Here is a 49378-nt window from a genome sequence, read left to right on the forward strand (position 1 = left end):
GGTTAGAGGGCGGAGCGTTAGGGACTTTGACCGAAAGTCCGGGCTTGACTTTTGGGTCGAAGTCCCTAACGCTCCGCCCTCTGCCTTCTGGAACACGTTTCGGCAATCTAAATAAAAAGCGCCCAAACGATAAAGCAAAACTAGATAACCACGCAAGTACGAACACTATATTCCAAAAAAACACCCACCACTCGCCACATCGCCAAGAAATACCAATCCTCGCCCACAAAAAAAAGCACCCACCCCAACCGGGACAGGCACTCACATTCTTCAACTATTCAGCGTCTTCCTCAGGTTCCGGCTTCTTAGCTGTCCCCTTACGCTTATAGTAGTTATCTTCCAACCGTTTATAAGAGCCAGGTTCAACCTGATCCAAAACGGTCGCAATCGTTTCAAGACTCTTTGCATAATCGAACTCTTGATCAAATAACCGTTGCGCTTCCTGACTCGCTTTTGCGACTTCATCATGTGTGAGCCGGTAACGGTTGGCGTATTGAAGCAATTGTTCAGACAACTCGGCACTGTCAACGAGATCAGTCGTTTTTTCAGCCAGAATATCCAGATCCGATTCAATCATGATCAACTGTTTCGTAATTTCTTCCATGTTAATTTGAACCTGATTGATATCGTCATTTAACTTCGCAATCTCATCACGTACCACATTATAGTAGTCTAAGTACGTTTTTGAGACCCCAGGCAAATTCAGATTTTCAACCTGGCGCCGTAAGCCATGCTGCCGCAGTTCAAACTGTTGCAACGTATCACGCGCCTGCTGTTCTTCTTTGACGAGTCCAGAAACCGTCGTATTGATGGTCTGTTGCTGTTCTTCAATCTGTTGCAGATCGTGTTCAGCTTGGGTTTGACGGGCTAAGACTTGCGTGTAGACTGCTTCGTTAGACTGAATGGCTTCGATATCAGCTTGATAAGCACTATCAATGTTTCGAATCTGCTCCTTGAACTCCCGCGCCGTTTCAACTTCTTGGTGATCCAGCGTGTAGTTCAAACTCAGTCGGTCGAGTTCACGGGTCAGCAACGTGTTTTGATTACGCGCATGGGAAATGAATTTTGCCAACGTATCAAGGTTTTCAGTCACCTTTTCTTTAGCGCCCATTTCCTTTTCCATGGTGTCATAGAAGTGGTCGATCTTATTCGTCAACGCGGTGTCGTTAGCCTGAACCTTATCCATATCCAACTGGGTCAGGGCTTCCTTACCAGCCTTGACCTCACCATTGAGGCCCTGGATCTGGTCATGCATGTCTGTTTCCGGATACTTAAATCCTTGGGCACTCAGCGTTGCCTCACCCTGTTGCAGTTCGGTAATTTGTGCTGGGAATTCCGTTTCGAGGTTCTTATACAGTGGCGGGATTTGTTGGATCATTTCTTCAAGATGCTCAGTATCAGTCTGTAATTGTGCTAACAGCTCAGCAGCTTTTTCGTGATCCCCCTGACTCGTGAGTTCATGGAAGCGGTCGTTGTCGTCTTCCAAGGTACCAAGTTGCGTTTCCAGTCCATCGATACTTGGACCGTACATGAAGTTCTTTGCCAGCAAGGTCTTACGCAGATCCTGATATTTTTTCTCCAGTGCTTTGACAGCAGCCTTATGATCTTCATCGACTTTTTTTAGGGCGTCGATCTGTTCGGTTAACTTCGCAATCGCATCCTGAGTGACCTTTAATGAAGACTGGGCCTTTTTTACATTGCTGTGCGTTGCCAGTAATCGATACTGTTTAGCAGCCCCAGTCGCTTGATCTAACTGGGCTTTCAACCGTGGCAACCGTGTCTCATTGAGTGCTGTATAATCGCTAAGCAGCGCCTCAACTTGATCGAGCGTCTTGCCCGTCAAACTCATGGTCTTGACTTGAGCGACCGCCGCCTCCAAGCTGTCAATGTCCAGTCCCTGACGTTCTTGATCAATCGTCTTGAGCTGACGCAACAGATATTGTTGATAAATTAAAATACCGCCATAAATGACGATTGCCAAGATTATAATTCCCACGAAAACCTTAAACATCCAATCCCCGTCCTTCGTTTACCATTTCATATGTATGGTGAACCATTTTTGGTTGCTTTTTATACATTTAGCCATTAAAATCAATTCTAGCTTAAATTATAGCATAGTTAGTGAAAAGGCTTCACCGTAAATTTGAAGATCTATATAATAGTAAAGGGGCGATTTTATGCAAGAAGCAACACCATCGTTAATGAACCAACAAATTGATGCGCTTTTGTATAATGAACACAACTTAATTAGTAACCTGTCTAATGCATCCGCTTTGCTCAACCAATCCCTTGAGGATATCAACTGGGCTGGCTTTTACCTCTATCAGGAGGATACGGATGAATTAATGCTTGGTCCTTCCAGGGAAACGTTGCCTGTGTGCATATTCAGGTCGGTAACGGCGTCTGCGGCACAGCGTTTAAAGAAGAAAAAACGCTGGTTGTCGAAAACGTCCACGAGTTTCCTGGCCACATTGCCTGCGACTCCGCAAGTAACTCTGAAATCGTGGTGCCGCTGATCAAGGATGGCAAGAAGCTTGGTGTCATGGATATTGACTCCCCTAAGCTGGCCCGCTTTAATGATGACGATAAGGCTGAACTCGAACAGTTCGCGGACATTTTGCTGTCGCACATTGACATTGCCTAGTGTTTCGCGGTACACTACTCCTTGTGTAAAATAATGCGGCGGTAAGCGGTAAGCTCGTCAACAGGTCACTGCCCACTTGGTGGTTCAGTTAGTAACCTGCGGCTGCACAGGGCGAACTCTGCAAAGCGATCTGCACGAATACTGTGCTTACGAAGAATTATTTTACTCCAACTAAAATTATTGGAGGATTCATTTATGTCACGTTATACAGGCCCAAGCTGGCGCATTTCACGTCGTCTTGGTATCTCCCTTTCAGGGACTGGTAAAGAATTAGCTCGTCGTCCTTACGCTCCTGGCGATCACGGTCAAGGCCGTCGTCAAAAGTTGTCAGAATATGGGACCCAACTTCGCGAAAAGCAAAAGTTACGGTTCACTTACGGCTTAACTGAACGTCAATTTAAAAACTTGTTCGTTCGTGCCGGTAAGATTCGTGAAGGCAAGCATGGTGTTAACTTCATGATCTTGCTCGAACGTCGTTTGGACAACGTTGTTTACCGGTTAGGTTTGGCAACTACTCGTCGCCAAGCACGTCAATTGGTTAACCACGGTCACATCACTGTTGATGGCAAGCGTGTGGACATTCCTTCATACGAAGTTAAGCCAGGCCAAGTGATCAGTGTTCGTGAAAAGTCCAAGGATATGCAAATCATCAAGGACGCTGTTGAAGCAGTCGTTGGTCGTCCTCAATACGTTGAATTCGACGCCGACAAGCTTGAAGGCTCATTGTCACGGTTACCACAACGTGAAGAACTTGATGCTGATATCGACGAATTACTTATCGTTGAATACTACAACAAGCTATAGTCTTTTGCGTCAACTCAAAAAGCAACTTGCCATTTGGCAAGTTGCTTTTTTTGCTCAAACTTCCTGGTGCATTGGCGTGAGAGCCGCTGCCAGTAACTTAAGGTTGGTGACCATTTTAAAAGGTCGGAATCCCCACAACTATCAGGAACAAGGCTGCGATGACCACAAGCGTTAACCCCACCATACCAAAAATAATCACGGTGCGATTGCCTTGAAAGGCGCCAAGACTAATCGCAATCAACATGATGATGAGCAGAACACCAAGTATCATTGTCATCATGATTCCCCCACCCTATTTGTCAGCGACCAGCGCCGAATAGAATGGTGCTAGTTCATGCGTCGTGTCGACGAGGATCTGTTTAAGATCATTGGGATGATTAAACACATCATCATCCTGAAGCCACTGCCGACCGACCATAAAGTCTGCTTGTTTGACCGTTTCATAGCGGGTCAATTGTTGTTTGAGGCCATTCATCGTGACTGGACCGCTCTTTTTAGCCATATGATCTGGGCTGATTTCAAACCGACTCGGTAATTTGACCAGCTCAGGTAATAACCTTTGCCAGCGATTGATCATTAAATCGCGGTCAGTTGCCTCCGCCAGACTCGCAAGCCACAAGAATAACCGGTCATCCCAAAACCCAAGCATCAGGTGCGGTGTCATTTTATAACCCCGTGGATTTTGGTTAAATGCGATCCAGGTATTCATCGGCGGATTTTTGAACCGGCGCAAGTGCTTGGCAATGTGATCTGAGACTGGTTGGTCTTGACCTAAAGCAGCCTTGATTGTCGGTGCAATCGCCTCAAATTTTGGATCGATCACACCGCGGACACCAGCCATCCGGCCAGCTAATGTTTGGTCCTTAAATACGTCAAAATCTTCTTGATTAAACATTGCAGTCACCCCTGTCGTTAACTTCGATTAAGCCTGAAACCTATGTTATACTAGATGGACTAAGAAAGAAAGGTTGACGAAATATGCCAGAAAAAGATCAAATGAGTGCCCACCTTGACAATGCCATGTATGGGACGCCAATGTTGCACCCGGATGAACAACGTCAATATTTAGGCACTTTTCGTGAACGGGTCTCCCTGCTTGTCACCGTGCAGGAGATTCGTGACAAACAGTTCCAGGATGCGCTCACGCAAGAAATCAGCGCCCATCCGGACTACCAAGTCATCTTCAACGGCCATCTCGAAGCTGCCGAATTGGCACCGTACATGGGTATTGCCAGCAAGGCTGGGACAAAGTTCACCATCGTTTCAGATGATTTTTATCCACACCAGCCAGACAGCGCTGGGTTCGTGGTCGTTGCTAAAAATGCCATCAATGTGTATCCCATTGAAGCAACCAAAAAATATCCTGACAAACCGGCATCCAATGCCAAACCGCAACAATCAAATTCCGTGCTTGATAAACTCAAACACCGTTTTGGCTTATAGAAACGCCAACGTCGCCGACTTCGGTCAGGCGACGTTTCTATTGCCAGCACTTATTAGACCCTCAATTGAAAGGAGTGACAACCTTGCCACAACCGCTTGCCTACCGCATGCGCCCACAACGGATCGAAGATGTGATCGGCCAACAACACCTCGTTGGCCCAGGAAAAATCATCAGTCGCATGGTGCAGGCTAAAATGCTCTCCTCCATGATCCTCTACGGGCCGCCGGGAACTGGAAAAACAAGTATCGCGAGTGCCATTGCGGGCTCAACGAAATACGCTTTTCGTAAACTGAACGCAGCGACGGATTCAAAAAAAGATCTTCAAATCGTGGCCGAAGAAGCAAGATGAGCGGGACCGTTATCCTGTTGCTTGACGAAATTCACCGGCTGGATAAAACTAAACAAGACTTTCTGCTGCCACACCTAGAAAGCGGTCGAATCGTTCTTATCGGGGCGACAACGGAAAATCCTTACATCAACATTAATCCTGCCATTCGCAGTCGGACACAGATCTTTGAAGTGCATCCGTTAACGCCCGATGACATTCGGACAGCCATCGACTGGGCACTGAGTGATAGCGAAAACGGCTTGGTGATCAAAATGTTCAGTTAGATGATGATGCCGAATCATTTTTAACGACGGCAACGAATGGTGACTTGCGAAGTGCCCTCAACGGCCTAGAATTAGCCGCTAGGTCCACTCCTGCCGACGACGATGTCATTCACCTCACCCTGCCGATCATTGAAGAATGTGTCCAAAAAAGGCCTTTAGCCATGATAAGGATGGTGACGCTCATTACGACGTCATTTCCGCGTTTCAAAAATCAATTCGCGGCAGTGATACTGACGCCGCACTCCATTACTTGGCCCGATTAGTCACTGCTGGCGACATGCAGTCGATCGTGCGGCGGCTCATGGTCATTGCCTATGAAGATGTTGGCCTCGCCAATCCGCCAGCTTGCGCTCGGGTGGTGAATGCTGTTTACGCCGCAGAACACATGGGGTTTCCAGAAGGCCGCATTCCCCTCGCTGATGCCGTGATTGAATTGTGCCTCTCGTCTAAATCGAATTCTGGCATGGCAGCCATTGATGCTGCATGAGTGACGTTGCCAAGGGCCGTGGCGGTGACATTCCAGCTCATCTGAAAGATGCCCACTACGCCGGCGCTGCGAAGCTCGGCCACGGCGTTGACTACAAGTACCCGCATAACTTCGACAATGACTGGGTCAAACAGCAGTACCTCCCCGACCCGATCAAAAATGTGCAGTATTACGAACCGAAACAAAATGGCAAGTTTGAAACCGCACTGGGCGAGCAATATACGCGTCTGCGAAAAGCCCAGGGCCATTAGTCACAAAAGTTGTCAAAACAACGTTTCTGTGCTACGATACATGTGAGTTCTAGGGTGTTCGCCTTGCCCATCATACGTGTTTGCCGAACAACTAGTTTTACATTGGGACATGGGTAGATGTTCATAGCGATGACAGGCCTTATCACTTGGTAGTCAGAGTCATGGCCTGCCCGTCCCACCTGCTTACAAGCGGGCCAAAACCTATCGGGCAATTAACGGCACTATTAGATCTTTCAAAGTGGCAACACTTTGAGGACTGGCTTGCACCTTGTAAGCCAGCCTTTTTCTTTTTAAAGAAAATTTGGAGGTTTTTTATTTTGGCCATCACCATTCTCATGATTCTCTACACCCTGCTGACCTTTTTTATTGGGGGCTTCTTTCTTGCCCATCAGCACAAACCCTTTTTGATCTTTCATCCTGAAGCGAACAAACCACTATCTGGCGTCATCAAGTTCGGTGGCTACTCACTCGTCATTCTTGGCGTTGTTGCCGCTGCAGCAACAATCAGTCAAAATACAGTCTTTATCTGTATTGCGCTATTTATTGGGGTAGCTGATATTGTTGGCGTTCAGTTGATGTTGGTCAGTTTCTTTCCGAAAGCTAAATGATTTTTGAATACTCATTAGCGTCTGGGGCGGTTGGCCTTGGACGCTTTTTGGGTTTGTGAGATTTTTGGAAATGGTATTTTTTTGTTAGGGTGCTTTTTCTGTTTTTGTTGTTCTGTTTGTTTTCAGAAAACCCTCTTCGCTATCTCGCTCTCCTGTCCTCGAGTCGAAACGAGCTCCGCAAGGCTGAGGGCTCCTGCAGAAGCCCTCAAACCGCCTTGCTCCGCTCTATTTGAAAACGCCACCACATTTTTCTTTTTATTTTCCGCAAAATAATGTAAGATAGAGTTAACAAGTGAGAGAGGTGAGTCATGATGCTACAACAATACAATCATATCTTAGTACCAGTTGATGGTTCTTACGAGGCCGAATTAGCCTTTAAGAAAGCCGTTGCCGTTGCCAAACGAAATGATGCGGACCTTCATTTGGTTCACGTTGTGGATACGCGGGCGTTTCAAAATATTTCTAGTTTTGATACAACATGGTGGAAGAGGTTACCGATACCGCCAAGAAGACTCTGGACAAATACATCCAAGAAGCCAAGGATGCCGGAATTTCTGACGTGGATTACTCAATTGAGTACGGTGCGCCAAAGACCATCATTTCCCGTGAGATTCCAAAGAAGTTAGACATCGACCTGATTATGATCGGTGCGACTGGGTTAAACGCTGTTGAGCGGCTCCTCATCGGGTCAGTTACTGAATACGTGACCCGGACAGCCGTTTGTGACGTTCTCGTTGTGAGAACTGACCAAGAAAACAAACCGGCGCAAAAAAAAACTGGTGAATAAGTCACTTTAAAAGCGTGGTAGAAGGATAACCCCTTCTACCACGCTTTTAATTTACAGTAATTCTAATCGCCGATAACAGTCCGTTTCATGATCATTGATCACACCGGATGCCTGCAAAAACGCATAGCAGGATTTGAGACCAACTCGTTTGAATCCAAGGTGGCTCAGCGTATGAACTAAATCCGCATTAAACCGCGCGCAAACATCTGTCTCGTGTGTCCGTTGCAATAAAACGGCATTCGTCCACACGGCTTCGGTCAGTGACCAGTCCAGATCATGCAGTGCGACTAGCACCTTGGCATTTGCGACAACTGCTGAGATCTTCTGCCGGTTACGAATAATGGTCTCATCGACGCATAACACATCGATCTGCTCATCACGCAACGCCGCGATTGCCTCAGGCTCAAAATCCATAAAGGCTTCCCGCAATGCTGATCGGTATTTTAAAACCAATTGCCAATTGAGACCCGCTTGAAAAATTTCAAGTGATAGGTTCTCAAATAGTTGCCGTTCGTCTCGTGTGGGCACGCCCCACTCTAAATCATGATACAGCAGTAACTGCGTACTTTTTGCTGCCCATGAACAACGCTCTGTCATGTAAATCATCTCCTTTACGTATACCTACGTAAAGATTAGATGAATTGGCTGATTAAACTTTGTATAATTGCCCAATTAAATTGGCTGGGCTGCTCACGGTTCATTTCTTGTAACACCGTCAATCGATCAGTGATCTGCCCATCGACACCGTAAACACGCATGAGCTGCATCTGACTTAAATGGTTCGGTGTCCAGGCAAATACCGGTGCGCCAATCGAATGCGCCTGTTGCACAATTGTTTTGCCTAATCCAATGGCCTGAACCGAATAAAAATCAGCCGGTAAGTGCTTCACGGAAACCAGGTTAAAGGGCACAATGTACCCAACTATCAGATTAGGCACCTCTTTTTTGAGATCCTTCACCGTTTGATAGTTCATGGTATGCACAAAATCGCGGTCGGCGACAAGGGTATTCCCATACTGGGCAGCAAACCGCTTGGCTAGATTTTTCGAGTCATCCGGCGTGACTTTAATTTCAACGATGACCCGTTGTTTATACTGCTTAGCCACTCTTAAATAGTCAGCTAAATCGGTCAAGTAAACTTTGCGACCATCTTCCGTGACCTTAATCTTAGTCAATTTTGCCAGCGACGTTTTTTGAATGTTGGCTAACTTACCATTGTTGGCTTCTCGAACGCGTTGATTGTGACAAACCACAAATTTGCCATCACGCGTCTCTTGAACATCGATCTCAACATAGTTTGGGTGATCCTTCACCGTTTTTTCCAAGGAATCAAGCGTGTTTGGCACCCCATTATTATCAACAGCACCACGGTGTGCAACGGTCGTTGAGGCCGACGCAGGCGAGCTAAAGTGAAAGGCCTGAAAACTAAATAAGGCTACTAAAATCAGCACAAGTCCAGCTGGGAACCACGCCATTGTGTGCGTCGCATCATCCTTATCAAACACAGGTTTGAAACTAGGCTGCCCTAACGCTTCCCAAACCATGGCGACCATTAAACAGCTCAGTGCCATGACGGTAAACGTAATAAGAATGATCATGACCACTACACTTAGAAATTTGCCCAGCGTCTGTGAGGTAATGGTCGGCATGAGTGCCCGAAATCCAAAGATCACAGCCTCATCGATCACGACAACGGGCACCATGATACGAAGAAATGGTCGAATGAACACCCGCTGGAACTGCCAAAGTGATTTTAATCCGTGTCGCTGCGGTTCCCGGCGGTTAATGATCCCGTTGACCACTCGGTAAGTTAATAACATGAATAGCGTCAAAACAATCAAGTAGCCGATAGCGACCAGGACCAGCCAAATACGGCGATACATCACAAAATTATCCATCACGTGAACCGGCAACCGAACCAAATTAATAAATGCGGAAGAAAACCCAACGTCGCCAAACGGTGCCCAGACGAGCAGCAACAAGAGTTCCATGACGAGTAAGGGCAGCCAGTGTTTCTTGAATCGGCGCCAGGTCGTCAACAGAAGCAAGTCATTTTGGTTGATAAGCTGATTAGATGCAAATAACGCCGTGGTGACCAGCGTCACCTCAAAGGGTAGCCCGGCAAGAAATCCCACGACTAAAACCAGCTTGGCGACAACCAAGCCGGCATTTAACATGAGAATTTGCATGGTCATGAGCAGTGCCATAAGCAGTAACCAGCCAAGGTTAACAGAACGTACCTTTAACAACTGATAGCTCATCGAAAATAAACGTTTATAATAACTCGACTTCATTTGGGTGTCCTTTTTTATAGTATAGAGTGTGAAAGGAGACGATTAGGGGGCGGATCATAAGTTGCTTACGCAGTAGCCCTCTGTCTCCTGGAGGGTCTTTCCAATGTTGGGTGAATAAATGGCGCTGATATGTCGCTTTGTTGCACCGTTCGGCCCTGCAGGCTGAGGTGGGGTCGCTCCGGAGCTATTGAATGTCCTTTCAGACATTCAAGGATCTCCTACGTCTCCCGTGTTACTAGGCAAGGAAAGAACCCTTGCCAACTAACACCAACACCACAGCCTGCAATGCCGAACGGCTCCACTACGCTACGATTCTTGAACGCCTCAACATTGAAAATAAGTGTTCATAGTAGTTGCTCAGAAGCTGGCTAGTTAATCGTGATTGTCAATTGTCACATCGTAAGAAGCATTGCTACCGAGAGTCTGACAAGCAGTCGAGGGCGGATTCTCTTCGAACTTGGTCTAACGCTAGTGTGTTGCTAACTTTTCTGAAAAGTAAGCTCAACGTGAGTGGAATGCAGCAATTCGGCAGGTTGTCGTGGTGTCGACATCAGTTAGCGACCGTTTCTTGGTCGGTTACTGATGTGCGAGACGACTGAGATCCACTCGAGAGCTGCGCAGCAGAAATCGAGTTAGCTCAGTCGCGAGCCACTACGACGGCCTGCCGAATTGCGGAATGCAACGGACTATCACCTAACATTGGAAAGACCCCTCCTGGAACACGTTTCGGCAATGTCATCTAGAAAGCAGAAAATCTACGCCTGCTTGCGCCGCACATGTCGCCAAGAATGCTGCCGCAAGAGTTGCTTTTAACAATCAAAACACAAACCAGGCTAAAACAGCAGGCAAATCCTAAGCCAAAAAATCGATAATCGAATTCAAATAAGCCATAATCTGATCATTAAAGTCATGGCGAATAATCATGGCCTCTATCAATCGTCCGCGGTTATACACCCGGTTCCAAACACCCTGGGTTTCCGCAGATTGAATGATGATCATTTCCTGACGCCAGCGTTTTAACTGAGTCAAAAAATAGTCAGCATAGAGCTGGTTTTTATTGGTCAGTCGTGAAAAATACCCTGCCAACCGCTGCGGTTCTCCAAAAATCAAGGCGCCATCCAACTGCTTGTAGCGTTCAATGATCAGTGCCAGCATCAGTAACTTATCCGCCGTGTTAACCGTGGCCGTTCAGACAACTCATCTAACAAGTTGCCGATGTGCGTGTAGGCGTGAGCCCACCCCTGTTGGCCGATAAAGCCGCGGGTATCGCGCTCTAATAAAATATAGAGGGCAAATTGATCCACAACTTGGGCTTCCAGATCTTCATCCAAAAAATGATAGGCAACCCGATCTGCATAGATGACGACTGAAAGTAAGAGTACCGCAAATGAACGTTGATACACGGCCTCATTTTCAGGTTCAAAAATATGGCTGAACAACACACTGTCACTACTGAGATAGCGCACCATCATGGTCATCTGACTATTCGTCAGCAAGTGCTGTTGAATCAAATCATTAAACAGGAAATAGATGCCCTTATCCCGAATTTTTGGATCTGGTGACCCAATATGGTGTAACAGAGAAATGACATCCTGGTCCCGTAATTCTGTTAGCGTTTCATTTTGAATCTGGTCGTTTAGCTGCAGTAACAGCGGCCGGATCCCGTCATCGTCGTTTGGCAACTGAACCGGGGTCGGTGGCACAATTTTTGCTTCCTTGATCAGGTCCTCCAGCTTGGGGCCTAGGGATTGATATAGTTTACCTGCGTTAACTTCATCTTTATAGGTCTGCAACTGGTGTCGCAACGTGTCAATTTGATCGTCCACTCTTTTCGCCCCGTTTCTGTCTGTCTAGACGTGTCCATTTTTAACTAATACTGCTATTTTAGCATGTTTCTGTCCATATTAATAATGGCGTTCAGGAAGGCTTATCGCGGCACGCGTAATTTTAAAGTAAATCCGTATGAGATTCCCAGCATAATCAGAATGTAGAGCGTTCCAGAAATCATCGGTGCAAACGGGTTCAAATAGCCCTGGGCCTGCTTGTGATAGCCAACCATGAACGTAAGCGCATCGTAGATCCAGGTCAGTTTTAGACTGCTCGTCGTGTTCACTGAGATCAAGACAGTCAAGATGATAAACAGTAAAATCGGGATGCCGACGATCAAAATGATTTGAACTCTGCGCGAAAACAAACCGAGAATACTGCCGACTGCCATACTTGTTGCAAGAAAACAGCCAATAAATAAAATCGTGATCACAACAACGGCCAGTCTGTCAGCCACTTGGTTGTGAAAATACTTGCCATAAAGGTCAAAGAAGACCATGGTCCCAGAGTGGCGACTGGTGATGACGTTCTCATATAACCAACCGTACAACACATTAATCACTTCACCAACGAGCACGATGACGCCAAGCACGGCCGTCTTTGACCAAAAATAAGTCTTCCGCCCGATACCATTTTGAATAAATAGCTTGAACCCATCATAAGTGATGGCGCCGTAGACCACTAAGAAAATCCCAAGAACAATACTGGTCAGCCCACCTGGGAGCGCATCGCTTAATGTGTAATGTTGCGCCTGCCCCAGGACAACCGTGATCAGCGTGGGCAGGATCACGATGCCCGCAATGGCCCAGACATAGAACCACCCGAGCGCTTTTAGATAGGTTTTGAATTGGTATGAAAATCCAGCTTTAAATCTCACGATGGCCCCCCTGACTGGTTAGATAAATAAAGAGTTTCTGCAGATCAATGTGACTCACAGTCACCGTGTCCGGAATTTCGCGCTGGTCATCAAGTTGGCCATAAACGTAGTGAACCAATAAATTGCCCAAACTTTCCTGACCGATCACGTTCAGATCTGCCGTATAAGTCTGCACTTCCTTGGCTGGCCCCGTGACAGCGTACCCTTCCTGAAGTACATTTTCAGTTGTGTCGTTAACAAGCAGCTGATGGTCTTGAATCACAAAGACGCGTTCGATCACGTTCGCAATTTCTTCGATAAGATGCGTTGAGATCACAAACGAACGTGGCGTCTTAGCATAACTATCGATCAGTTCCTCATAAAACAACTGCCGGTGATTCGCATCCAGTCCCAGCGTGGGCTCATCTAAAAACACGTAGTCCACATCCACTGCCAGGGCAATGATCAGCTTCATAACGGAGCGATAACCAGTTGATAATTTATTAAACCGGGTCTGCGGATCCAGTTCAAATTTCGCAACCAGCTCATCCGCATAGGCAGCGTCAAATCCCTGATACATCTGGGCAGTGAGTTTAAAGATCTCACTCACCCGCAGCCGCGGCGGGTAAAGGTTGGCTTAACTCATCATGTAAATACGATTCAATAGCGCGTCATTGTTTGCTAAGGGCGTCCCGTCAATCGTCACCGTCCCGGTCGCAATCGGCAGCCGGTTCGTAATCAAGTTCAACAAGGTACTCTTACCGGCACCATTGCGGCCAAGCAGACCATAGATGGTATTGGGTTCAATTGTCAGGTTAATATCTGTCAGGACCGTCTTTTTGCAAACGATTTGGATAGTCCCGTTACTTTAATTGGATTCATGCCTGTTCATACGCCCGTTTCACCATCTCAATGATTGCCGTCTCCGGCAACGATAATTTTTTTGCTTCGCTGACCAGGTTGGACACGAAATCAGCGTAGAACTCATCTTGTCGTTTCGTTCGAATTTTGTCATTGGCGCCAGTTGTTACAAACATGCCTAACCCCCGTTTCTTTTCTAGAAAGCCGCTATCCACAAGAATGTTCATGCCATTCAGCACCGTTGCCGGATTGATGTGGAACTGTTTTGAAATTTCCGTGGTGGACGGCACCTGCTCACCTTCCTGAAAGCTGTTTAAGAAGATAGCCTCCTCCAATTGATCGGCTACCTGTAAATATAGCGGTTCTGTACTGTCAAAATTAAACTGCATTTTTCACCACCCGCTTTTGACGATGTTCCTTTCCTAACATTTGTTTGAGACGACCGCTCACGCCTAATTATTAATCTGAATCTTCGGCAATACGATTCGTTCGTAAAGTCTCACAGTAATCACATAGTAAATAATATACAACAGAATAAAGATTGTAAATGGTATCCAGAGCTGATCGTACGGATTTATCATTAATAAGGTAAACAATTGTAAGCCAAACAGGACGTGAATGACACCAACGATTCCCGGCAGAATGAACAACACCCCGACTTCTCGGTTGATCGACCGGCGCAAAACGCTGGGACGTGTGCCCACTTTGTTGAGCATCATGTACCGTTTACGGTCGCTTGTAGCGCCGCTTAAGATCTTAAACATCAGGCAACTTGCAAGCATTGCAAGAAAGGCGATTCCTAAGAAGAGTCCCATGAACTCCAGGCCACCATAGAGTGCGGTACCCAACACAAGCATGCCGTACCCGCCAGGAAGAACAGTGCCCGCAGCAAGAGACTCACTGTTTTGAATCGTTTTAAGGGCTGCTTGGCTGGCTTTTAAATTGGTGACTCTAAAGACTAACAGGTGGTGCGTGGTCCCCTTTATTTGAGCAAATTTAGCCGCTGAGACCACCTTAGCTGTCTTTGTCTGCTGCTGTCCAGACTGCAACATTTCAAGTGCTACCGGATCTTTTTTCAATTGGTCAACGCTCACCGTTCCATAGCGCACTGCAACATGACTGCGGTGCTGTTTTTGCATTTCTGCTAAGGTCGTTGTTACCCGTTGAACAGGATGGGCCTTCAGTTCAGCTGCATTGTAATAGACAGTCGTGCGCGTTTGTTTCTGCTGATAGAGGGCCTTAGTGGCAAGGTGCAACCGGTCAACGCACGATTGAGTCACTGGTTTTGGATCCGGAATTGCCATGGTGTATGGCGAATTAACATTTGCCATGAGATCGATCTGCCGGTGAAAGCCAATGCCGACTGTAATTGCACCCAACGCTAACGCAAATAAAATGGAAACGATCGACAGCATTTTAGTGTAATTACGAATCCGAAACTGTAACTGCGACAGGGTAAACGTGTTTAAGCCCCTATTCGCCCATGAGGTCCGCTTCAATAACAGCACGAGCCAAATGAAACAGCGTTAAATAAGAAGTACGTCCCAGCCACGATGGTGACCAGCGCAATGAAAATACCGATCAGCCAATCGTTTGGACGTGAGCCATGCAGTAGTAGCCCACTGCTAACAAGACAAGCCCGACGATTACTTGAATCAACTGGGCAACGGGCCGCAGAACGGGACGGTTAGGCTGCTGATCACCCTTCAACAGTTGAAGGACTTGCGTTTTAGTGAGACTCAACCAGTTCACAATACCCGCAATCATAAACAGGCCAAGGTAGAGATCGATCGTGGTCAACACGCTGTAGATAGAACGCACTGAAGTGTTTAAGGTGACTCCCAATGACGACAGACATCATCAGATTTCCTAGCGTACTGGTAAGCAACCAGCCGACCAGGATTCCGATCACGCTGGCGATGACGCCTATGACCATGGTCTCCAGTAAGATCAGTTGACCAATTTTACGTTGTTTGGCTCCAAGCATCATAAACATCCCATAATCATGTCGGCGCATGCTCATTAAAAACGAATTCGCGTAGAAAATGTACACCAGCGTAATGATCGTTAGCAACACAGCACCCAGTTGAAAAATAATACTAGCGCCTGACACCGTGGTGTTATTTTTAATGAACGACTGGTTCGTCGCGAGGGCCTCAAACATGTAGAAAATGGCACTGGACATGACCAGTCCTGAGAAGAGGACAACGTAATCTTTAATGCGGCTCTTAATGCCCGCAAATGCTAATTTTACTAACACGGCGCCCCTCCTAGTTAAATGTCCCTAGCGTATCAAGAATTTCTTGATAAAACGCTTGTTGTGTCCGGTCTTCACGATGCAGCGTCTGGCCGATTTGGCCATCCTTAATGAACAAAATACGCTGGCAATAGCTGGCCGAAAACGGGTCGTGGGTCACTAATAAGACTGGGACCTGTTGATCATGATTAACGGCCGTCAACATTTCCAGGAGGTCGCGGGCACTGTTTGAATCAAGTGCCCCGGTCGGCTCATCACCAAACAGGATGGCCGGCTTTGAAACGAGTGCCCGCGCTGCTGCCACCCGTTGTTTTTGGCCCCCAGAAATTTCCGTTGTACTTGGAAAGTGTCTCGGTAATCGTCAACTGCGCCGCAACCTTTTCCACGGCTGTCTTGATTTTTGTACCCGCAATATTTTGAAGAGAGAGCGGTAAAGCAATATTTTCATAGTTCGTTAAGTTTTCAAGCAGGTTAAAATCCTGGAAGATAAACCCGACTTTTTTTGCCCGAAAATCAGCAATTTGGTTGCCTTTAAGCGTCGTGACATCCAGTTGGTCAATGGTCACCTGGCCACTCGTCGGTTGGTCCAGGGTCGCAAGAATGTTCAGCAAGGTTGACTTACCAGAACCGGAAGCCCCCATTATGCCGACAAATTCTCCAGGTTGAACATCAAACGTGATGCCCTTTAAGGCTTCGTATTGTTTCTCCCCCGCCTTGCCATAGGTTTTGTGAAGGTCCCGTACTGAGACAACTGCATTCGCGTTCATTTGAATTCCCCCGTTAGTCTTAATTGGTTAGTTACTTGTGTAGTTAACTATAAAGGTTGGGTGAGAAAAGTCAAATTTCAGAGTGGTCCTGACGGTGGATTTGGGTATAAAAAAACTGCCAACGCTTGGTTGACAGTTTTTGGTGGTGATTTTGAAGTTGTTCTTTTTTCAGTTGTGATTGGGTCAGGACGTCTTGCATTCTCTTTAAAAATGCTCATTTTATTAGAGAATGCCTCTTGCGACGCGCTTTCTGGCCTCCGTGCCGAAACGAGTTCCGCAAGGCAAGGGGCTACTGCCTAAGCAACTTCCGGCACAAAATCCAAAACCGGGATTTTATGCCGAAAGTTACTTAGGCTCCGCCCCTTAAACGCCTTGCTCCACTCTCTAGTATGCCTTCGCCGGCAACACTGCACCCTTATAGTGGTTGTAGATCCACTTTTGTGTGCTCTTTGATTGCAATGCCTTCATCAACTTCTTGATGGCTGGCTTGTTTTGGTCACCCTTACGGACAGCCACGATGTTGACGTATGGTGATGATTTCTTTTCAGTTGCGATGGCATCCTTACGAGGATCCAAACCTGCTTGCACAGCGTAGTTGGCGTTAATGAAGACCACGTCACCTTCACCCTGCTTGTAGATTGTTGGCATCAACTTCGGTTCGTAACTGTGCTTGAACTTCAGGTGACGAGGATTTGACGTAATATCTGAGAAGTTGGCAGTGGTGATATCAATGCCCTTCTTGATCTTGATCAAACCGGCATCCTTCAACAGCGTCAACACACGACCGTAGTCAGGCGTGTTGCTGCTGACAAGGATCGTTGACCCATCCTTAACATCCTTTAAACTCTTGTACTTCTTTGAGTAGCTGAGATGGGTTCCAAATGAACACCACCAGCGCTAACCAATGTCCCGTGGTTTTCCTTGTTCCACTGGTTTAAGAAAGGCATATGCTGGAAGTAGTTAGCATCCAGTTCCTTGGCAGCCAATGCCTTGTTAGGCATTACGTAGTCTTGGAAGACTTTGATCTTTAAGTTGACGCCTTCCTTTTTCAGTTGTGGTTGCACATGCTTCAAAATTTGAGCATGAGGCACAGCTGAAGCCCCAACAGTGATGGTTGTAATTTTCTTTGAAGATGACGACTTACTGCCACAACCCACTAACAAAACGGCCGTTGCCGCTACACCTAACACACCTAACACACGTTTGGATAATCTCATGATGATTCCTCCCAAATAGTTGTTTTCTTTTACAATGTCCGTTTATCAATCCGACGAACAAGAAAATCCCCAATAAATTGAAATACAAACACGATCAAAACAATAATCACAGTCGCCACTAACACAATGGTGTTATTGTTGGTCTCAAACCCGTCGATGTATGCCAGGTTACCTAGACCACCAGCCCCAATGGCCCCAGCCATTGCGGTGTAGCCGATCAGTGAGATCGTCGTAACGGTCGCTTCAGAAACAAGCGCCGGCATACTTTCTGGTAACAAGACCTTTAAAATGATCTGCGTCTTATTGGCCCCCATGGCCTCAGCCGCTTCAATCACCCCGTGGTCAATTTCGTGAAGGGCCACTTCGACCATCCGCGCATAAAACGGGGCCGCTGACACGATCAACGAAGGTAACGCCGCTGTGGGACCAATGATCGTCCCCACGATATTCTTGGTGATGGGCAATAATAGCAAGATCAAGATAATGAACGGAATTGACCGGAAAACGTTGACGAAGAGTGACACTAGCCAATTCAATGCCTTTGCCAAGAAATTGTGACTATCGGCTGTTTCAAACAGCAGCAGTCCTAATAGGATGCCCAAAATAACGACGACGACCATGGAGACGAGCGTCATCCAAATCGTTTCCCATGTGGCGCCCCACATGCTGCCCCAATCGACTGTATGGAACGCAAAGTATGAGCCATTAGTCATGGTGAATGACCTCCGTTTCTACCCGCATCTTCTTTAACAGTGCCTGGCACCGTCGATGCTTTCTTGTTCCCCAATCAGTTGCAGGAACAGCGAACCAATGGCGCCTTCTTGCGTCTGATGAATGCTGCCTTCAATAATGCTGACCTGAAGATCAGGGTACTTATGAATCATCTCAGACACAATTGGTAACTTGGCTTGATCGCATGAAAGACCAGTTGGAGCAAAACGCCCTTTGGATAGTTCTTGATCAGGTCATCAATAACAACGTTCGTATCGGCAAGGGATGGGTCAACTTCCTCGTTGACGAACCGCTTGGTGATCTCCTGTTGCGGATTCCGGAAGACGTCAAACACGGTACCGCGTTCAACAACCTTCCCTTCTTCCATAACAGCCACGTGATCACAGATCTTACGAATCGCGTGCATTTCGTGGGTGATCAAGACGATCGTCAAATTCAATTCCCTATTGATTTTAAGCAACAGGTCAAGCACTTCATCCGTTGTTTGCGGATCCAGCGCACTAGTCGCTTCATCTGAAATCAGAATTTCAGGGTCATTTGCCAACGCTCTGGCAACCCCGACCCGTTGCTTTTGACCACCAGATAATTCTGACGGATAAGACTTTTCACGACCATTTAACCCGACAAGGTCAACTAATCGCTGGGCCTTTTCTCGGCGCTCTTTCTTGCCCACGCCGGCAACTTCCAACGGAAACATAACGTTTTGAATCACGGTTCGTGACCACAACAGGTTAAAGTGTTGGAAGATCATCCCGATCTTTTGGCGTTTCTTTCGCAGCGCCGTCCCGCTTAACTCTGAGATCTTATCCCCATTAATATCGATTGCCCCGCTGGTGGGTGTTTCCAATCCGTTTAGCATCCGCACCAGCGTCGATTTTCCGGCGCCGGAATAGCCGACGACCCCGTATATCTCGCCGTCTTCAATGTTAAAGTTAACGTGCTGAACGGCATTTAACGTGCCATCCTTCGTTGTAAACGTTTTGGACACATCTTTGAATTCAATCAACGGATATCCCCTCCTTTTCATCACTATCACTTGTACTCATTATCAAATAAAAAACGCCTCGCCCAACTAGTCTACCACTAGTTAAGGACGAAGCGTTTCGCGTACCACCTTAGTTCGTTACTGCCTCACAGCAGTAACCTCAATGAGTCATCTCATGACTCAACGCGATAGTGGACGTTACCCAGTTGCGGCTCATTAAAAACTCACCGTAACAGTGCCTGCAAGACCATCTTCAGCCATGTATCGGGATTCCCTCTCACCTAATAGGAACTCTCTAAACCCGTTGTCCGGCCTACTCATCTTGCCACTTGGTATTCAATTCAAGTCAATGACAAAAGTATACTCAGCTCAATTCTAAAAGTCAAGCAACATTTATCATCAAACTGTCATTTTGTCTTAGGCAGTTTGGATGTCTACTAACCAAGCATCGTCTTCACTGGCACTGTTTAAGGCCTCAAAGTCGTTGTCCAGTTGTGGGTTAACAGCAGCAACAGTGCCGCTTACGGGACTGTCGATGTCAGAAACAGCCTTTTCAGCTTCAACACTGATCAGTGTTGCGCCGGCCTTAACTGCATCGCCAACCTTTGGTAAATGTGCGAACTTGATGCTACCCAGTTCGTCTTGGCCAGCCTTGGTCAAGCCCACGCGGGTCTTACCGTTAATCTCTTTTGTCCAAAAGTAAGTTGCTTGTTCGTTCATTATCCTTCACCTCAACATCAAATTTGTCGCCCAACAGTGATCATTTTGAGATCGGTTATTCAAAATCATCACTGCGGCTAAACATGTAACTCTTATAATGATAACGCATCGACATGATTAAGCCAATACCGATCATGTTCCCAATCAATGCCGATCCCCCTTGACTAACAAATGGTAATGGAATACCAGTCAGTGGCAGGAGGCCAATACTCATCCCAATGTTTTCAAACGTATGGAATAGGATCATCATAATGATCCCGGTCGAAATATAAGCGTAGAAAACATTCTTCGTATCAAACGTGACCCGAATCATTTGATAAATTAATAGGAAATAAAGCAGAATCAGCAAACAACTGCCGACAAACCCGAAGTTTTCACCAATAACGGAAAAGATCATATCGGATTCACGCACGGGGACGTAGACCTTTGAAACGTCAAATCCGGTACCAAACACGCCACCAGATCCAACGGCTTTCATACTTTGCCAAAGCTGATAACTTTGGTTAGATGTCTCACCCGATGGATTCAACCAGGTATCGATTCGTGAAAATTGATAGGCTTGAAAGCCCAAATGCTCAAGAATCGTTCGCCCACTTGAAGTGACCACCAGTAGTAATGCGCCACCGCCAATGGCACCACCACCACCAAATATTGGCACTAGAATTTTCCAGGTAATCCCTGAAATCAAGGCCAGTCCTGCAAAAATAGCAAAGAACACCAGCATCGTCCCAAAGTCGTTTTGCAATTTCAATAACACTGGAATTGGAATTGTCCAAGCCAGCATTTTGCCAAGTAATGTAAAGTCCGTCCGCACTGTATGATGATAGTACGTATGATTATGATCACTGATGACTCGTGCCATCATCAAAACATAAGCCGGTTTCATAATTTCTGACGGCTGGAACGTTAAGGGGCCGATAGCGAACCACGATTTCGCACCCGTTGAAGCGGCATACGATCGACTGTAAAACACCAGCACCGAGGCTAACAGAAAAATGCCTAGCCAGTAGGCAATGGGCGCGACCTTCCATAATTGTTCCGAGTCAAATTGCATAATGATCACGACGGCGATAGTCCCAATAATGTACCATGCCACCTGAGAAATCATTTCTGACTTTATATTCACGGCACTTGAATCGTGGGTAGCGGCAACATAGATTGAAGCTAACCCAATAATTGATAACATTAAAACGCAAAAAATAACGCCATAATCAATTCTTGAATCCTCTTCGTTTTTATTTTCACGAAGCTCTTTTGCCAAAGCACGCCCTCCTTCCACACTCATCATCTATTATAAGCATTCGTGAGTGTATTGCGATTTTCTAACTAGGCATTTAAGCCTTTTTTAGAAAACGGCTTAGTGGTGTAAATTGTAGGCTTGGATGAGGTATTCGATCCCGTCATCCTGTGTTTTGACCTTAACTGGCTGGTCGCTTCAATATCGACTTCAAACGTTTTATCTAAGGGTTTGATCACGCCGATCACATCATCTTTGATTGAGACTTGAAGGACCGTTAATTCCCCTTGTTGCACTTCGTCAATGGCAACACCAATTGGTTGATTTTTTTTGGACATACGAAACTCCTTATTTTGTTTTTCATGCAAACGAAATCGTGCACGATTCCTATTTTAACGCATTTAACCCGTGGAAGAAAGCAGTTATAGGCCGCTTAGAAAATCTGTTAGGCTCGGCCACATAAGAGGACTCAGCTAAATAACCGCTATGGTTTCAGCTGAGTCCTCTTATCCCCTCGGAAAAACCGGTATAACGGTTCCCGTGGTTACTTTAATTTCATTTCTTCGAGGTAAGCCATTTCGGCTGCCTTGTTTCTTCGGAGGCTAAAGTGATCCGGCACTGGATCATAGCCGCCATGGACGAGCGGATTACACCGCAAAATACGGGCAATGCCCATCAGTGCACCCTTAATTGCACCATGTTTTTGCAACGCTGTCAGCATATAGCTGGAACAGGTTGGCGAATAACGACAAGTTGGCGGAAACAACGGTGAAATAAACCGCTGATACCCGCGAACCAGTACCATTAGGATCTTTTTCATATCAGCCTCGCTTACTTATTGGCTTTACGACTCTTCTTTGAATTCGTATCCATGTGTTCAAGTAACACACCAGCACCCTTAGCCACGTTATCCAATGGACTGTCAGAAATAACAACCGGCACCTTGAGCCGGTCAATAAAGAGCTTGTCGATGCCCTTCAGCAACGCACCACCACCGGTCAGCATGATCCCCCGATCGATGATATCAGATGCCAATTCAGGCGGCACGATTTCGAGTACTTCCTTGGCAGCATTCACGATTTGATCCATGACAACGCCAATTGCTGGCCGAATTTCCTCAGCCGTAATTTCTACTGACCGTGGCATCCCCGTTACGGAGTCGCGTCCACGGACTTCAAGGCTGTCCTGGTCGTTTTCATCTGGATAGGCTGACCCAATTTGAATCTTAATGGCTTCAGCTGACCGCTCACCGATCTGCAGGTTGTGCTGGGTCTTCAGGTAGTTAATGATGTTGACGTTCAACTCATCACCGGCAACCCGGATGGACTTGCTAGCCACAATGTCACCCAGTGAGAGGACGGCAATATCACTCGTCCCACCACCAATATCGATCACCATGTTCCCGCGAGGTTTGAAAATATCCATGCCCGCACCAACAGCGGCAACTTTTGGTTCTTCTTCAAGGTAGACCTTTGCCCCACCAGACTTTTCAGCAGCCTGAATGATGGCCCGCCGTTCAATCTCAGTAATGTTGGTTGGCGCACAGATCATAATGTTTGGCTTTGACAAAAAGCCCTTCACATTCAGCTTACTGATAAAGTATGACAGCATGCTTTCAGTAATGTCAAAATCTGAAATAACCCCATCCTTCAATGGTCGAATTGCCCGAATGTTGCTTGGTGTCCGCCCAACCATCCGGTAGGCTTCTGAACCGACTGCAAGCACCTGGTTCGTCTTGGTGTCAACGGCAACCACTGACGGCTCGTTTAACACAATTCCCTTACCCACTGCGTAGATAAGAACATTGGCAGTTCCTAAATCAATACCAATATCTTTAGCCATCCTAAATAATTCCTCCTGAACTTATTATCTCAACCGTTAATTATAGCATAGCCCATAGAAAGGGACTATGACTCGATAAAAAAGATGGGGCAATTTAACCCCATCTTTACTTAATTCATCATTAATCCTTGGTTGCAGTCTTTAAAACAATTTCTTCTTGGGCTGGCACAGAGACGCGTTCGATCTCAGCACCCAGCGCAGCCAACTTCTTGTGGAAGTCATAATAGCCGCGATCCAGATACTTGAGGTTCGTCACTTGGGTGTACCCGTTAGCAACCAATCCTGCAAGCACTAGCGCTGCCGCAGCTCGAAGATCAGTCGCTGCCACTTCGGCACCGTTGAACGACGTCGGCCCATATAACACAACGGTCCGGCCTTCGATCTTGAAATTGGCATTCATCCGCCGAAGTTCTTCAAGGTGCATAAAGCGGTTTTCAAACACGGTTTCAGTCAACGTACTAGTGCCATTGGCTGCCAGTTGTAGCACTGACATTTGTGGTTGCATATCAGTTGGGAACCCTGGGTGCGGCATTGTTTTGACGTTGGTTGGGGTCAAGACCTTAGGACCAATGACCCGAACACCAGCATCTTCATCAATGACCTTTGCACCCATTTCTTCCAACTTAGAGATCAATGGCTTATTGTGTTCTGAAATCGCATCCTGAACCAGAATGTCCCCCTGTGTCAGGGCAGCAGCGACCATAAAGGTGCCCGCTTCGATCCGGTCTTGAACAACGTGATGAGTCGTGCCATGTAAGGCAGTGACACCATCGATTCGAATCGTTTCTGTCCCAGCACCACGAACCTTGGCACCCATCTTGTTTAAGACATTTGCCAGATCCACAATTTCAGGTTCGCGCGCAACGTTTTCAATGACCGTTGTGCCCTTCGCCATCGTTGCGGCCATCATAATGTTCTGGGTCGCACCAACACTTGGGAAGTCCAAGTAAATTTTTGTCCCTACCAACTGATCGGCCTTAGCTTCGATGTAACCGTCCTGTTGATTGATTGTAGCACCCAAGGCTTCAAACCCCTTGAGATGTAAATCAACTGGCCGTGAGCCAATGGCACAACCGCCTGGCATCGCAACACGTGCATGTCCATAACGCGCTAACAGCGGCCCCATGACCACGATCGACGCCCGCATTTTTGAGACGTATTCAAACGGTGCTTGTCGATAGTTTTTTGGCCGCATTAAGCCGCACAGTATTCCGTGCTTCGTCAAAATCGACATCTAAATTCAAAAATTTTAAAACATTATTCATCGTATAAACGTCCGACAAGATCGGTACGTTTGTTAAGACCATTTCATCGCGTTCAGCAAGGATTGATGCTGCCAATATTGGTAGTACCGCATTTTTTGCGCCTTCAATATGTACAGATCCCTGTAGACGATTTCCGCCATGCACAATGATTTTTTCCACTTTAATTCCCTCCACGTGTCACGTTACTTAACGATGTAAATTAAGTTACGGACATTATCAATAAAATTCAGGAAAAAAGAACTGCAGGTATATCCTACCGTCACAGACAGCATCACAATTAACACCCGCGCCTGTGTTGGGTAGAGCCTCATAAGATTTTCAATGTGCAATTTGAATACTCCAAAAAGCAACAAAGATAAAAATAAAATGACTGATTAGAGTCAAGAGGGCCTGTGTCCCGATTGTTCGCATAAGCTAACTTTCCTTTCCGCATTACCTCTAAAATATAGCATAGTTTCTAGGGGTTGTCGCTAGTTACGTGTCATTTGTAATATTACGAATTCACTTGAGCCGTGCAATTACGACACATAACCTGATTATTGTTTGTGATTTGCTAATTGGTGATGTTGTCCGTTTAGAGCCCTGCCTCTGACGGGATAATGCACATGCCGAATCGCTGTGATAGCAAGTGACGCCGATGACGCTTTCACATTGTCGGATTTAGTGGTCATAGTTGTACGTAGCAAAGACATGCCTTTGTTTTCTCCTGTCTGACTGTCATAGAGGCTTATTGCTTATTACAAGTAGTTTGGAATAGTGGTTGTGTTGATTTTGTTGGTAGCCGGATCGTGGTCGGTTATTGATGTGTAAAAGAACTGAGAGCCGTCACACCGCCTTTCGAATTTCGGAGACTTTACAAATTGTTTGCCCACTTTTCGGCTTAGTTGAATCGAGTTCTAGAAAGAATCTTTTGATTGCTAGGTGAGGTAAATAGTGCTGACAAGTTGCTTCGTTTCACCGTTCGCCCCCAACAGGTGGAGGTGAGGTCGCTTTCCGGCCTGCAATGCTAAACGGTTCTGTTACGCTACGATACTTGTAATCGTCATCATCGGTGATGCCGAGAAATCTCTTGATCAATTGTTACCAGAGTCTACAACGTGTGAAAAGCATTGCTGTCAATGGGCTTACTAGCAGTCGAGGGCGGATTCTCTGCAAGCCTGGATTAACACCATTGAGAGGCTTAACCACCGTGGAAAAAGTAAGCTCAATATCAGTGGAATGGCGTAATTTGGCACGGAGCTGTGGTGTCGACATCAGTTAGCGACCGTTTTCTGGTCGGTTACTGATGTGCGAGTCGACTGAGATCCACTCGAGAGCCACGCAGTGGAAATCGAATTAGCTCAGTCGCGAGCCACTACACGGAGTGCCAAATTGCGGAATGCAACGGACAACACTACATACTATTTGATTCTTACTACCTACTAGGCTACCGAGTGGAAACGCGTTCAGCAAGGCACGGGGCTAACGTGTAACGGACTCTGGCAAAAATGCCAAGTTCGGGCATTTCTGCCAGAGTCCGTTACACACCGCCCCTAAACCGCCTTGCTTCACGCTCTAAAAAAAGCACCCAAACCCTAAGGTCTGAGTGCTTTCATCATAGCCAATATTATTTACCAGCAACGTTAATTCGGTTAATTGCTCGGCGAAGTGCTACTTCTGCCCGGGCCAAAGCGTCGCTATCCTGTGCTTGTTGTGCTTCTTGAATCCGTGCTTCAGCACGTTTCTGAGCATTCTTAGCACGGTCAACGTCGATATCAGCCTGATATTCAGCCGTATCAGCGACAATCGTTGCCGTATTTTCAGAAAATTCAACGAAACCGCCGTTAACAGCAATTTCATCAGTTTCCTTACCGTCAACTGATTGGACACGAGCTTCATCAACCGCCAATGAGGCAATAACAGGAACGTGGTTCGGCATGATCCCGAGTTCACCAAGCTGCGTCTTAACGACGATCAGGGTCGCTTTCTCGTTATCATAAACCTTACCGTCGGGGGTTACGATACTAACGGTTAAAACCGATTGAGAATCAGCCATTTAGAACCCTCCTTAGTTGTTCAGGTTTGCCTGCATCTTTTTAGCGTTTTCGACAACGTCTTCGATTGGGCCGGCGTTACGGAAGGCATCTTCTGGAAGATCATCGTACTTACCTTCAAGGATTTCCTTGAAGCTACGAACAGTGTCTTCAACAGAAACGTATGAACCTGGGACACCAGTAAATTGTTCGGCAACACTAAATGATTGTGACAAGAAGAATTGGATCCGACGAGCACGGTTAACAATCGTTTGTTCTTCATCAGACAATTCATCCATCCCTAAAATAGAGATTATATCTTGTAACTCACGGTAACGTTGCAAAACATGTTGAACTTCAGTGGCCACTTCGTAATGTTCTTGACCGACAACTTCTGGGTCAAGGGCAGTTGAAGTAGAAGCCAATGGGTCAACGGCTGGGTAGATCCCTTGTTGCGTCAATGCACGTTCCAGGTTGGTGGTAGCGTCCAAATGGGCGAAAGTCGTCGCTGGCGCAGGGTCGGTATAATCATCGGCAGGAACATAAACGGCTTGAATAGAGGTAATTGACCCCTTCTTCGTTGACGTAATCCGTTCTTGCAACTGACCCATTTCAGTAGCCAACGTTGGTTGGTAACCAACGGCTGAAGGAATCCGGCCAAGTAAGGCTGAAACTTCCATCCCGGCTTGAGTAAACCGGAAGATATTATCAATAAATAACAGCACATCTTGGCCCTTAACATCACGGAAGTATTCCGCAATCGTTAAGCCGGTCAAAGCGACCCGCATCCGGGCACCAGGTGGCTCGTTCATCTGACCATAGACCATGGCCGTCTTTTCAAGAACACCTGAACCTTTCATTTCGTAGTACATATCGTTACCTTCACGGGTCCGTTCACCGACACCTGAGAAGACAGAAATACCGTTATGACCTTGCGCAATGTTGTGGATCAATTCTTGAATTAAAACAGTTTTACCGACACCGGCACCACCGAACAACCCAATCTTACCACCACGCACGTAAGGTGCTAACAAGTCGATAACTTTAATCCCAGTTTCCAAAATTTCAGAAGTTGGGTTCAATTCGTCGTAACTAGGCGCGTCACGGTGAATTGGCATTCTTTCGGCATCTGGGCCGAATTCGGCACCGCCATCAATGGGATCCCCAAGAACGTTAAACACACGACCTAACGTGTCATCGCCAACGGGTACGGTAATTGAAGACTCAGTGTTTTCAACTTCCATGCCCCGACGAAGACCATCAGTACCATCCATGGCAATTGTCCGCATAACCCCGTCCCCTAATTCAAGGAGCACTTCGGTTACAAGGAAACTGCATCATCCTTCATAATGTGAAGGGCAGTATTGATATCGGGTAATTTATCGCTCAACGGGAATTCAACGTCGACAACTGGTCCGATAACTTGAACAACTTTACCAGAACTCATTATGCGTTAATTCCTCCCGTCTTAATTATTTAATGCCTCTTGCCCACCAGTAATTTCAGTAATTTCAGTCGTAATTGCTGCTTGACGGGCACGATTATATCGCAACTCAAGTTCGCCGATAAGGTCGGTTGCATTATCTGAAGCCGACTTCATGGCGTTCGAGCTAGATGCATGTTCTGACGTTTTCGCGTCAAGGATTGCACCAAAGACCAAGCTCTCTGAGTATTGTGGCAAAACGACAGCCAACACTTCTTTTTCGGAAGGTTCCATGTCGTAGCTCGCAGTCAGAGGCGCAGTTTCAGTTTCTTCAGAAGAGTCGTTAGACAACGTTTCACTGTCAACTGGCAGCATCTTATCCGCCCGGAAGCGGGAGACCAACCGGTTTACAAAATGATTGTAGCAAACGTACAGTTCGTCGAAAACGTCATTATCATACATTGAAGTCACGGTTTTGACAATTTCACGTACTTCATTAAACGTTGGCACGTCGCTGACACCGCGGTATTCATAAGCCACGTTGTCGCCGCGCTTCTTGTAAAAATCAGCACCAGTTCCGCCGACCGCAAGGATCATGTGTTCACCATCAGTATTATGCTGTTCGATGAACGCATTAGCCTCACGTAAAACGTTACTGTTATAACTGCCGACCATTCCTCGATCAGAGGTAATGACCAAATAAGCCGTTTTTTTCGACTCCTTGGATTGCGAATCGCTCGAGGAATCACCTAAAAGATGAGATTTTGCGAGATGCATCACAACAGCCTTAACTTTGGCCACGTAGTCTTGGTAACCGACTGCCGCTTTTTGAATCTGGCTCAACTTTGAAGATTGAACCATCTGCATCGCCGTCGTGATCTGCCGTGTATTCTTTGTTGAAACAATGCGACGTTGGACGTCACTCATTGATTCAGCCATGAGCACTCACCATCCTTCCTCAAGTTTTATTTGTTCGCAGCTGCAGTCTGGGCTGCACCCTGGAACGTATCCGCAAATTCTTTGATTGCAGCCTTAAAGGTGTCTTCATCTGGCAAGTTACCAGTGTCGGCAATCCCCTTCAGGATGTCGGCATGGTTACTGTCGAAGAAGTCAAAGAGGTCGCTTTCAAACTTGGCGATATCGTCAAGTTCGACCTTATCAAGGAACCCTTCATCCAAGGCGTACAGGATCAGGACCTGCTTTTCAACTGACAATGGTGAATGGAGTGGTTGTTTCAAAACTTCCACGGTCCGAGCACCACGGTTCAGCTTAGCCTGAGTCACATCATCCAAGTCAGAACCGAATTGCGCGAAGGCTTCCAGTTCATGGTATGATGCGAGGTCCAAACGTAAGGTCCCAGCAACTTTCTTCATCGCCTTGACTTGGGCGTCACCACCAACACGAGAGACAGAAGTCCCGGCATCGATAGCTGGCCGAATTCCTGAATAGAATGAATCGTTATCCAAGAAGATTTGACCATCGGTGATGGAAATAACGTTGGTTGGAATGTACGCCGAAACGTCCCCAGCCTTCGTTTCGATGATTGGTAAGGCAGTCATTGAACCGCCGCCAAGATCATCACTCAACTTAGCAGCCCGTTCGAGCAACCGTGAGTGGGTGTAGAAAATATCACCAGGATAAGCTTCACGACCAGGAGGCCGACGAAGGATCAGTGACATTTCACGATAAGCATCCGCTTGTTTTGATAAATCATCATAGATGATCAACACATGCTTGCCGTTGAACATAAATTCCTCACCCATTGCGGCACCAGCATAAGGTGCGATGTAGAGCAATGGTGCAGGTTCAGAAGGACCCGCAGTAACGACAATGGTATAATCCATTGCGCCAAACTTTTGAAGTGTTTCTACGGAACCACGGACAGTTGATTCCTTTTGCCCAATGGCGACGTAGATACAAATCATATCTTGGCCTTTTTGGTTAATGATCGTATCGATGGCCACAGTCGTCTTACCTGTTTTACGGTCACCAATGATCAATTCACGTTGGCCACGACCAATTGGAACCAATGAGTCAATGGCTTTCATCCCGGTTTGTAATGGTTCGAAAACGGATTTCCGTTGCATAACACCGGGTGCTTTTCGTTCGATAGGCCGAGATTTGTCGGTCTTGATCTCACCTTTGCCATCAACTGGCTGACCTAGTGAGTTAACGACCCGGCCAATCATAGCGTCCCCAACGGGAACTTCCATGATCCGACCAGTCCGCTTAACAGTATCGCCTTCAGTGATCTTTGTGAAATCACCAAGGACAACGATACCTACATCGTTGCTTTCAAGGTTTTGGACCATGCCGAAAACCCCGCTATCGAATTCGAGCAACTCACCAGCTAACGCATTTTCAAGACCGTGAGCTCTGGCAATACCATCACCAACGTAGGTAACAGTACCGGTTTCGTCAACAGAGATCTCGTCTTGGTAATCCGCTAATTGTTGTTTGATTAGAGCACTGATTTCCTCAGCTTTAATGCTCATATAGGTTTCACCCCTTTATAAAGATCTCGTTGTTATCCTAACAGTGCCTGACGGACACGGGCAATCTTCGTCTTAATGCTGCCATCAAAGATGGTACCTTCAGACTGAATGATCACGCCGCCAAGAATTGATGCGTCAACCTTGCTGTTCAAGATGACCTGCTTTGCGCCAACGCGTTCCGCATAGCCCGTCTTTAAACTATCCAGTTGTGCATCATCTAAGGCGACCGCAGTCGTCACGTCAGCATACACCGTTTGGTTCTTCTCATCATACAAGGTTTGGAATTGGTTGATAATTTCAACCATGGCATCCATCCGATTGTAATCAAAGACCATTTGAATCAAATTGTGAATGTAACTAGATGAGTTATCCAAGAACGGCTTCACTAATGCTTCGCGCTTAGACAAGTCTAAGGTCGAATCTGTTAACGCAGTGCCCAATTGTGGGTTGTCTTGGAAGACTTTACGTAGCTGTTCGAGTTCCGCAAAGCCAGCATCAAGTTGGCCTTTTTCATCAAGAATCTCGAACAGTGCTTTTGAGTAGCGCTTGGCTACTGTAACCTTATCAAGACTCATGTTGCTTCCCCAACCCTTCGATATAAGAATCAATCAATGCCTTTTGATCATCAGCGCTTAATTCTTTTTGAATGATCTTGGAAGCAATCTCAATAGATAAGTCCGCCACATCGTTACGCACGTTTTGCAATGCATCTTGGCGTTCTTGTTCAATATCCTTTTGAGCGTTGACCTTCAATGCTTGTGCATCGGTCTGGGCTTGAGCCACGATACCATCGCGTTGTTGTTGACCCTGCTTTTTAGCATTTTCAACGATCGTGGTAGCTTCTTGGCGAGAATTTGAAAGTGCGTCTTGACGTTGCTGTGCAAGCTGAGCGGCTTCATCACGGGACTTTTCGGCTGAATCAATATCGTTAGAAATCTTATCAGCACGGTCTTGCATCATTTGATTAACGGGCTTCCAAGCAAAGATCTTGATCAACCACATTAAAATTAAGAAACAGATCGCGTAGAACAAAATGTCACCGTAAGGTAAGCTCGTAGCTACGATTAAATGTGAGAGCATCTATTGACACCTCCTTCGTTTTAAAAGTAAGCAAACTAAATGTTATCAAAATTACTTGTTCATAACAAGCAAAGCGACAACGAAGGCAATGATAGGCATGGCTTCAACCAACCCAACACCGATAAACATGTTAGTCCGTAATTGACCGGATAATTCTGGTTGGCGTGCCATACCTTCGAGCATCTTGGAAATAACAAGACCGTCACCGACACCACCACCAATAGCCGCACCGGCCATGGCAATACCTGCTGCAATAGCTCCCATAATCTGTATATCCTCCTTAAATGATATAAGTATTAAGTAATTCTCTTTCGCCTAATCGATTTCGATTTTGTCTGCAATGTAGACGGACGAAAGTGTAACAAAGACGAACGCTTGAATGGCCCCAAGGAATGCCGAGAAACCTTGCCAGACCAATGCCAGAACGACTGCGACCCCAAAGGACGCAACCCCACCAGAAAAGGCCATGTTTCCGATAATCTTCAACAACATTTCACCTGAGTAAATGACACCGAAGATACGAAGTCCCAACGTTAGGAAGTTCGTAAATTCCTCAAAAATACTAATTGGCAGCCAGAAAACGAATGGCTTTAAGTATCCTGAGAAATGTTTTTTCCAACCAAACTTCATTACGCCAGCGTACTGCGCAATCATTAACGTGGCAAGTGAAAATGTCATGGTAACGATCGGGTCAGATGTTGGACTACGAACCCAATCTTTTCCGCCAAGGGAAATTTGGAGGAATAGCCCAAGTTCGTTGGAAACGAACAGGAACAAGAACAAGGTGAATCCATATAGCCCAAACGCACTCGTTTCGTTGCCTGGAATCGACCCCTTAAGAATGTTATTCGTAAAGTCGATCAGCCATTCCAGAATGTTTTGTCCACGACCTGGCTTCATCGTTATATGACGTGACAGCGCGAAGACAAACAAAAAAACGAGCACAAACGCAATAAGTCCCGAAACCATATTCGTGACGTTAAACGTAAGCCCTCCGAATTGAAAGGTAGGAACTGAAGATGGATCTCCCACAGAGTATCACCTCTTTTCAAACCAAATTAACGCAAGAATATTCGATGGTGCCAGTCGATTTTTAACTTCAACTAGAATCCATGATTAAAATTGTTGCGGCATATGAATGATACCCCAAATTGCCCCTCAAAGACAACCTGAAACGTCACAAAATACAAAGAAAATACTACCACCGTTTCAACAAAATTACAAAACAAACTTACTATATTTCATAACAAAAAAACAATCAGTGTCACGATATCAGCGGTATCACTGAAATCTGAAACTGATTGTTTTTATAATCTAATGTTTATTTAGTTCCGAATAACCGGTCACCAGCGTCACCAAGGCTGGCACGATGTAGCCATCTTCATTCAAATGGTCGTCAAGGGCAGCGGCGTAAATATCAACGTCGGGGTGCTTTTCGCGAAGGGCTTTAACCCCTTCCGGTGCAGAAACAAGGCACACAAACTTAATGTTAGTGGCACCGCGCTTCTTTAGGGCATCAATGGCATGATGGCTGACCCACCAGTGGCAAGCATTGGATCCACAACAAAGACTTGCCGCTGTTCAATATCAGCTGGCAACTTCACGAAATATTCGTGCGGTTCAAGCGTTTCCTCGTCACGATACATCCCAATGTGGCCAACCTTAGCTGCGGGGATCAGTTTCAAAATGCCATCGACCATCCCAATACCAGCCCGAAGGATCGGAACAACGGCAACCTTTTTCCCGGATAACGTCTTGGCGGTCATCTTAGAAATTGGTGTTTCAATTTCAATGTCCTCCAATGGCATATCGCGCGCAACGTCGTAAGCCATCAACGTTGTAATTTCGTCAACGACCTCGCGGAAGACCTTCGTCCCGCAGTTCTTGTTTCGAATAATTGTCAGTTTGTGTTGAATCAACGGATGATCCATAACCTGAAACTTGCCCATGAGTTTGACTCTCCTTTAATTATTTCCTTTATTGTACCATTATCCACCCCAATGAATAAATGGCCGGATGATAAAAAATAAAAAAAGCGTGTATCCGTATGGCGGGGTACTCATTTCCAGTAATATCAGTGTCCTAACTCGCAGAACAGGCCTCTCAGGTTAGTAGTCGACCGCTGCTATTTCCTGACTGGTCTTTCCACTATTAGGTAATAGTCCGTTGCATTCCACAATTTGGCACGGCGCTGAAGTGGCATGTCAGAACAATTTGCCTCACCAAACAATAGAAAGACCCTTCCTGACTTCAGAATTGGCTATCCGGAAGCATCAGGTGTCTCTTATAAAACACCACCATCAGCGAAAGCGGAATCCTTGAAAGCCCTTACATATAATGGAAGAAAAAAATCATAAACAACCCGACGCCCGTATCCCCTTTTCAGAAAACACAGCGGGTTATTTATGATTTATGACGCAAAAAGCGTCCAAATCTAGACACTTTTCTTCCATAGTATAGGCCAATTACACAGTCAAGTGAGGTTGGCTAGTTTACTTAAATTCAATTTCTGCCACGTTAGCGTCAATTGGATGGGCATCCGTCAAAGCACGAACTGCTATCTTAACCTCATCCAAGACAGCTGCATCTGCGTGATTCTCAACAGCCTTCACAATGAGTTCTGCGACCTGTGCAGCGTCATCTTCCTTGAATCCGCGGGTTGTAATAGCAGGCGTTCCCAACCGAATACCCGACGTCTTAAACGGACTCAAAGGCTCGTTTGGAATGGATTCCTTGTTAGTCGTAATCAAAACAGAATCAAGTAATTCCTGTGTTTGCTTCCCGTTTAACTCAGTCTTAGTGAGATCGAGTGTCATCAAATGGTTGTCAGTGCCACCAGAAACGACGCGAATCGTCTTGCTCTTGTTAAACACGTCTGCCATAGCCTGCGCATTCTTAATGATCTGCGCCGCATAGTCCTTGAAGGCCGGTTGGAGATCTTCATTGAGCATTGCAGCCTTCGCAGCCACCACGTGCTCTAATGGCCCACCCTGCGTACCAGAAAAGACTGCGGAGTTGATCTGCTTGGCGTACTTCTCCTGTGACAGGATCAGCCACCACGGGGACCACGCAATGTCTTATGCGTCGTCGTTGTCACCACGTCTGCAATGCCAACTGGTGACGGGTGCAGACCGGCAGCAACTAGGCCAGCAATATGCGCCATATCGACCATTAAATAGGCGCCTACTTCATCCGCAATATCGCGGAAAGCTTGCCAGTCGATGATGCGACTATATGCTGAGGCCCCAGCCACGATCATTTGCGGCTTGACCTGCTTAGCCAGATCACGAATCATATCATAGTCCAACAATTCGGTATCGGGATTCAACCATAACTGTATGCTTGATAGAGTTTGCCGCTAAAGTTGACCTTTGCTCCGTGGGATAAGTGGCCCCCGGAATCCAGTCCCATGCCAAGGATCGTGTCGCCGGGCTTCAAAAAGGCGGCGTACACGGCTTGATTGGCTTGTGACCCGGAATGTGGCTGAACGTTCGCGTATTCGGCGCCGAACAGTTCTTTGGCCCGGTCAATGGCCAGGTTTTCAACCACGTCGACGTACTCGTTACCACCATAGTACCGTTTAGACGGATAACCTTCCGAATATTTGTTGGTCAAAACGGAACCCTGAGCAGCTCTCACAGCTTGCGAAACAATGTTCTCAGAAGCAATCAGTTCAATATTATGTTGTTGGCGATCTTCTTCATTTACGATGGCCTGCCATAATTTTGGATCTTGTTCTCGATAGTTCAACACAATCAGCTCCTTGGCATTTGATAAGACTACTTTACCAAATTTTTACTGAAAATGAAAGGGTCTATACCGAACAATGTTACTTATCAATTGATTTATCGTTCGTAAAATGCTCATCGCCAGCCGATTTGTTTAACCGGTTCATGTAAGCGGCACCCAGCCGTCTGTGCTAAACCCTTGCGTCAAAATTGCCGTCACATCAGTTTCCAGGTCAAAGTGGCGCAGCCCGGCAAACAACCGGTGACTTGCCGCCGCCACGTCAGGCCCGAGGGTAAATACTTCAACGCTATCAGGCACCGTTAATTGACTAAGAACACTGTCCGTTGCCATTAAGCCAGCCTTGCTATTATGACTGCTTACCCAGGCAACGGCAGCTGCAAAGTCAGTTGGGTCGTCCACAATGGTCACCTGAGCAGTCGGGGCGTAATGTTTGTATTTCATCCCGGGCGCTTTTGGCGTCTCGTTGGCACCAACCTTGTGCTTGTTTCCCCGCACCTCGCCAATGACATCGGCCAGCTGATCTTCAGTCACGGCACCTGGCCGCAAGATCGTCGGGATTTCGGTCGACATATCAATAATAGTCGATTCAACACCCACATCAGTTGGCCCATCGTCTAAAATACCGGCAATTTTCCCCTTTAAATCATGATACACGTGTTCCGCGAGTGTCGGGCTCGGTTTCCCTGAAGTGTTTGCAGACGGCCCAACGATTGGCACCCCTGCTGTTCGAATCAGCTTCAACGTTGCGTTGTTTGCCGGCATCCGAAACGCCGCGGTGTCTAAGCCACCCGTTACCGTTTTTGAGAGTGCGTTCGGTTTTAATGGCAGAATGATCGTTAACGACCCTGGCCAAAAGGTGTCAATGAGCGTCTTAACTTTATCAGAGAGCGGCTGAGCAAACCGGGTTAATGTTGCGACATCCGCAATTGTGACGATCAGTGGATTATCGCTAGGACGACCCTTTGCTGCATAGACGTGACTGACCGCCTCAACGTTGGTAGCATCGGCGCCAAGTCCGTAGACCGTTTCAGTTGGAAAAGCGACCAGCTGACCCGCCTTAAGGGCTGCCGCTGCTTCATCAATATCATCAAGTGAATAAATTTTAGTTTCCATATTTAATTAACTTCCTTAATTTTCTTTAAGCATCACGTGCACTATCCGGTCGTGGCCCGCAATGTCCTGGTGAACATCAACGCTCATCGGGTCAAGGACGGATTCAAAGAGGTGCTTCACTGCCGTCCCCTGATGATAGCCGATCTCCACAAACAAATGTCTGGTCATGACAATGTGGTCTGCCAGCTGCTGGGCCAACTGCTCATAAATAGCGAGGCCGGCGTGATCGGCAAACAGCGCAAGATGCGGTTCGCTTTTAACAACATCATCATCCATCACCGTGATCTCTTGGGGATCGATGTACGGCGGATTGCTAACGATCACGTCAAATGATTGCCCGCTAACCGGCTGCAAAAGATCACCGACATGCGTCTCAACGTTCAGTTGCAACCGGTCAGTATTTTCGCGGGCAACGGCAACCGCCCCAGCTGAAATATCGGTCAGGGTCACCTGCCAGTCTGGCCGTTCCGCCTTGAGTGTCAGGCCGATGGCGCCGCTGCCAGTACCAACGTCCAGGACACGTACCGGTGTTGCCGGTAACGCCGCTAACACCCACTCCACCAATTCTTCCGTTTCCTGCCTCGGAATCAAGACGTGGTCATTCACAATAAAATTACGGCCATAAAATGGTGCCGTGCCAACAATGTACTGGGGTGGCGTGCCTACCAAATACTGGTCAATTGCTCGTTGAAATCGCTGCAACGCTTCATCTGGCATGACCTCACGATACGCCATCAGCAGGTGGGTCTGATCCATGTCATTTAGCGCCAGCATCAAATAATTGGCTGCAGAATCGTCTAACTTCTTGCTCTGAATACGCAAAGAAGCCCATTTCAGGGCTTCTAAGTAGGTCATGTTAGCCATGGTTCAGCTCTTCCATCTTCTGGGTTTGATCATAAAGGATCAGCGCGTCAATGACATCGTCTAACTCGCCGTTCATGATCTTGTCCAACTTGTTCAGGGTCAAGCCAATTCGGTGATCCGTGACCCGGTTTTGCGGATAGTTGTACGTCCGAATCCGTTCTGACCGGTCACCGGTTCCGACAGCTGACTTTCGCTCAGCATTATAGCTGTCTTCTTCTTGTTCCTTATAGTAGTTGTAGACCCGGGCCCGCAAAATCTGCATGGCCTTCGCCCGGTTTTGTTGTTGTGACCGTTCATCTTGCATGGCCACAACGATCCCGTTGGTAAGTGGGTCATCCGCACTGCAGAACTCGTCTTGTTAATATGTTGCCCACCGGCACCAGATGACCGGTAAACATCCGTCCGAATATCCTTAGGATCGATATCGATGTCGACTTCTTCAGCTTCTGGCATCACCCCAACGGTCGCCGTCGAGGTATGGAGACGACCGGCTGATTCAGTGACAGGTACCCGTTGCACCCGGTGCGCACCACTCTCGTACTTCAGTTTTGAGTAAACTTTATTGCCGGAGATCAGCAGCACGATTTCCTTAAAGCCACCGACTTCAGTGGCACTCTGGTCAACAATTTCAACTGACCAGCCCTGTTTTTCAGCGTACCGCGAGTACATGTTGAACAGGTCCGCAGCAAATAAACTGGCTTCATCACCACCAGCAGCCCCGTGAATTTCCATCACGATGTTTTTATCGTCATTAGGGTCTTTAGGCAGCAATAACACTCGGATATGGTCTTCGAGTTCTTCTTTTTGTGGTTCTAATTCCTTTAGCTCATCCTTGACCATTTGTTCCATGTCATCGTCAAGCTTTTCGTGTAACATCTCATTGTCTTCGTTAAGTTGGTCGGTCACCTGCTTGTATTTTCGATATGTCTCAACCGTATCGCGCAGTTCACCCTCCTCTTTAGAGAGGGTCATGAACCGTTGCGTATCAGCAATCACTTCAGGATCACTGATCAGTTCATTAAGTTCATCATAACGGTCAACGACCGCCTGTAATCTGTCGAACATTTCGTCCATTTCTTAATTTCTCCAATCTCTTTGCGTCAGTGGTATCACCATCGATGTTGAGCAGCAATAGGCTAGCTACAACATTGAAGCGTCCTGACCCAACATATCTAATGGCGGGTTGTAATAGTGCCGTCGACAAACGGGATAGTACGACTCGTTGCCGCCGATCTGCACCTGTTCGCCCTCATAAACGGGCTTGTTATCATGAAAACGCAGATTCATGGTTGCTTTTTTCGCACAGAACCAACAAATGGTCTTCATTTCTTCTAACTTATCAGCGTAAAGCAAGAGGTACTTTGAGCCTTCAAACAGTTCATTTCTAAAATCATTTTTCAGGCCAAACGCCATGACGGGAATGTGGAGTTCATCCACGATCTTCGCCAATTGGAAAACGTGTTCCTTTGTTAAGAACTGGGCTTCATCGATCATGACACAGTTAGCATGTTCGTTGATGCGCTTCACTTTATCGTACACGTTATCCGTTTTAAAGATTGGAACCGCCTCACGTTCAAGGCCGATCCGACTTGATACCTTACCGACCCCCGAACGTGTGTCCACGCCGCTGGTCATAATAATGACCGGTTTATTTTGCTCCTCATAGTTATGCGCCACCTTCAAAATTTCAATGGTCTTGCCACTATTCATCGCACCGTACTTAAAAAATAATTGCGCCAATGGTCTCCACTCTTTCTGCAAATTTCATATCCATTGTACAATAATAGCATAAGCCGTTTAAGATGAGAACAGGCGCGCCCAACAGATTTATTGAATTTGTCAAATCTTTATATTGACTGGGGACTTTCCAATGTTGGACGACCAGCCCGTTGCATTCCGCAATTTGGCAGGCAGTCGTAGTGGCTCGACACCACGACAACCTGCCAAATTGCTACATTCCACTGACAATGAGTTTACAATTTACCATTAGTTAAGCATCACAATTGCGTTAAACCATGTTCGAAAAAAATCCACCCTCGACTGCTAGTAATTCCAGTGACAGCATTGTTTCATACGTTGCTCAGGTGAAAAGTAATGATGACCCAGCGTATTTATACCGCATAGTCTCGACTGACCGTACATATTTATTGTTTACTAGCATGTAGCGAGGCGGAGCGGCAGCCACTCTCCGTTCAAAAAGAAAAAGAACCGCTGATTTCATATTTTTAATTAAAAGTCAGCGTTTCTCACACCATTAGCCGCCAAGCATGGTAAAATTAAAGCTTAGTTTGGGTGTTTAATATGTGACACCCGTTAGATCTAGAGGAGCGAAGAAAATGACATTACGAAGTAGCGTTGCCGCCTTTGCGGGGAGATCATCCTACTGGTTTTTACACACATTCTTAAAGGGTGGCAGTTCGCTGCCTGGTAAGATCACCACGAAAATTGATCCGGATATTTTAAGACACCTGGGTCAAAACTACGATGTTGTGATCATCACCGGAACCAACGGTAAAACACTGACCACAGCACTCACAGTGCGGGTCCTCAAGCAAAAATATGACTCAATTTTAACCAACCCTACCGGCTCCAACATGGAACAAGGGATCGTTACCACGTTCCTTCGAGCCCCTAAGACAAAGGGCGCCCGACCGATCGCCGTTTTGGAAGTTGATGAAGCCAACGTCATCAAAGTGACCCGTTACATCAAGCCAAAAGCCTTTGTTTTCACCAACATCTTCCGGGACCAAATGGACCGCTATGGTGAAATCTATACAACCTATCAAAAAATCATCGATGGGGTTGCCTTAGCACCAGATGCGACGATCATCGCAAACGGCGATGCCCCGATCTTCCACTCCAAGAACTTGCCAAATCCGATCGTTTATTACGGATTTGATCAGGATACAGATGACAAAACAACGGACATGAAAGCAAAGCCAAATACTGACGGCGTTCTGTGTCCGAAATGCCAGCATATTTTACACTACCATTCGCTGGTCTACAGCAACTTGGGCGATTATTTCTGTCCAAACTGCGGCTTCAAGCGCCCCGAACTAACGTATAAGTTAACCAAAGTCGGTGACCGGACGCCTAAGAGCTCCTCATTTGAAGTCGACCACAGTCCGATGAAAATTGAAATTGGCGGCATGTATAACGTCTACAACGCTTTAGCAGCATACGCTGTCGGCCGTTTCTTTGACGTTACCCCTGACCAGATCAACACTGCCTTCATCGAAGACAAGAAAGTCTTCGGTCGTCAAGAAGAGATCAACGTCGATGGTAAAAAAGTCACCTTGATCCTGGTCAAAAATCCGGTTGGCTTAAACCAGGTACTCGACATGATCAGCACTGACAAGCAGCCTTTCTCCTTTGTTGGCCTGCTCAACGCTAACTACGCTGATGGGATCGACACAAGCTGGATCTGGGACGGCAATTTTGAAAATCTGCCGAAACTCAATATACCAGCATATATTACCGGTGGCGAGCGCTACAAGGACATTACCTTCCGTCTAAAAGTCGCCGGTGTGCCCGATGACAAACACGAGGTCGTGCCAGAACTTAGCGATGTGCTGGAAAAGATTAAGACTTTGCCAACCGAGAACGTTTATGTTTTGGCAACCTACACAGCTGTGTTACAATTACGGAAATTATTAGCTGACAAGGGCTATATCAAGGAGGGAATGGGCGCATGACCTATGAATTAAATGTGGCTCACCTTTATGGCGACCTGATGAATACTTACGGCGATGTCGGTAACATTTTGGCATTGCAGTACTATGCAAAACAGATGGATGTTCATTTAAACGTCAAAGTAGTCAGTCTGGACCAAGATTTCAGGGCTGACGACTACGACATGGCATTCTTCGGCGGCGGTCAAGATTTCGAGCAGGAAATCGTTTCCCAAGATATTCAAACTAAGAAACAAGCACTGACCGACTTCATTGAATCTGGCGGCCCAGTGCTGGCTATCTGTGGCGGCTATCAGCTGTTGGGGCACTACTACATCGATGCTAAGGGTGATAAGATTCCCGGCATTGGTGCGTTAGACCACTACACACTGGCGCAGGATCACAACCGGTTCATCGGCGACATTGTGATCAAAAACGCCGACAATGGCGAAACCTATCACGGGTTTGAAAACCATCAAGGTAAAACATACCTGGGCAAGGATGAAAAAACATAGGTAACGTTGTGGAAGGCAAAGGTAATAACGGCGAGGATCACACAGAGGTGCAATTTACAAAAACGTCTACTGCTCCTACTTCCACGGCCCGATTCTGACCCGAAATGGCAATCTCGCAAAACGCTTGCTGGTCGCAGCTTTGAAGCGGCGCTATCCAGATGTTGATTTTTCAAAGCAGGAAGAGTTGGCGGTGCCGGCAACGTTTTAAGAGAGTGGAGAAAAACGGTTTGAGACCAGAGCGTAAGGGCAATGAGTGAAAAATCCCGGTCTTGGATTTATCACTCATTGCCCTTACGCGGCCGGTCTCAGTTTTTCGGAACTCGTTTCCGCTACGTAACATAGAAAGAAAAAACAACGCTCAGTCCCTATCGACTAAGCGTTGTTTTTAATTACTCCCGTGTCTCACCACGATGCCGAACCACATAAACCACAGTCGCCAAAATCAGCACCAACGCACCAACAATCACCGACACTCGCGTATCAGGATTCACAAACATAAACGCCACGATCACCCACAACATGGCGAACGCAAAGTAGTTCGAGAACGGGTACAGCGGAAGTTTAAACGGATGGTCAGTCATGACTTGCGGATTGCTCTTGCGGAATCGTAATTCAGCTAAGAGGATCACGAACCACGCACCATGCCGGGTAGTACGGAGGAACTAAAGACGACCACAAACAGATTCGACGTCGACTTGCTGTACGTTGACGCCAGCGTATCGATGATGAACCCAAGCAGGATCCCGCCAGAAATACCTAAAATAGCAGCATCCGGCACGACTCGTTTCGATAATCGCCCTAACACCTTGGGTGCGTCACCTTCATGCGCTAACTTAAACAGCATCCGACTTGACGAATAAATACCGGAGTTCGCACCGGACAGTGCCGCCGTCAGAACAACGAAATTAATCACCGAGGCAGCAGCGGTAATGCCGACCTTCGCAAACGTTGACACGAATGGCGACCCCAAACTGCTGAGCTGGTTCCACGGGTAAATGGTGACGATCACAAAGATCGCACCCACGTAGAATATCAGAATTCTGAATAACACCGATTTAACAGATTTAATAATGGCCTGTTGTGGATTAGCAACCTCCCCTGCTGAAATTCCCAGCAGTTCGATGCCTTGGTAGGACCCAACAATGATGGACATTGAGAAGAAGAAACCGGTAAACCCACCAGTGAAGAAGCCGCCGTGCGCCCAAAGGTTACTCAACCGATTGGATGACCACCGTTGCCCCAGCCAAAGAAGATCAGTCCAAGGCCTAAGAGAATCATGGCGATAATCGTCAACACCTTGATCATGGCAAACCAAAACTCCAGTGACCCATACGCCTTTGCGCTGGCCAGGTTGGCGGCAACAAGAAAGACAATGATAATCAGTCCTGAAACAAAGGCGTTGATATGCGGCCACCAGTATTTCAAATACTCCGTGGCAGCGACCACCTCAGACATCCCGACAACAATGTACTCAAAGACGTTCGCCCACTTGGCTAAATAACCAGCCAACGGATGGACGTATTCGGTCGCGTAGTCCGCAAATGAGCCGGTGCCGGGATTGATGTAGATCATTTCACCAAGTGCCCGCATCACAATGTATAAAATCAGGCCGACAAACATGTAGGCCAGTAAAACAGACGGCCCGGTCCACTTAATGGTCGATGAAGACCCCATAAACAGCCCAACACCAATGGCACCACCTAAGGAGATCATCTCCATCTGCCCAGCGGTCATGGACCGCTGCAGTTTGGGTGCCTCGTTAATCTTTCGTTTCATGAATTTTGATTCCTCCAGAGAGAGTGAAGCAAGGCGGTTAGAGGGCGGAGCATAAGCTAACTCTGGCAGAAATGCCTGGGTTTGGCATTTTTGCCAGAGTTGGCTTATGCAGTAGCCCTCTGCCTTGCGAAACTCGTTTAGTCTATTTCACAGAGAACCACCAGCATAAAAAATGTCTGAGTTTGGCATCTCACTAGTGGTCAAATAGGTACCTTTTGAAAAAAAACCTCACAACTTAGTACCCTGACTAGTTTACTTTTCCTCAAGATAAGTTGCAATAACCGCATTACGCCGAGCCAAAAAAGGCTTATTCGGCGCGTCAGGATGCACCCGGTTCGACAGAAAAACCAGCCCTTGATTCGTCACAAGATCAAGCACGATTGCTGTCCCAGTATACCCGCTATGCCAAATACACTGGTGCGGATGGGCATCATTTACCGGCAATAATGCCCAGCCAAACGACCGCCCCTGGTGCCCCAAAGGCGTCTGATCCTTTGCAATCTGCTGGCGAAACTGATCGGGCAACGGTGAGTTATGACCGCTTAAAATCGCTTGTTCAAAGGTAACGAGATCATCTCGAGTCGCAAACAACCCAGCCGACCCGCACCGCTCGCGAAGCACAAATGCCTTGGGGTCATGCACAACACCACGTATTAGGCCGCGTGTGGGCGATAATTCCGTTGGCACACACATGGCGGCATCCGTTGGAGAAAAGGTGCTATGCGCCATTTTCAGGGGTTCTAAGACGCGCTGAGCAATAAGTTGCTGAATCGGCGTTCCGGTAATGGCTTCAGCAATCCAGCCTAAGAAAATAAAATTAATGTCCGAATAGACCATTTTTTGTTCAAAGTCCGGCCCAACGTGGAGGTTGAGCAGTGCATCGTGCAACTGACTAGCTGGCAGCTTATTGCGGTTTGGGATATACCCGGCGATGCCAGAGGTATGTGTGATCAAATGACGCACGGAAACGGTGGTGTCCGTCCATTCCGGCAGATACCCATGCACCTTATCCGTCAGGGCCAACCGTCCTTCATCCACCAACTGTAAAATGACATTGACGGTTCCGACCACTTTGGTCAGTGAGGCCAGATCATAATATTGATTTTCCTTTAGTGGTTCATAGCCGGGCAGCAATTGTTCAGCGCCGTAGATGCCGCTCTGAACCGTGTTGTCATCAATAAAGGCGTAGCTGATTCCGGGCACGACCCCCTCTTCAACCAATGCGTGCATGTCGCGAATCGTTTTTGAATATGTTGCCATCTCCTGCAGCCACTTCCTAGTTTCTTTTTTAAAGATGCACCTAGTTTAGCACAAGAACAGAATTAAGATTTCGCCTTTCTTTTATTCCTTGCCAGTCAGTCCGCGTGAGGTAACCGTTTAAACGCGGATGATATTTATTTTTAAACGAGCCCACAAAAAAATCGGGAACATTGTCCCGATTTTTAAAAAGTATCACATTAGTCTAATGGCACTTTTTGAATCCAGCCTTCAGGCGCCTCAACGTCACCAAACTGAATCCCAGTTAAGGTGTCGTAAAGTTTCTGGGTGACTGGTCCAACTTCAGTTTCACTGTAGAATACGTGTAACTTGTCGTGGTATTCGATACCGCCGATTGGTGCAATAACGGCAGCCGTCCCCATGGCACCAGCTTCAGTGAACCGGTCTAGATCATCAATGAAGACGTCGCCTTGAACAGGTGTCATCCCTAAGTTGTGTTCAGCTAAGTATAACAATGAGTACTTCGTGATCGAAGGCAGAATTGAATCTGACTTAGGGGTCACAAATTCGTTATCCTTGGTGACACCGAAGAAGTTGGCAGAACCCGCTTCTTCGATCTTCTTATGGGTTGCGGGATCAAGGTAGATAACATCTGAGTAACCAGCCTTGTGCGCTTCGTCGCCAGGAAGTAAACTCCCGCCGTAGTTACCGCCGACCTTAGACTGGCCAGTCCCATGAGGGCAGCCCGGTCGTAGTATGACGTGGTAAAGTTGGTCGGTGTCACACCACCCTTGTAGTAGGCACCAACAGGCATTGCAAACACCGTAAAGATGTATTCTTGCGCTGGGTGAACACCGATATTACCGCCGACACCAATCATTAAGGGCCGTAAGTATAAGGTACCTCCCGTACCATATGGTGGCACATAATCGGCGTTTGCTTTAACAACCGATTTAACGGCAGCGATAAACTTGTCTTCTGGGAAGGCAGGCATCAATAACCGTTCACAACTCTTGTGCATCCGGGCTGCGTTTTGATCTGGACGGAATAAATTAATTTCGCCATCCTTCGTGCGATAGGCCTTCAAGCTTCAAAATCGGCTTGCCCATAGTGTAACCCAGTGGAACCTTCGCTAATATGTAACGTTGCATCTTCTGTTAATTCACCATCGTCCCACTTGCCATCAGCGTAATGTGCGATGAAACGATACGGTAAATCCATGTAATTGAAGCCTAAGTTGGCCCAATCAATTGTAGATGGTTCTGGTGCTTTTGCCAAACAGACCACTCCTCAAAAATTAATATGTTTTAATTAAAAATCATTTGAGGGAGTTATCCCTCATTGATTTTTAATAAATTGTAGTCTGAAACGGTGTTCCTGTCAACCCGCCCTCAAAAAATAACCATGTTTGCTGACGAACGGCTGCATTTTTGCTACAATGGGGCTGGCATTTGAAGAAAAGAGGATATAATACTTTGGCAAGCAATTCGGATTCGATTTACAACGTGTTGACCTATGTCAAACGACATCCAGATCGGGTCATCTTTAAACCACAAGAATTCACCAACGTTGTCACTATCGGCATTCCAGACACGGTCAAAGTCGCTAACCAGGACATCTACTTTCCTAGTGACCGTCTCAGCGTGAACTTGATGACTGACGATTTTTTGGGCGAGTATGGCGACCTGCTGGACCATTTTTATGAGCTGACGAAACAAACTAAGCCTGACTACCGTGATGTTTGGATCACGACGAGTCATCTAAAAAAGAACATCTTTTTTTGTTAGATCTGTCTTTTGAATAGCATTACCCACGCTGGCCAAATGGGCGGCGTTTTTATTCTAACATATGAAATGGGAATGCTTGTCGCCATCCATCATTCCTTTCATTTTGAAATCCAAAAAAAGGCCTCAAACGCTGACAAATCAACGTTTGAGACCTATGTTATCACCCGCACGGGGATCGAACCCGTAACTCCGCCTTGAGAGGGCGACGTCTTAACCAATTTGACCAGCGGGCAATGGCATGATGACACAATTATTTTAGAACATCATTCAATTTACACGTTTTTATGCAAAAAGTCAACCGTTTTGGGAGAATATACGTTATTTGAGGTAATATCCAAAAAAATCAGGTGAATTTTGCAATTGTCAGTTGACATTGATTTTAAAAGAAGTTAAACTATTAAATTGTCAGATAGCTTATCGCTTATTGGGTATTCGCCAAATTGGTAAGGCAGCGGACTCTGAATCCGTAAGTTACTGGTTCGAGCCCAGTATACCCAATTATTATTAACCGCCTGCATGATTATGCAGGCGGTTTTTCGTATCTTCAATTCAAGCTACTTATTTAGGATAGCCGCTAAGTGACGAGTGAGGGTCGCCACTGTTTTGTACTGATCAGCCCCCGCCGCAATTAACGCTGGCAAGTCAACGGAACCAGCCCAAGCCGCTGAAAAACAGTGTATCCCGACTTCCCGACAGTTTTCTAAATCGCCGATCGTGTCGCCCACATACGCGAGCTCAGCCGGTTTTAGGTCGTTATCTGTCATCAGCTGACGCAATTGAGCCGCTTTATTCGGGTGCTCAGGGTCACCGGTCAGGACTGGTGCAAAATCGTCTGTCAACCCTAAGGCGAAAAGCGTGATTTGACAGCTCTCAGCTCCCTTACCCGTCACTACAGGTGTTTTAACGTTGGCATGGTGTAACATTGCCAACTGCTCACGAATGCCAGCAAACGGGCCATCGATGAGATGATGGGCCGCACGATAATTTTGGTAAAACGTGGTCATTAACGTCGCTGGTGCATCGGGAACGAGTTCGCGCAGCATTCCTGCCTCATTGACGCCAAACGTCGCCAGAATGGTTTGATTGGAAATTGTCTGCCCAGAATAATCATGAACCGTTTTTCGAAACGCTTCAAAAATAACGGGGAACGTCTCTGCCAACGTCCCGTCAATGTCAAAGTCCACCATTTTTAACATAATCAGCCACCACTTTCTGTTTTAACTGTCTCCAGCATAGCACAGGCAGCAAGATTGTTCTGTGAGGAGTCGTCAGACAGCGTGCTGATGACCCAAAACGGCGTTATTATGACGCCAGATAACGCCGTTGTTATCAGAACGCAATAATTCTTAACACACCCTTTACCACTCCCCACGGTATAATGGATGTATTCCCATCAGAGAGGATTGAGATTACCACTATGATCTATACTTGGGTCATTATTTTAATATTGGCACTGGGCCTTATTTCGGGCTATCGCAGTGGGTTTGTCACCATGCTCGTTCGGCTGGTCGCGTACGCCATTGCCTGGCTGCTGACCATGGCCTTTAGTGATAAGTTAGCCCAGTTGCTGTACAGTGCCGTGACCAACGGCAGTACGGCGTCGACAATCACTGTGCCGCGGGCGTTTTCCGGCATTTTATTTTTCGTCATGTTCAGTGTCATCTACGGCATTGTTCGCCGAATCGGCAGTGATCTAAATATCATTACCCGCCTGCCGCTGATTCACCAGGCAAACGCACTGTTAGGGGCTGCCATTAGTTTTATCATTCGTTACCTGTTTATTTTTCTGGTATTGAACGTGCTGTTACTCTTCTCGACCACCTGGACAACTAGCCAGTACCAAAATTCGAGTCTGGCGCAAACGATCGTTAAAAAAACGCCGGTGGTTTCTGGCCAACTTTATCGACAATGGCAGGATAGCCGCAGTTCGACCAATAATTAAGTTATGGTTAATTACTAGATTAATAATATGAATTTAACGCACGTATCACTATAATGAAGCCAACAAAATTGTTTGAGGAGGAATTACCGTGCTTACACTAATCATCATCGGCATAATCCTGTTTTTTGGTCTCCGGATCTTCTTTGGATTATTCGGTTGGTTATTTCGAATTTTAGGAATTCTGATCATCGGCGGCCTCGTATTCGCGTTTGCGTCGTCGTTTATCGGTATTTTTCTAATTGTCGCGGTCGTTTTAGTCGGAAGCTGGTTCGTGGGCGGCTTTTTAAATAACTAACCACCGAAAGGAAGACACACATGCGTTCAAGACAAGTTAAATCCAGAAAAAGGCGCTGGCCTGTGGTGGTCACTATCATTATTGCCATTCTGCTGATTATCATTATCTGCGGTGCGCTATTTTTTACCCAGATAAACAACGCCATGCGCTCAGCAACTGGCAAAGACACCCCCGCTGATACAGTAGTTAAAAACGAACTCGTTAAAAAAATCGAAGCTTCTAAAACTGGCAATGCCCAGACAGATGCCGCAATTGATAAAGCCGCAACCACACTGAAACAAACTAAGATGAGTACGATCATGAAGCCGCTAAGAATCAAAACCAGGCCAGCGCGCTCCTTGATAAAACGACGGATCTTACAGCAGCACAGTCTAAGGCTGCCACAACAGTTGTCTTCCATAACGCGGCCTATTCAAAACTGCGCACAGCCATTGCCGATGGCAACTGGGTGGCTGCCTATAATCAATATAAAACACTCTCGACAAACGGCAATTTCAGCACCCTTGAAGGTGAACTGAATTAACCAGTAATGCTATAAGTACCGATTCCAAAATATGCCCACTACCAATCAAATGATTGGTAGTGGGCTTTTTGTATGGAATCCGACACAGTATTAATCGGGGTAAGTCAACTGCCACATAGCAAAACGAGTCACAACAAAACTAGGTGATAGTCCGTTGCATGCCGCAATTTGGCACTCCGCTGTGATGGCTCGCGATGAAGCTAATTCAATTTCTGACAAGACATTCACTAGCTCCCCGAAGCGACCCCACCTCAGCCTGCAGGGCCGAACGGTGGAACGAAGCGGCATAGTGGTGCAATTTAAATGACTCAAAATCAATGTCAAAAAAAAGCGGACTATTTTATAAAAATAGTCCGCTTCCGCTCCAGTCTTTAACTGGTTTGTTTCAGGCGTTTAAAGCCGTTTATTCAATTTCTC

At 46.7% G+C, this 49378-nt stretch carries 33 protein-coding genes, 2 tRNA genes and 19 pseudogenes; 14 read left to right on the top strand and 40 right to left on the bottom strand.

Translation table 11 applies throughout. The annotated features are described in order from the left end of the window. Positions 1-274: 274 nt before the first annotated feature. Positions 275-2011, bottom strand: coding sequence for a septation ring formation regulator EzrA (gene ezrA / locus JCM11969_RS08240; RefSeq protein ID WP_054710363.1), 1737 nt, complete (start codon positions 2009-2011; stop codon positions 275-277). A 166-nt stretch (positions 2012-2177) separates the two neighbouring features. On the opposite strand from ezrA, the pseudogene JCM11969_RS08245 reads away from it, so the two are divergent. Then, positions 2178-2644 (top strand): annotated as a pseudogene (locus JCM11969_RS08245) (GAF domain-containing protein). A gap of 195 nt (positions 2645-2839) precedes the next feature. Then, the gene (gene rpsD, locus JCM11969_RS08250) at positions 2840-3448 is read left to right on the top strand and encodes a 30S ribosomal protein S4 (protein WP_054710366.1); all 609 of its coding nucleotides are present in this window, start codon (positions 2840-2842) and stop codon (positions 3446-3448) included. Positions 3449-3563: 115 nt separating this feature from the next. Here the strand turns inward: rpsD and JCM11969_RS17730 are convergent, their stop codons facing one another. Continuing rightward, positions 3564-3728: a hypothetical protein gene (locus tag JCM11969_RS17730; RefSeq protein WP_156319310.1), complete on the bottom strand. Its 165-nt coding sequence runs from the start codon at positions 3726-3728 to the stop codon at positions 3564-3566. A 12-nt stretch (positions 3729-3740) separates the two neighbouring features. Further along, the gene (locus JCM11969_RS08255; protein ID WP_054710369.1) at positions 3741-4343 is read right to left on the bottom strand and encodes a DUF1054 family protein; all 603 of its coding nucleotides are present in this window, start codon (positions 4341-4343) and stop codon (positions 3741-3743) included. Between the two features lie 83 nt (positions 4344-4426). On the opposite strand from JCM11969_RS08255, the gene JCM11969_RS08260 reads away from it, so the two are divergent. The 4 genes and pseudogenes from JCM11969_RS08260 (at position 4427) to JCM11969_RS08275 (ending at position 7637) form a co-directional block, all read left to right on the top strand. Continuing rightward, the gene (locus JCM11969_RS08260; protein ID WP_054710371.1) at positions 4427-4891 is read left to right on the top strand and encodes a YueI family protein; all 465 of its coding nucleotides are present in this window, start codon (positions 4427-4429) and stop codon (positions 4889-4891) included. A gap of 83 nt (positions 4892-4974) precedes the next feature. Next, positions 4975-6242: pseudogene (locus JCM11969_RS08265) on the top strand (replication-associated recombination protein A). A gap of 317 nt (positions 6243-6559) precedes the next feature. Beyond that, positions 6560-6850 (top strand): hypothetical protein, encoded by a 291-nt coding sequence (locus tag JCM11969_RS08270; RefSeq protein WP_054710374.1) that lies wholly within the window; start codon positions 6560-6562, stop codon positions 6848-6850. A gap of 311 nt (positions 6851-7161) precedes the next feature. Then, positions 7162-7637, top strand: a pseudogene (locus JCM11969_RS08275) (universal stress protein). Positions 7638-7688: 51 nt separating this feature from the next. Here the strand turns inward: JCM11969_RS08275 and JCM11969_RS08280 are convergent. The 8 genes and pseudogenes from JCM11969_RS08280 to JCM11969_RS08320 all read right to left on the bottom strand — a co-directional run bounded on the left by JCM11969_RS08280 (position 7689) and on the right by JCM11969_RS08320 (position 16499). Beyond that, on the bottom strand, positions 7689-8234 hold the full coding sequence (locus JCM11969_RS08280) for a DNA-3-methyladenine glycosylase I (RefSeq protein WP_054710377.1): 546 nt from the start codon (positions 8232-8234) through the stop codon (positions 7689-7691). Positions 8235-8269: 35 nt separating this feature from the next. Next, positions 8270-9931 (bottom strand): glycerophosphodiester phosphodiesterase family protein, encoded by a 1662-nt coding sequence (locus tag JCM11969_RS08285; RefSeq protein WP_054710381.1) that lies wholly within the window; start codon positions 9929-9931, stop codon positions 8270-8272. 852 nt (positions 9932-10783) lie between these two features. Next, positions 10784-11409: pseudogene (locus JCM11969_RS20390) on the bottom strand (DUF2785 domain-containing protein). Between the two features lie 449 nt (positions 11410-11858). After that, positions 11859-12635, bottom strand: a complete 777-nt coding sequence (locus JCM11969_RS08300) for a hypothetical protein (protein WP_054710392.1) — start codon at positions 12633-12635, stop codon at positions 11859-11861. Beyond that, a pseudogene (locus JCM11969_RS08305) lies at positions 12625-13496 on the bottom strand (ATP-binding cassette domain-containing protein). Before JCM11969_RS08305 ends, JCM11969_RS08300 begins: the two are co-directional and overlap by 11 nt. Next, positions 13493-13864 carry a GntR family transcriptional regulator gene (locus tag JCM11969_RS08310; RefSeq protein ID WP_054710396.1) on the bottom strand — a complete coding sequence of 124 codons (372 nt, stop codon included), beginning with the start codon at positions 13862-13864 and terminating at the stop codon, positions 13493-13495. Before JCM11969_RS08310 ends, JCM11969_RS08305 begins: the two are co-directional and overlap by 4 nt. A 63-nt stretch (positions 13865-13927) precedes the next feature. Then, a pseudogene (locus JCM11969_RS20695) lies at positions 13928-15735 on the bottom strand (FtsX-like permease family protein). A gap of 10 nt (positions 15736-15745) precedes the next feature. Further along, positions 15746-16499, bottom strand: a pseudogene (locus tag JCM11969_RS08320) (ABC transporter ATP-binding protein). Between the two features lie 60 nt (positions 16500-16559). Between JCM11969_RS08320 and JCM11969_RS18070 the strand changes: the two are divergent. After that, complete coding sequence (locus tag JCM11969_RS18070; RefSeq protein WP_156770477.1) at positions 16560-16799, top strand: hypothetical protein; 240 nt, start codon at positions 16560-16562, stop codon at positions 16797-16799. Positions 16800-16883: 84 nt separating this feature from the next. Here the strand turns inward: JCM11969_RS18070 and JCM11969_RS08325 are convergent. The 24 genes and pseudogenes from JCM11969_RS08325 to JCM11969_RS08435 all read right to left on the bottom strand — a co-directional run bounded on the left by JCM11969_RS08325 (position 16884) and on the right by JCM11969_RS08435 (position 38974). Next, a pseudogene (locus tag JCM11969_RS08325) lies at positions 16884-17716 on the bottom strand (MetQ/NlpA family ABC transporter substrate-binding protein). Positions 17717-17745: 29 nt separating this feature from the next. Then, on the bottom strand, positions 17746-18429 hold the full coding sequence (locus JCM11969_RS08330) for a methionine ABC transporter permease (RefSeq protein ID WP_054710399.1): 684 nt from the start codon (positions 18427-18429) through the stop codon (positions 17746-17748). Then, a pseudogene (locus JCM11969_RS08335) lies at positions 18422-19454 on the bottom strand (methionine ABC transporter ATP-binding protein). Before JCM11969_RS08335 ends, JCM11969_RS08330 begins: the two are co-directional and overlap by 8 nt. Positions 19455-19850: 396 nt before the next feature. Further along, on the bottom strand, positions 19851-20153 hold the full coding sequence (locus tag JCM11969_RS08340; RefSeq protein WP_054710402.1) for a glycine cleavage system H family protein: 303 nt from the start codon (positions 20151-20153) through the stop codon (positions 19851-19853). A gap of 55 nt (positions 20154-20208) precedes the next feature. After that, complete coding sequence (locus JCM11969_RS08345) at positions 20209-21414, bottom strand: FtsW/RodA/SpoVE family cell cycle protein (protein ID WP_225353196.1); 1206 nt, start codon at positions 21412-21414, stop codon at positions 20209-20211. Between the two features lie 65 nt (positions 21415-21479). Next, positions 21480-21728 (bottom strand): DUF2969 family protein, encoded by a 249-nt coding sequence (locus JCM11969_RS08350; RefSeq protein WP_054710405.1) that lies wholly within the window; start codon positions 21726-21728, stop codon positions 21480-21482. A gap of 206 nt (positions 21729-21934) precedes the next feature. Beyond that, entirely contained in the window at positions 21935-22210 is a 276-nt protein-coding gene (yidD, locus tag JCM11969_RS08355) for a membrane protein insertion efficiency factor YidD (protein ID WP_054710408.1), read from the bottom strand. An 11-nt stretch (positions 22211-22221) separates the two neighbouring features. Then, positions 22222-23232, bottom strand: coding sequence for a rod shape-determining protein (locus tag JCM11969_RS08360; protein ID WP_054710411.1), 1011 nt, complete (start codon positions 23230-23232; stop codon positions 22222-22224). Between the two features lie 121 nt (positions 23233-23353). Then, positions 23354-24656, bottom strand: a pseudogene (gene murA / locus JCM11969_RS08365) (UDP-N-acetylglucosamine 1-carboxyvinyltransferase). A 23-nt stretch (positions 24657-24679) separates the two neighbouring features. Next, positions 24680-24808, bottom strand: coding sequence for a DUF1146 family protein (locus JCM11969_RS20395; RefSeq protein ID WP_369523216.1), 129 nt, complete (start codon positions 24806-24808; stop codon positions 24680-24682). Between the two features lie 1295 nt (positions 24809-26103). Further along, the gene (locus JCM11969_RS08370; protein ID WP_054710414.1) at positions 26104-26532 is read right to left on the bottom strand and encodes a F0F1 ATP synthase subunit epsilon; all 429 of its coding nucleotides are present in this window, start codon (positions 26530-26532) and stop codon (positions 26104-26106) included. 12 nt (positions 26533-26544) lie between these two features. After that, a pseudogene (atpD, locus tag JCM11969_RS08375) lies at positions 26545-27956 on the bottom strand (F0F1 ATP synthase subunit beta). 21 nt (positions 27957-27977) lie between these two features. Further along, positions 27978-28871, bottom strand: a complete 894-nt coding sequence (locus tag JCM11969_RS08380) for a F0F1 ATP synthase subunit gamma (RefSeq protein WP_054710455.1) — start codon at positions 28869-28871, stop codon at positions 27978-27980. Between the two features lie 26 nt (positions 28872-28897). Further along, complete coding sequence (gene atpA / locus JCM11969_RS08385) at positions 28898-30427, bottom strand: F0F1 ATP synthase subunit alpha (protein WP_054710417.1); 1530 nt, start codon at positions 30425-30427, stop codon at positions 28898-28900. Positions 30428-30459: 32 nt separating this feature from the next. Then, complete coding sequence (gene atpH, locus JCM11969_RS08390; protein ID WP_054710420.1) at positions 30460-31002, bottom strand: ATP synthase F1 subunit delta; 543 nt, start codon at positions 31000-31002, stop codon at positions 30460-30462. Continuing rightward, a complete protein-coding gene (gene atpF / locus JCM11969_RS08395; RefSeq protein ID WP_054710424.1) occupies positions 30992-31507 on the bottom strand; it encodes a F0F1 ATP synthase subunit B in 516 nt (171 codons plus the stop codon). The genes atpH and atpF overlap by 11 nt, the downstream gene beginning before the upstream one ends. A 51-nt stretch (positions 31508-31558) precedes the next feature. Continuing rightward, positions 31559-31771, bottom strand: coding sequence for a F0F1 ATP synthase subunit C (gene atpE, locus JCM11969_RS08400; protein ID WP_054654092.1), 213 nt, complete (start codon positions 31769-31771; stop codon positions 31559-31561). Positions 31772-31822: 51 nt separating this feature from the next. Continuing rightward, a complete protein-coding gene (gene atpB / locus JCM11969_RS08405) occupies positions 31823-32539 on the bottom strand; it encodes a F0F1 ATP synthase subunit A (RefSeq protein ID WP_054710427.1) in 717 nt (238 codons plus the stop codon). Positions 32540-32828: 289 nt separating this feature from the next. Beyond that, positions 32829-33456, bottom strand: a pseudogene (gene upp / locus JCM11969_RS08410) (uracil phosphoribosyltransferase). Between the two features lie 543 nt (positions 33457-33999). Continuing rightward, a pseudogene (gene glyA / locus JCM11969_RS08415) lies at positions 34000-35257 on the bottom strand (serine hydroxymethyltransferase). A gap of 79 nt (positions 35258-35336) precedes the next feature. Then, positions 35337-36370 (bottom strand): annotated as a pseudogene (locus tag JCM11969_RS08420) (L-threonylcarbamoyladenylate synthase). A gap of 15 nt (positions 36371-36385) precedes the next feature. Beyond that, on the bottom strand, positions 36386-37234 hold the full coding sequence (gene prmC / locus JCM11969_RS08425) for a peptide chain release factor N(5)-glutamine methyltransferase (RefSeq protein ID WP_054710430.1): 849 nt from the start codon (positions 37232-37234) through the stop codon (positions 36386-36388). Beyond that, positions 37227-38308: pseudogene (gene prfA, locus JCM11969_RS08430) on the bottom strand (peptide chain release factor 1). Before prfA ends, prmC begins: the two are co-directional and overlap by 8 nt. A gap of 66 nt (positions 38309-38374) precedes the next feature. Continuing rightward, entirely contained in the window at positions 38375-38974 is a 600-nt protein-coding gene (locus tag JCM11969_RS08435) for a thymidine kinase (RefSeq protein WP_054710433.1), read from the bottom strand. Positions 38975-39570: 596 nt separating this feature from the next. On the opposite strand from JCM11969_RS08435, the gene JCM11969_RS08440 reads away from it, so the two are divergent. Further along, positions 39571-40929 carry a Mur ligase family protein gene (locus JCM11969_RS08440; protein ID WP_054710435.1) on the top strand — a complete coding sequence of 453 codons (1359 nt, stop codon included), beginning with the start codon at positions 39571-39573 and terminating at the stop codon, positions 40927-40929. Further along, positions 40926-41628: pseudogene (locus JCM11969_RS08445) on the top strand (type 1 glutamine amidotransferase). Before JCM11969_RS08440 ends, JCM11969_RS08445 begins: the two are co-directional and overlap by 4 nt. A gap of 181 nt (positions 41629-41809) precedes the next feature. On the opposite strand, the pseudogene JCM11969_RS08450 reads toward JCM11969_RS08445, so the two are convergent. The 3 genes and pseudogenes from JCM11969_RS08450 to JCM11969_RS08460 all read right to left on the bottom strand — a co-directional run bounded on the left by JCM11969_RS08450 (position 41810) and on the right by JCM11969_RS08460 (position 45635). After that, a pseudogene (locus JCM11969_RS08450) lies at positions 41810-43196 on the bottom strand (amino acid permease). A gap of 252 nt (positions 43197-43448) precedes the next feature. After that, on the bottom strand, positions 43449-44456 hold the full coding sequence (locus tag JCM11969_RS08455) for a serine hydrolase domain-containing protein (protein WP_054710437.1): 1008 nt from the start codon (positions 44454-44456) through the stop codon (positions 43449-43451). Between the two features lie 197 nt (positions 44457-44653). Beyond that, a pseudogene (locus tag JCM11969_RS08460) lies at positions 44654-45635 on the bottom strand (branched-chain amino acid aminotransferase). 254 nt (positions 45636-45889) lie between these two features. Here JCM11969_RS08460 and JCM11969_RS08465 point away from each other — a divergent pair. After that, positions 45890-46218, top strand: a pseudogene (locus JCM11969_RS08465) (hypothetical protein). Between the two features lie 143 nt (positions 46219-46361). Here JCM11969_RS08465 and JCM11969_RS08470 read toward each other — a convergent pair. Next, a tRNA-Glu gene (locus tag JCM11969_RS08470) sits at positions 46362-46434 on the bottom strand. Positions 46435-46626: 192 nt separating this feature from the next. Between JCM11969_RS08470 and JCM11969_RS08475 the strand changes: the two genes are divergently transcribed. After that, a tRNA-Gln gene (locus JCM11969_RS08475) sits at positions 46627-46699 on the top strand. 56 nt (positions 46700-46755) lie between these two features. Here the strand turns inward: JCM11969_RS08475 and JCM11969_RS08480 are convergent. Beyond that, entirely contained in the window at positions 46756-47397 is a 642-nt protein-coding gene (locus tag JCM11969_RS08480) for an HAD family hydrolase (RefSeq protein WP_054710440.1), read from the bottom strand. 221 nt (positions 47398-47618) lie between these two features. On the opposite strand from JCM11969_RS08480, the gene JCM11969_RS08485 reads away from it, so the two are divergent. The 3 genes from JCM11969_RS08485 to JCM11969_RS08495 all read left to right on the top strand — a co-directional run bounded on the left by JCM11969_RS08485 (position 47619) and on the right by JCM11969_RS08495 (position 48956). Then, on the top strand, positions 47619-48143 hold the full coding sequence (locus JCM11969_RS08485; protein ID WP_054710443.1) for a CvpA family protein: 525 nt from the start codon (positions 47619-47621) through the stop codon (positions 48141-48143). Between the two features lie 88 nt (positions 48144-48231). Then, complete coding sequence (locus tag JCM11969_RS08490; RefSeq protein WP_054710446.1) at positions 48232-48438, top strand: hypothetical protein; 207 nt, start codon at positions 48232-48234, stop codon at positions 48436-48438. Positions 48439-48503: 65 nt separating this feature from the next. Continuing rightward, positions 48504-48956, top strand: a complete 453-nt coding sequence (locus JCM11969_RS08495; protein WP_156319311.1) for a hypothetical protein — start codon at positions 48504-48506, stop codon at positions 48954-48956. The last annotated feature ends 422 nt before the right edge of the window (positions 48957-49378 follow it).

It is taken from the genome of Secundilactobacillus paracollinoides DSM 15502 = JCM 11969 (assembly GCF_001311135.1).
Taxonomy (GTDB): Bacteria; Bacillota; Bacilli; order Lactobacillales; family Lactobacillaceae; genus Secundilactobacillus; species Secundilactobacillus paracollinoides.

Bases quoted from the DNA above. Each gene is read 5' to 3' on its own strand.
- JCM11969_RS08360 (WP_054710411.1), bottom strand. From the start codon at position 23,232: ATGGCTAAAGATATTGGTATTGATTTAGGAACTGCCAATGTTCTTATC.
- rpsD (WP_054710366.1), top strand. From the start codon at position 2,840: ATGTCACGTTATACAGGCCCAAGCTGGCGCATTTCACGTCGTCTTGGT.
- JCM11969_RS08350 (WP_054710405.1), bottom strand. From the start codon at position 21,728: ATGTCCAAAAAAAATCAACCAATTGGTGTTGCCATTGACGAAGTGCAA.
- JCM11969_RS20395 (WP_369523216.1), bottom strand. From the start codon at position 24,808: ATGAGGCTCTACCCAACACAGGCGCGGGTGTTAATTGTGATGCTGTCT.
- yidD (WP_054710408.1), bottom strand. From the start codon at position 22,210: ATGAAAAAGATCCTAATGGTACTGGTTCGCGGGTATCAGCGGTTTATT.
- prmC (WP_054710430.1), bottom strand. From the start codon at position 37,234: ATGGCTAACATGACCTACTTAGAAGCCCTGAAATGGGCTTCTTTGCGT.
- JCM11969_RS08370 (WP_054710414.1), bottom strand. From the start codon at position 26,532: ATGGCTGATTCTCAATCGGTTTTAACCGTTAGTATCGTAACCCCCGAC.
- JCM11969_RS08260 (WP_054710371.1), top strand. From the start codon at position 4,427: ATGCCAGAAAAAGATCAAATGAGTGCCCACCTTGACAATGCCATGTAT.
- JCM11969_RS08255 (WP_054710369.1), bottom strand. From the start codon at position 4,343: ATGTTTAATCAAGAAGATTTTGACGTATTTAAGGACCAAACATTAGCT.
- JCM11969_RS08310 (WP_054710396.1), bottom strand. From the start codon at position 13,864: ATGCAGTTTAATTTTGACAGTACAGAACCGCTATATTTACAGGTAGCC.
- JCM11969_RS08380 (WP_054710455.1), bottom strand. From the start codon at position 28,871: ATGGCTGAATCAATGAGTGACGTCCAACGTCGCATTGTTTCAACAAAG.
- JCM11969_RS08285 (WP_054710381.1), bottom strand. From the start codon at position 9,931: ATGAAGTCGAGTTATTATAAACGTTTATTTTCGATGAGCTATCAGTTG.
- ezrA (WP_054710363.1), bottom strand. From the start codon at position 2,011: ATGTTTAAGGTTTTCGTGGGAATTATAATCTTGGCAATCGTCATTTAT.
- JCM11969_RS08330 (WP_054710399.1), bottom strand. From the start codon at position 18,429: ATGACTAATGGCTCATACTTTGCGTTCCATACAGTCGATTGGGGCAGC.
- JCM11969_RS08455 (WP_054710437.1), bottom strand. From the start codon at position 44,456: ATGGCAACATATTCAAAAACGATTCGCGACATGCACGCATTGGTTGAA.
- atpA (WP_054710417.1), bottom strand. From the start codon at position 30,427: ATGAGCATTAAAGCTGAGGAAATCAGTGCTCTAATCAAACAACAATTA.
- JCM11969_RS08340 (WP_054710402.1), bottom strand. From the start codon at position 20,153: ATGAACGAACAAGCAACTTACTTTTGGACAAAAGAGATTAACGGTAAG.
- JCM11969_RS08485 (WP_054710443.1), top strand. From the start codon at position 47,619: ATGATCTATACTTGGGTCATTATTTTAATATTGGCACTGGGCCTTATT.
- atpH (WP_054710420.1), bottom strand. From the start codon at position 31,002: ATGAGTCTTGATAAGGTTACAGTAGCCAAGCGCTACTCAAAAGCACTG.
- JCM11969_RS08280 (WP_054710377.1), bottom strand. From the start codon at position 8,234: ATGACAGAGCGTTGTTCATGGGCAGCAAAAAGTACGCAGTTACTGCTG.
- JCM11969_RS17730 (WP_156319310.1), bottom strand. From the start codon at position 3,728: ATGATGACAATGATACTTGGTGTTCTGCTCATCATCATGTTGATTGCG.
- atpE (WP_054654092.1), bottom strand. From the start codon at position 31,771: ATGGGAGCTATTGCAGCAGGTATTGCCATGGCCGGTGCGGCTATTGGT.
- JCM11969_RS08480 (WP_054710440.1), bottom strand. From the start codon at position 47,397: ATGTTAAAAATGGTGGACTTTGACATTGACGGGACGTTGGCAGAGACG.
- JCM11969_RS08440 (WP_054710435.1), top strand. From the start codon at position 39,571: ATGACATTACGAAGTAGCGTTGCCGCCTTTGCGGGGAGATCATCCTAC.
- atpF (WP_054710424.1), bottom strand. From the start codon at position 31,507: ATGCTCTCACATTTAATCGTAGCTACGAGCTTACCTTACGGTGACATT.